The organism is bacterium (assembly GCA_028820935.1).
Classification (GTDB): domain Bacteria; phylum Actinomycetota; class Acidimicrobiia; order Spongiisociales; family Spongiisociaceae; genus Spongiisocius.
The window spans coordinates 1-57,671 of record JAPPHZ010000021.1 but is presented as its reverse complement, the minus strand read 5'-3'; the positions used below and the strand labels follow the sequence as shown (position 1 = coordinate 57,671).

General features: G+C 68.7%; 47 protein-coding genes (1 of these 47 running past the window's edge). 23 read left to right on the top strand and 24 right to left on the bottom strand.

From position 1 onward, the window contains the following. A protein-coding gene (locus tag OXM57_04980) for a type 1 glutamine amidotransferase (protein MDE0352022.1) crosses the window boundary here: on the top strand, positions 1–557 show its 3' portion. The gene continues 136 nt to the left of window position 1, outside the view; the window shows 557 of its 693 coding nt (coding positions 137–693); the start codon falls outside the window, past its left edge; it ends in the stop codon at positions 555–557. Positions 558–605: 48 nt separating this feature from the next. Here the strand turns inward: OXM57_04980 and OXM57_04975 are convergent, their stop codons facing one another. The 14 genes from OXM57_04975 to OXM57_04910 form a co-directional block, all read right to left on the bottom strand. Next, on the bottom strand, positions 606–2,822 hold the full coding sequence (locus OXM57_04975; GenBank protein MDE0352021.1) for an MMPL family transporter: 2,217 nt from the start codon (positions 2,820–2,822) through the stop codon (positions 606–608). A gap of 144 nt (positions 2,823–2,966) precedes the next feature. Continuing rightward, the gene (locus OXM57_04970) at positions 2,967–3,515 is read right to left on the bottom strand and encodes a peroxidase-related enzyme (protein MDE0352020.1); all 549 of its coding nucleotides are present in this window, start codon (positions 3,513–3,515) and stop codon (positions 2,967–2,969) included. 167 nt (positions 3,516–3,682) lie between these two features. Further along, positions 3,683–5,905 (bottom strand): catalase/peroxidase HPI, encoded by a 2,223-nt coding sequence (gene katG, locus OXM57_04965; protein MDE0352019.1) that lies wholly within the window; start codon positions 5,903–5,905, stop codon positions 3,683–3,685. Positions 5,906–6,022: 117 nt separating this feature from the next. Further along, positions 6,023–6,841, bottom strand: a complete 819-nt coding sequence (locus tag OXM57_04960; protein MDE0352018.1) for a class I SAM-dependent methyltransferase — start codon at positions 6,839–6,841, stop codon at positions 6,023–6,025. Next, positions 6,802–7,719: a hypothetical protein gene (locus tag OXM57_04955; GenBank protein ID MDE0352017.1), complete on the bottom strand. Its 918-nt coding sequence runs from the start codon at positions 7,717–7,719 to the stop codon at positions 6,802–6,804. The genes OXM57_04960 and OXM57_04955 overlap by 40 nt, the downstream gene beginning before the upstream one ends. 575 nt (positions 7,720–8,294) lie before the next feature. Next, positions 8,295–9,734 (bottom strand): hypothetical protein, encoded by a 1,440-nt coding sequence (locus OXM57_04950; protein ID MDE0352016.1) that lies wholly within the window; start codon positions 9,732–9,734, stop codon positions 8,295–8,297. Next, the gene (gene dhaL, locus OXM57_04945) at positions 9,731–10,372 is read right to left on the bottom strand and encodes a dihydroxyacetone kinase subunit DhaL (protein ID MDE0352015.1); all 642 of its coding nucleotides are present in this window, start codon (positions 10,370–10,372) and stop codon (positions 9,731–9,733) included. Before dhaL ends, OXM57_04950 begins: the two co-directional genes overlap by 4 nt. A gap of 5 nt (positions 10,373–10,377) precedes the next feature. Beyond that, the gene (locus OXM57_04940) at positions 10,378–11,391 is read right to left on the bottom strand and encodes a dihydroxyacetone kinase subunit DhaK (protein MDE0352014.1); all 1,014 of its coding nucleotides are present in this window, start codon (positions 11,389–11,391) and stop codon (positions 10,378–10,380) included. Next, entirely contained in the window at positions 11,388–12,230 is an 843-nt protein-coding gene (locus OXM57_04935; GenBank protein ID MDE0352013.1) for a sugar phosphate isomerase/epimerase, read from the bottom strand. Before OXM57_04935 ends, OXM57_04940 begins: the two co-directional genes overlap by 4 nt. Next, positions 12,227–12,703 carry an OB-fold domain-containing protein gene (locus tag OXM57_04930; protein ID MDE0352012.1) on the bottom strand — a complete coding sequence of 159 codons (477 nt, stop codon included), beginning with the start codon at positions 12,701–12,703 and terminating at the stop codon, positions 12,227–12,229. The genes OXM57_04935 and OXM57_04930 overlap by 4 nt, the downstream gene beginning before the upstream one ends. Positions 12,704–13,097: 394 nt before the next feature. Then, positions 13,098–14,297, bottom strand: a complete 1,200-nt coding sequence (locus tag OXM57_04925; protein MDE0352011.1) for a thiolase family protein — start codon at positions 14,295–14,297, stop codon at positions 13,098–13,100. A 178-nt stretch (positions 14,298–14,475) separates the two neighbouring features. Next, on the bottom strand, positions 14,476–15,189 hold the full coding sequence (locus OXM57_04920; protein MDE0352010.1) for a hypothetical protein: 714 nt from the start codon (positions 15,187–15,189) through the stop codon (positions 14,476–14,478). 161 nt (positions 15,190–15,350) lie between these two features. Then, complete coding sequence (locus OXM57_04915) at positions 15,351–16,580, bottom strand: aromatic ring-hydroxylating dioxygenase subunit alpha (protein MDE0352009.1); 1,230 nt, start codon at positions 16,578–16,580, stop codon at positions 15,351–15,353. A gap of 178 nt (positions 16,581–16,758) precedes the next feature. Continuing rightward, on the bottom strand, positions 16,759–19,023 hold the full coding sequence (locus tag OXM57_04910) for an arylsulfatase (GenBank protein MDE0352008.1): 2,265 nt from the start codon (positions 19,021–19,023) through the stop codon (positions 16,759–16,761). A gap of 45 nt (positions 19,024–19,068) precedes the next feature. On the opposite strand from OXM57_04910, the gene OXM57_04905 reads away from it, so the two are divergent. From OXM57_04905 to OXM57_04880, 6 genes are all read left to right on the top strand, one after another. After that, positions 19,069–20,247 (top strand): mandelate racemase/muconate lactonizing enzyme family protein, encoded by a 1,179-nt coding sequence (locus tag OXM57_04905; GenBank protein ID MDE0352007.1) that lies wholly within the window; start codon positions 19,069–19,071, stop codon positions 20,245–20,247. A 157-nt stretch (positions 20,248–20,404) separates the two neighbouring features. After that, the gene (locus OXM57_04900) at positions 20,405–21,589 is read left to right on the top strand and encodes an MFS transporter (GenBank protein ID MDE0352006.1); all 1,185 of its coding nucleotides are present in this window, start codon (positions 20,405–20,407) and stop codon (positions 21,587–21,589) included. Between the two features lie 63 nt (positions 21,590–21,652). Then, positions 21,653–21,907, top strand: a complete 255-nt coding sequence (locus OXM57_04895; protein ID MDE0352005.1) for a lipoyl domain-containing protein — start codon at positions 21,653–21,655, stop codon at positions 21,905–21,907. Beyond that, complete coding sequence (locus OXM57_04890) at positions 21,904–22,656, top strand: SDR family NAD(P)-dependent oxidoreductase (GenBank protein MDE0352004.1); 753 nt, start codon at positions 21,904–21,906, stop codon at positions 22,654–22,656. Before OXM57_04895 ends, OXM57_04890 begins: the two co-directional genes overlap by 4 nt. Beyond that, complete coding sequence (locus OXM57_04885) at positions 22,653–23,633, top strand: thiamine pyrophosphate-dependent dehydrogenase E1 component subunit alpha (protein MDE0352003.1); 981 nt, start codon at positions 22,653–22,655, stop codon at positions 23,631–23,633. Before OXM57_04890 ends, OXM57_04885 begins: the two co-directional genes overlap by 4 nt. A gap of 29 nt (positions 23,634–23,662) precedes the next feature. Next, entirely contained in the window at positions 23,663–24,631 is a 969-nt protein-coding gene (locus OXM57_04880; GenBank protein MDE0352002.1) for an alpha-ketoacid dehydrogenase subunit beta, read from the top strand. Between the two features lie 48 nt (positions 24,632–24,679). On the opposite strand, the gene OXM57_04875 is transcribed toward OXM57_04880, so the two are convergent. From OXM57_04875 to dapA, 5 genes are all read right to left on the bottom strand, one after another. Next, complete coding sequence (locus OXM57_04875; protein ID MDE0352001.1) at positions 24,680–25,507, bottom strand: hypothetical protein; 828 nt, start codon at positions 25,505–25,507, stop codon at positions 24,680–24,682. A gap of 18 nt (positions 25,508–25,525) precedes the next feature. Further along, on the bottom strand, positions 25,526–26,710 hold the full coding sequence (locus OXM57_04870; GenBank protein ID MDE0352000.1) for a dihydrolipoamide acetyltransferase family protein: 1,185 nt from the start codon (positions 26,708–26,710) through the stop codon (positions 25,526–25,528). Positions 26,711–26,783: 73 nt separating this feature from the next. Beyond that, a complete protein-coding gene (locus OXM57_04865) occupies positions 26,784–29,210 on the bottom strand; it encodes a DNA translocase FtsK 4TM domain-containing protein (GenBank protein MDE0351999.1) in 2,427 nt (808 codons plus the stop codon). A 183-nt stretch (positions 29,211–29,393) separates the two neighbouring features. Continuing rightward, positions 29,394–31,025, bottom strand: a complete 1,632-nt coding sequence (locus OXM57_04860; GenBank protein MDE0351998.1) for a ribonuclease J — start codon at positions 31,023–31,025, stop codon at positions 29,394–29,396. Beyond that, positions 31,022–31,903: a 4-hydroxy-tetrahydrodipicolinate synthase gene (dapA, locus tag OXM57_04855; protein MDE0351997.1), complete on the bottom strand. Its 882-nt coding sequence runs from the start codon at positions 31,901–31,903 to the stop codon at positions 31,022–31,024. The genes OXM57_04860 and dapA overlap by 4 nt, the downstream gene beginning before the upstream one ends. A 132-nt stretch (positions 31,904–32,035) precedes the next feature. On the opposite strand from dapA, the gene OXM57_04850 reads away from it, so the two are divergent. Beyond that, positions 32,036–32,212 carry a hypothetical protein gene (locus OXM57_04850; GenBank protein ID MDE0351996.1) on the top strand — a complete coding sequence of 59 codons (177 nt, stop codon included), beginning with the start codon at positions 32,036–32,038 and terminating at the stop codon, positions 32,210–32,212. Between the two features lie 93 nt (positions 32,213–32,305). Here the strand turns inward: OXM57_04850 and dapB are convergent, their stop codons facing one another. Both dapB and OXM57_04840 read right to left on the bottom strand, forming a co-directional pair. Next, positions 32,306–33,076: a 4-hydroxy-tetrahydrodipicolinate reductase gene (dapB, locus tag OXM57_04845; protein MDE0351995.1), complete on the bottom strand. Its 771-nt coding sequence runs from the start codon at positions 33,074–33,076 to the stop codon at positions 32,306–32,308. Continuing rightward, positions 33,073–34,323, bottom strand: coding sequence for a pitrilysin family protein (locus OXM57_04840; GenBank protein ID MDE0351994.1), 1,251 nt, complete (start codon positions 34,321–34,323; stop codon positions 33,073–33,075). The genes dapB and OXM57_04840 overlap by 4 nt, the downstream gene beginning before the upstream one ends. A gap of 66 nt (positions 34,324–34,389) precedes the next feature. Between OXM57_04840 and OXM57_04835 the strand changes: the two genes are divergently transcribed. The 7 genes from OXM57_04835 (at position 34,390) to OXM57_04805 (ending at position 42,485) form a co-directional block, all read left to right on the top strand. After that, positions 34,390–35,208, top strand: a complete 819-nt coding sequence (locus OXM57_04835) for a rhomboid family intramembrane serine protease (GenBank protein ID MDE0351993.1) — start codon at positions 34,390–34,392, stop codon at positions 35,206–35,208. 198 nt (positions 35,209–35,406) lie between these two features. Beyond that, complete coding sequence (locus OXM57_04830) at positions 35,407–37,524, top strand: hypothetical protein (GenBank protein ID MDE0351992.1); 2,118 nt, start codon at positions 35,407–35,409, stop codon at positions 37,522–37,524. After that, a complete protein-coding gene (locus OXM57_04825) occupies positions 37,517–38,524 on the top strand; it encodes an AAA family ATPase (GenBank protein MDE0351991.1) in 1,008 nt (335 codons plus the stop codon). Before OXM57_04830 ends, OXM57_04825 begins: the two co-directional genes overlap by 8 nt. Positions 38,525–38,717: 193 nt before the next feature. Then, a complete protein-coding gene (locus tag OXM57_04820; GenBank protein MDE0351990.1) occupies positions 38,718–39,629 on the top strand; it encodes a Ppx/GppA phosphatase family protein in 912 nt (303 codons plus the stop codon). Between the two features lie 63 nt (positions 39,630–39,692). Then, on the top strand, positions 39,693–40,766 hold the full coding sequence (locus OXM57_04815; GenBank protein MDE0351989.1) for an LOG family protein: 1,074 nt from the start codon (positions 39,693–39,695) through the stop codon (positions 40,764–40,766). 202 nt (positions 40,767–40,968) lie between these two features. Beyond that, positions 40,969–41,694 (top strand): maleylpyruvate isomerase family mycothiol-dependent enzyme, encoded by a 726-nt coding sequence (locus OXM57_04810; protein MDE0351988.1) that lies wholly within the window; start codon positions 40,969–40,971, stop codon positions 41,692–41,694. Then, on the top strand, positions 41,694–42,485 hold the full coding sequence (locus OXM57_04805; protein ID MDE0351987.1) for a BtpA/SgcQ family protein: 792 nt from the start codon (positions 41,694–41,696) through the stop codon (positions 42,483–42,485). Before OXM57_04810 ends, OXM57_04805 begins: the two co-directional genes overlap by 1 nt. Positions 42,486–42,725: 240 nt before the next feature. On the opposite strand, the gene OXM57_04800 is transcribed toward OXM57_04805, so the two are convergent. Beyond that, positions 42,726–43,139 carry a hypothetical protein gene (locus OXM57_04800; protein ID MDE0351986.1) on the bottom strand — a complete coding sequence of 138 codons (414 nt, stop codon included), beginning with the start codon at positions 43,137–43,139 and terminating at the stop codon, positions 42,726–42,728. Between the two features lie 236 nt (positions 43,140–43,375). Here OXM57_04800 and OXM57_04795 point away from each other — a divergent pair, with 236 nt between their 5' ends. The 4 genes from OXM57_04795 to OXM57_04780 all read left to right on the top strand — a co-directional run bounded on the left by OXM57_04795 (position 43,376) and on the right by OXM57_04780 (position 51,949). Further along, positions 43,376–47,782: a DEAD/DEAH box helicase gene (locus OXM57_04795; GenBank protein MDE0351985.1), complete on the top strand. Its 4,407-nt coding sequence runs from the start codon at positions 43,376–43,378 to the stop codon at positions 47,780–47,782. A 253-nt stretch (positions 47,783–48,035) separates the two neighbouring features. Then, positions 48,036–48,401 carry a hypothetical protein gene (locus tag OXM57_04790; protein MDE0351984.1) on the top strand — a complete coding sequence of 122 codons (366 nt, stop codon included), beginning with the start codon at positions 48,036–48,038 and terminating at the stop codon, positions 48,399–48,401. A gap of 89 nt (positions 48,402–48,490) precedes the next feature. Then, the gene (locus tag OXM57_04785; protein MDE0351983.1) at positions 48,491–48,919 is read left to right on the top strand and encodes an RDD family protein; all 429 of its coding nucleotides are present in this window, start codon (positions 48,491–48,493) and stop codon (positions 48,917–48,919) included. A gap of 183 nt (positions 48,920–49,102) precedes the next feature. Then, positions 49,103–51,949, top strand: coding sequence for an S-layer homology domain-containing protein (locus tag OXM57_04780; GenBank protein ID MDE0351982.1), 2,847 nt, complete (start codon positions 49,103–49,105; stop codon positions 51,947–51,949). A gap of 66 nt (positions 51,950–52,015) precedes the next feature. On the opposite strand, the gene OXM57_04775 is transcribed toward OXM57_04780, so the two are convergent. Both OXM57_04775 and OXM57_04770 read right to left on the bottom strand, forming a co-directional pair. Beyond that, complete coding sequence (locus OXM57_04775; GenBank protein ID MDE0351981.1) at positions 52,016–52,774, bottom strand: SDR family oxidoreductase; 759 nt, start codon at positions 52,772–52,774, stop codon at positions 52,016–52,018. Then, positions 52,774–53,304 carry a flavin reductase family protein gene (locus OXM57_04770; protein ID MDE0351980.1) on the bottom strand — a complete coding sequence of 177 codons (531 nt, stop codon included), beginning with the start codon at positions 53,302–53,304 and terminating at the stop codon, positions 52,774–52,776. Before OXM57_04770 ends, OXM57_04775 begins: the two co-directional genes overlap by 1 nt. A 141-nt stretch (positions 53,305–53,445) precedes the next feature. Between OXM57_04770 and OXM57_04765 the strand changes: the two genes are divergently transcribed. The 4 genes from OXM57_04765 to OXM57_04750 all read left to right on the top strand — a co-directional run bounded on the left by OXM57_04765 (position 53,446) and on the right by OXM57_04750 (position 57,586). After that, on the top strand, positions 53,446–54,879 hold the full coding sequence (locus OXM57_04765; GenBank protein ID MDE0351979.1) for a circularly permuted type 2 ATP-grasp protein: 1,434 nt from the start codon (positions 53,446–53,448) through the stop codon (positions 54,877–54,879). Between the two features lie 181 nt (positions 54,880–55,060). Then, complete coding sequence (locus OXM57_04760; GenBank protein MDE0351978.1) at positions 55,061–56,047, top strand: alpha-E domain-containing protein; 987 nt, start codon at positions 55,061–55,063, stop codon at positions 56,045–56,047. Beyond that, on the top strand, positions 56,044–56,952 hold the full coding sequence (locus OXM57_04755) for a transglutaminase family protein (GenBank protein MDE0351977.1): 909 nt from the start codon (positions 56,044–56,046) through the stop codon (positions 56,950–56,952). Before OXM57_04760 ends, OXM57_04755 begins: the two co-directional genes overlap by 4 nt. A gap of 157 nt (positions 56,953–57,109) precedes the next feature. Further along, positions 57,110–57,586 (top strand): universal stress protein, encoded by a 477-nt coding sequence (locus tag OXM57_04750; protein MDE0351976.1) that lies wholly within the window; start codon positions 57,110–57,112, stop codon positions 57,584–57,586. The last annotated feature ends 85 nt before the right edge of the window (positions 57,587–57,671 follow it).

Genomic DNA, 57,671 nt, shown 5'->3' with positions numbered 1-57,671 from the left:
ACGTCCTGGTGATGACTGGCGGCCGCATGGGCGCCTACGACACGGACGAGTTTCCCTACCTGGTCGACGAGATGCGCCTGGTGCGCGAGCTGGTGGAGCGGGACGTTCCCGTGCTGGGGATATGCCTCGGATCCCAGCTGCTGGCCGCCGCCCTGGGGGGCCGGGCCTATCTGGCCGACCGTCCGGAGGTCGGCGCGGTCCCGGTGAAGCTCACCGAAGCCGGTTACCGCCACCCGGTGGTGTCGAAAGTGGCCGGACGGAGGGTGTTCGAGATGCACCAGGACACCTTCGACCTGCCTCCCGGCAGCGTGCTGCTGGCCCGGTCCGACCGGTATCCCCAGGCCTTCGAGCTGGGGTCGGCGCTGGCCATCCAGTTCCATCCCGAGGCGCACAACTCCGCGGCCAACAGGTGGGCCAACCACGGTGCCCGCTGGATGGTGGAGCGGGCGGGCAGCAACCCGGAGGAGTTCGCGGTCGGCATGGAGGACGCCCGGGCGGAGCTGAACGAGGGTTCCTACCAGCTGTTCGACGCGTGGATCGCCGGCCTGGGCGAGTAAGGGGAGAAAACCCCCTGCCTGATGGGCCGATCCGCCGGGCCGGCGCCGTCAGGCCGTGATCCGGGAGGGCCACCAGTTCCACCGGCCCAGCAGGGAGACCACGGCCGGAACTATCAGGGTGCGGGTGATGAAGGTGTCCATCAGCACCCCGATCGCCACCCCGAACCCGAGTTGCAGCAGGTCCTGGAGCGGCAGGGTCATCAGCGCCGAGAAGGTGCCGGCGAGGATGAGCCCGGCGGAGGTGATGACCGGCCCGGTGCGCGCCAGGGCATGGCGGGTCGCCTCCCTGAGCGGGGCCGTCCGGGCCTCCTCGCGGATGCGCGACATGAGGTAGATGTTGTAGTCGACGCTCAGCGCGTTCAGGAACACGAAGAGGAAGAACGGGACGGCGGGACCCAGCCCGGTGTGGCCGGCCAGGACGATGAACACCACCACCACGAGCCCGAGCGTCGCGAAGTAGGTGAAGGCGATCGTCACCATCAGGTAGAGCGGGGCGATGAGCGAGCGCAGCAGCAGGGCCAGGACCACTCCGATGGCCAGGAGGATCAGGGGAAGCACGACCACCGAATCCCTGTTGCCCGCCGTGCGGGTGTCGTAGGCCTCGGCCGTGTCCCCGCCCACCAGCACGCTCCCGGCGGCCAGGCCCAGGGCCGAAGCCTGCTGGCGGGCGAGGGCCCGCAACTCGGGTACCGCATCCAGGGCCTCCCCGGAGAAGGGTTCCTCCACGAGCACCACTTCGATACGGCCTGCTCCCCCGTCGGCGGAGACGAACCGGCGCCCGCTCCCCTCCGGCAGTCGGGAGATGTCCGGCCCCCGTATCCCCAACGGTCTGCTCGGACCGGAGACGTCGGCCACGGCCGGGTGGCCGGCGAGTTCCAGCGTGAGGACATCCAGCTGCTCGAGCACGGCAGGATCGAGGGCGCCGGCGCCCGGGGGCAGGGAGACGTAGACCTGGGTGGGAGAGAGCTCGCCGGCCGGGAACCCGCCCCGCAACAGTTCGAAGCTGCGGACCGATTCCGTATTGGACGGCAGCCGGTCGAGCTGGTCGTAGTTGGCCCGGAACGGGACCAGGCCCGCCACCAGCACCGCCAGGCCCACCCCCGTCACGACCAGGGTCAGGACTGGCCTGCCCAGAACGACCCCGCCAATCCGGCCGTAGACGCTGCGCCGCCAGTCTGTCCGCTCCGTGGCGCCGGCCTGCAGGCGGGGCTGCGCGGGCCAGAAGGCGCGCCGGCCGAAGATGGTCAGCACCGCCGGAATGAGGGTCAGGGCGGCCAGCATCATCAGCGCCACCGCCAGCGCGATGATGGGGCCGAGCGCCTGGTAGGAGCGCAGCGTGGCGAGCCCGAGCGCCGCGCACGCGACCAGGATCGTCGCCCCGGCCGAGGCGACCGCGCCGCCGACGCCGCGCATGGTCAGCCTCATCGCCTCGTGGCGGTCGTCATGGCGCGTCAGCTCCTCCCGGAAACGCGCCGAGACGAACAGCACGTAGTCGGTGCCGGTGCCGAAGAGGACCACCGTCATGATGCCGGTCGTCTGCCCCGAGATGGGGATCCCGAAGCGGAGGGCGTACCAGGCCGCTATGGCCCCGGCCATCTGGAAGACCAGCCCCACCCCCAGCAGCGGGATGGCGGCCATGACCGGAGAGCGGTAGATGATCACCAGCAGCACCAGCACCAGCAGGACGGTCACTACCAGGAGCAGCGTGTCGATCTGCGTGAACACCCCGACCAGGTCGACGATGAGGCCTCCGGGCCCGCCCACGGCGACCTCGACGCCGCCCAGATCGAACGCCGCCGATCGGTCCCGTATCGCCTGGACCGTGTCGAGGAAGGCCGGGTCGGCAGGCTCGCCGGCCACCTCCGCAAAGACGTACATGGTGGTGCCGTCGGGCGACACCAGGCCGGTCCTCTGCCCCATGACCGGGTCGGGGCTGAGAACCTGGCCCACGTTGTCCGGCGCCGCCGGGCCGGACAGCCAGGCGGCCAGCTCGGCCGCCGCCGCGTAGGCGGCAGGCCCCAGGCCCCCGGATTCGCGGAACACGACCAGGACCGGCGTGCCGGCCGCCGGGAAGCGTTCCTGGGCGAACCGGTACGCCCGGGTGGCCTCGGCGTCCCTGGGCAGGAAGAGGGCCTGCTCGTTCTCGTTGGCGTCCGCCAGCATCGGGAGCTGCGAGATCAGCGCGCCGGCGGCCGCCAGCCAGACAATGAGCGTCACCCACTTGCCGCGGCGGCTGCAGGCGAAATCGGTGAGACGGCCGAGCACTACCGGTCCCCCAGGGGCACTCCGGCCGGGCGGCGGCCGAGGCTGGTGGTTCCGGCGCTCATCACCGAACGATGCTAACGAGGCCCCCGGATCTTGTTCCTGCTGCCGGCGGGGGAACGAGCGCGCCTGCCGGCTCCGGGTGGGTCAGTCGGGGATCCAGGATTCGGTCTCGATGCCGAGACCGTCGGCGACCCGGTTGGCGTAGGCGTAGTAGCCGACCACCTCGACTATGTCGAGGATGTCACGATCGGAGAAACCGGCCGATCGCAGGGCCTCTACGTCCGCTCCGTCCATTGCGGCGGGCGTGGTGGTCAGCTTGACGGCGAACCTCAGCATCGACCGCCGCTTGGGCGACAGGTCGGCGGCTGTCCAGTCCTGTTCGATCGCCTCGACCAGCTCATCGTCCTTGATCAGGCGGCGCAGACCGCGCCGGTGGTGGACGACTCAGTAGTGGCAGTCGTTCTCGAGGCTCACCACCAGGGCGATGAGCTCCCGCTCGACCTTGCGGAGGGTCGCGGTGCCGGCCATCGCCGACTCGTAGAGGCGCAGGTGCGCAGCCATGCCGCGGGGGTTGAGCGAGTGCACGGCCATGATGTTGTCGACCCGCCCGTATGCGGGATCGACGACCCGTGGATAGAGATCGCCGAGCTCACCATCCCAGGAATCGTCGGGAATGACCTCGATACGCGCCATCTATCCAGCGTTCCACACCACCCGACACTCCGCAAGTCCGTGACGACCGGCTGTCGGACGGTGGGTGGACCCCTCCCGTTCAACTGGCCTCGGTGTGTCCCGATCCGGTCCGGAGGTTCACCCGACTCCGCACTCCTGGGACAGACGCGAAAGTCGAGTCGCAGGGCTCAGGACAGGTCGAAGCGGTCGAGGTTCATGATCTTGTTCCACGCCGCCACGAAGTCCTCCATGAACTTCTTCCCGGCGTCGTCCGCACCATAAACCTCAGCTATAGCTCGAAGCTGGGAGTTGGAGCCGAATACGAGGTCCACCGCGCTGGCCGTCCACCTCGCCTCCCCCGTCGCGCGGTCACGGCCCTCGTAGACGTGCTCGGTGTCCGACACCTGCCACATCGTGTCCATGTCGAGCAGGTTGGCGAAGAAGTCGTTGGTCAGCGTCCCGACCCGGTCGGTGAGCACGCCGAGCGAGGACCCCGCCGAGTTGGCGCCCAGCACGCGGAGGCCGCCGACCAGCACCGTCATCTCCGGCGCGGTCAGCGACAGCAGGCTGGCCCGGTCGACAAGCAGCGTCTCGGGCCGGCGCCCATCACCGTTACGCAGGTAGTTCCGGAACCCGTCGGCGGTCGGTTCGAGCACAGAGAACGACTCTGCGTCCGTCTGTTCCGCCGAGGCGTCGGTCCGTCCCGGCGAGAACGGAACCTCGATGTCGTGGCCGGCGTTGCGAGCCGCCTGCTCGATGGCGGCACACCCGCCCAAGACGACCAGATCCGCCAGTGACACCCGCTTGCCACCGCTCTGGGAGCCGTTGAACCCGCCCCGGATCTCATCGAGGGTCGCCAGCACGGTGGACAGCTCGGAGGGGTCGTTGACCTCCCAGTCCTTCTGGGGGGCGAGCCGGATGCGCGCGCCGTTCGCTCCCCCGCGCATGTCGCTGTCGCGGAACGTCGACGCCGAGGCCCACGCGGTCGACACAAGCCGCGAGACGGAGAGCCCGGAGTCGAGGATCATCGCCTTGAGAGCGGCGATGTCGGCTTCGTCGACCAGCTCGTGGTCGACGGCCGGGACCGGATCCTGCCAGATCATCTGCTCATCCGGAACCTCCGGCCCCAGATACCTGGCCACGGGTCCCATATCGCGATGGGTGAGCTTGTACCACGCCCTGGCGAAGGCGTCGGCCAGTTCGTCCGGGTTCTCCAGGAAGCGCCGCGAGATCGGCTCGTAGACGGGGTCCATACGGAGCGACAGGTCGGTGGTCAGCATCACGGGGACGTGCCGCTCCGACGGGTCGTGAGCATCCGGCACCGTCCCGGCCGCCGCCCCGTTGGCGGGGATCCACTGCCACGCCCCCGCCGGGCTCTGCGAGAGCTCCCAGTCATAGCCGAACAGGATCTCGAAGAAGGAGCTGTCCCAGGTGACCGGGGTGGTAGTCCAGGCGCCCTCGAGCCCGCTCGTGATCGAGTCCCCCGCCTTCCCGCTGCCGAACGCGTTCGCCCAGCCCAGGCCCTGCTCCTCCAAGGTGGCGCCTTCCGGCTCGGGGCCGACGTACCGGCCCGCATCCGCAGCGCCGTGGGTCTTCCCGAAGGTGTGCCCGCCGGCGATCAGCGCGACGGTCTCGGTGTCGTCCATGGCCATGCGGCTGAAGGTCTCCCGGATGTCCCTCGCCGCCGCCAGGGGGTCGGGCCGCCCGTTCGGTCCTTCGGGGTTCACGTATATCAAGCCCATCTGCACCGCGCCGAGCGGGCTGGCCAGATCCCGGTCGCCGCTGTAGCGCTCATCGTCCAGCCAGCCGGTCTCGGGTCCCCAGTCGATGTCCTCCTCGGGCTCCCACACGTCCTCGCGGCCGCCGCCGAATCCGAACGTCTCGAAGCCCATCGACTCCAGCGCCACGTTCCCGGCGAGGATCATCAGGTCGGCCCACGAGATCTTCCGGCCGTACTTCTGCTTGACCGGCCAGAGCAGCCGGCGCGCTTTGTCGAGGTTGGCGTTGTCGGGCCAGCTGTTGAGGGGCGCGAAGCGGTGCGTACCCGATCCTCCCCCACCCCGCCCGTCGAAGGTCCGGTAGGTGCCGGCGCTGTGCCAGGCCATCCGGATGATCAGCGGCCCGTAGTGGCCGTAGTCGGCCGGCCACCAGTCCTGCGAGTCGGTCATCACCTCTTCGAGGTCGGCCTTGACCGCCGCGAGGTCGAGGCTGTTGAACGCCTCGGCGTAGTCGAACCCGTCGCCCATGGGATCGATCAGAGGCGAGTTCTTGTTCAACGGCCGCAGGTTCACCTGCTCAGGCCACCAGTGGTGATTAGCCAGCGAGCCCATAGTGGCGGGCATCTGGGGCGACACCGGACACTTGGCGGCCGATGCCTCCTGGTCGACGGTGCTGATGTCTTCTACGGTCATCTGTACCTCGCTGGTTGGTGGGAGATCGCGGGTGCCAATCTAGTGGTCTGTCGGAGCAACAACCAGGAGTGTTCTGGCGGTCACACCACCACCGCCACTCCACAGACAGACCACTGGCTATGGCGACGGGCACTCGTCCAGCACGCCGGAGAAGAGGTTTTCCCCACATCCGTCTCCGTCGCCTGGGAGGGGAAGGACCTCGGTCTCGAAGCCGGCCTCCTCCATGAGGGACACCCAGGTCGCCAGCGGGAAGAGGCCGGTGACGTGGAGGTCGGTCTCCACACGCCGGCGGCCTCCCTCGGTGATCGTGTAGGTGATCCAGGACTCGATAGTGGTGTCGGTCGGATCGGGGTCGGTCAGCCGCTCCGCCACCTTCACCTCGGGGTCGCCGGGCCGGGATGGCGGCGGGATGTCCCAGCGCAGGACCTTCCCTTCCACGAAGGACTCTGCCACCAGGTCGGGCGCCACCAGGAGCAGGCCGCCCGGTCGCAGATGGGCCCGGGCGGTGGCGAAGGCCGCCCTCAAGTCGTCCTCAGTCAGCATGTAGGCCACCGCATCGTGGATGAGCACCGCGTCGAACACCTTCCCCAAGCGCACCGTCCGCATGTCGCCCACGTGATGCTCCACGCCGGGGTTCAACCGCCGGGAGTGCTCGAGCATCTCCGAGGACAGGTCGACCCCGGTGGCCTCGAAGTCGGAGGTGAGATGCGACAGGTTGTGGCCGCCACCCACGCCGAGTTCGAGGATGCGATGGCGCCCCCCGCCCAGCCGGGCGCGGATGGCGTCCCTCCAGTGGCCCGCCTCCTCGGCGTAGTCCTCCGGGGGGCTGACGAGCGGCCACAAATAGGCCAGGTCGGAGTAGAGACGCCGGCTGCCTGCCATGGCCCGTTCCGGCCTTACCTGGTCGTGCTGCGCCGAGCCAGCGAGGTCGTCCAAGCCGTACCTTCGGCCCGGGCCACGGCACACAGTTCGGTCATCCGCCCGGCGGCATGCTGCGCGTCACGCTCGCCGGTGGCGAGTTCACGCCAGATGGCCCGACCTCCCAGGAACCCCGACGCTCCCGCCGCGCAGGCCACCCGCACCTGGTCGCGGAACAGCCCGAAGTCGCTGCCCTCGGAAAGGATGACCCAGGGAACCGGGCTCAGCCGGTCGACCTCGGCACAGGCCTCGGCCCACTCCTCGGGATCGCGTCGGCCGGCCTCCGGCATGACGGGGAACTGCAGCTTCAGCACTTCGGCGCCCAGCGGGCCTAGCCTTCTCACCCCTTCCAGCACGGCCCGTGTACGGTCCCCGGGATCCTCGTACAGCGCCAGCGGTTCGCAGAAGAGCGGCAACCCGGCCGCCCGGCATTGCCCCACCACATCCGTAACGAACCGCTCCGCCGCCGACATGTCCCCGTCCGGGTCGTAGTACACGGAGATCTTGACGGCGTCCGCTCCCATCTCGGCCGCCCGCTCCGCGCTCCAGCCGGGGAGGAGACGAGGGGCCGTGCGCACGTCGGAGTAGTCCCCGTCCTCGATGCCGAGTATCAGGCCCAGACCTTCCGGGCGGCCCGGACCGGTCGACTCGATGGCCACAAGATAGCCCGGGTCGATCAGGACCGCCCCGCTGATCGGGCCGAGCGCCGCGATGATCGGCTCCTTGGCGGCGCTGATGTCGGCGGCGGTCATGGCATCCGGTTGGTCCGGACGCACGGTCTGGGCGAACGACCCCACATGATCGATCGCCAGCACCGTGAAGAGACCGTCTTCCGTAGCGACCCGCGCCAGACGCTCCGAGCGCTCCCCCGACCGGATATCGGAGGACGCCGTCATACCACACGTCTCCCGCAACGAGCCGATGATCCTGCCTTCATAGCGTGCGCTACCACCTCATCAAGTAAACGACAGGCAAGGAATCTAGTGCCCTGATTCGATCGTTCGTGATCCACTCCCGAGACGACGAGAACGCGAAAAACGCCGGAACACGCCCCAACCCGGCGGGCCCATCCCCCAGCCACCACCTCCTTCGGTCCGAACGCGTTCCGCCATCCCCTGCGGGTCCGCTCCCGAATTGATCCCGGTTCCGGTTCCCTCGACGTCGAACAGCAAGAAACCGGCGGTGTTTGTAGCTGCCGGGCAGTATGCGACGGGCGCGTGACACTTTCAACCCCCTCGTGCGCGTACCAGACCCGCGCCGCCCGCGACGGTCGCGAGACACAGATCTCCGCGAGCCGACGACACGAGACGCTAGTAGCGCTCAGTGCGGCGCGTTTTCGCCAGTTCCCCCGAGAGGATCGGGTCGCCCGGACTCCTCGGTTCCGGTACCGGTAGGTCGCCGAGACGCCGCAGCGCAGGCCTGGCCCGACCCGTGGCGATCAGTTCGTCGATGCGGCTTGGCATGTCCGCCGTCATGTGTTGAGGCCCTCGATCTGTAGGTGATCGCGCATCGGGATGGGCTGGGTGGTGCGCATGCCGAGCCAGGCGGCCACTTCCGCCAGCTCCGAGGACAGGTCACCCTGCGCCACGGCGTAGTGGTGCTCCCGGCCCTGGACCATCACGGTGTTGACCAGGTCCATCAACTCGATCGGCTCCCCGTTGAGCCGGAAGCGGGTGAACCAGCCGCGGGTGCCGTCGAACCCGGCCTTGCCGGTGTCCACCACCTCGGCGGTAGCGATGAACAGCTCGCGGAAGTCGTCCCCCGCATAGGCGATGGTGGTCTGCTGGGGAGCGAACAGCAGGTCTCCCGACACCCCGTAGCGGATATCCGACTTGCGGCCCAGCGTCACGTGATCGACCCAGCGGATCCCGTTGCCGGCGCCGAAGTGGCGGGGCGTGACCCCGCAGTGCCATAGCAGGGCGGCATCGGCTTCGAGGTCGAGGGTGGTCAGGTCCAGCAGGGTGGCCGACCCATGGTTCGGCGACATGGAGTTCATCAGGAGCATCGTCACCGCTCCGGGCACGTCCCCCTCGCACGAGACCGCCACACCGTCCTCCGAGCCCAGCAGGCTGTAGGCCATGCACGGTGCCATGTCGAAGTCCTCCTGGAAGCTGGGCCAGCACTGGACCGCCAGGGCGTCGTACCCCTCCGTCTCGATCATCCGGCGGAGCGCCAGGTAGAGGCGGGCGTTGCGGTCCATGCCGACCGAGGGGGCGGTCACCTCGGTGGCCAGGTCGGTGGCCATCCGTACCACGGAGGCGGCCGGGCGGGTCTCGACGGCCCGGGCCAGCCGGACCACCTCGTCGATGGTGTGGGTCCCGACCGTCGTGCCGAACCGGCTCTCCAGGCCGGCCTCGTCGAACAGCATGTTGTAGAAGCCGGGAGAGATGCCGCCTATCCAGCCGATCCGCGCCGAGGCCATCGCCTTGATCCCCGCCAGCGCCCGGAAGGTGACGCGGAAGCGCCGTTCGGTCTCCGGCTCGTCGATGTGGCCCAGGAACCACTTGTAGGGCACACCCCGGTCTCGCAGGTAGCGGCGGATTATTGAGGCGAAGTGGTTGGTCGAGACCAGCGAGTGGAGCTGGATGGATCCCTCCAGTACCGGCTCGGGAGTGGCCCAGAGGCCGAGCCGGGGAGCGGCCGCCGCCAGCGGCTCCAGCAGTTCGCCCGAGGCGCATGCAGCCGCCTGGAGGACCAGGAAGTCGAGTTGCCGGGACGACAGGTGGTCGGCAGCGGCGCGGGCGGCGTCGAGATCGCCGATCCCCTGTTCGATGGCCACCAGGTCGAAGTCCAGCTCGTCCGAGAGGCGGCTGAGGCCGGTGATGGCCCGCCGGTACTGGTCGTGCTCGTCGGCGTAATAGCTCTCGAACGCCACGCCCACGTATCCGACCCGGAGTCGCCCTCCGCTCATACCCTCACCTCGCTTCTCAACTGGTGGGCCCAGGACTCGAGGACCAGGGCCACCGTGTTGGCGCCGGGATCCTCGGTTCCCAGGCTGTGGTCCGGGGCGAAGCGGGCCCGCCCCGCCGAGGGCCGCATGCCCGCGGTCGCCGTCGCGCCCCGGCGCGCGGCCCGGGCCGCCGCGGCCACCACCGCCTCCAGGCTATCCTCCCTGTCCAACGACTGGCGGGCATCGCGCACCGCCGGCGCCAGGGCGTCGATCATGGTCTTGTGGCCAGGCTCCGCCTTGCCCACCCGCGCCACGCGGGCGAGGCCCTTCTCGAAACCGGCCACCAACTGGGGCGCATCGGGCGCCGCCGCCTTGGAGAGCTGCCCGGCCAGAGCGCCGAAGAAGGCGCCGAACAATGCACCGGCGGCGCCGCCCACGGTCTCGTGGAAGGCGGATCCGGTGGCTCTCATCACGTCTGCGGCCGTGCCGTGATCGCCCTGCTCGGCCCGGCGGGCGGCCTCCGCCAGGGCGGTCGCCATGTTGACCCCGTGGTCGCCGTCGCCCGCCACCGAGTCGAGCCGCGATAGTTCGTCCCGGTGGTCGCTCACCCGCGTGGACGCGGCGACCACCAGCCGCACCGCCAGGTCCCGGTCGATCATGGCCGCTACCGACCTGCCATCGTGAACCCGGCTCCCGCGGCAGGCCGGTCGTAGAGATCGATCAGCTCGCCATCCATGTGGCAGATGGCGAACGCGAACCCCGCCATATCGAGCGTGGTGGCGTAGGAGCCCATCCAGGACCGCACCGACTCGATGCCCCTCCGCTCCAGGGCGGCGCGAGCCCCCCGGTAGAGGACCGACAGTTCCATCAGCGTCAGCGATCCGGCGTTGTTGAGCAGCAGGCCCACCTGCGCCCCGGACGGTAGTTCGGCGTCATCCAGGAGCCGGTCGATCATCAGCCCGGCGATCTCGTCCGCCCCGACATCCTCGCCGAGCCGGTCGCCCGGCTCGCCATGAACCCCCATGCCCACCGACAGGGTGGTGTCCTCGGGGTCCCCGAGGGGTTGCCCGCTCACCGGATGGACCACCGTGCCGGTCGCCGCCGAGAGCGAGCGGGTGCGATCCCGGACCTTGCGGGCGATCGCGGCGCATGCCTCCAGGGAGTCGCCCCGTTCGGCCGCCGCCCCCACCATCTTCCACACGAAGAAGAGCCCGGCGCCGCCCCGCCGCTCCGTGATCCGGTCCTTGGGAGCCGACGCCACGTCGTCGTAGAGGACCACCATCTCCACGCCGTCGATGCCCTGGTCCTCCGCTTCGTCGATGGCCAGCTCGGCGTTCATGATGTCCCCGGCATGGCTGGAGACCAGTAGCAGCACCCCGCCGCCCCGGTCGGCCGCCTCGATACCCCGGAGGATCGCCGCCGGTCCCGGCGAGGAGAAGATCGGACCGGCCACGTTGACGTCGAACAGCCCCTCCCCCACCCAGCCGATCATGGCCGGCTCGTGGCCGGAACCGTTGCCGATCACCACGCCCACCTTGCCCTCGGCCTTGGGAACGGCGCGGACCACCATGCCGTCCCGGAGCGAGATGATGCCGGCATGGGCGGCGACGTATCCCTCCAGCATCTCCTCCACCGCCCGCGCCGGGTCGTTGAGGAAACGCCGGCTGCGGACGCTCACGCGATGTTCTCCCGGATGAAGCGGGCCGCCTCCGCCGCGTCCTCATCGGGACGGTCGGTCAGATCCCGCCAGGCATAGGTGGCCTGGCCGGTCTCGACCCTCGAGTTGGGGAAGGTCTCGAAGACCACCCAACCCTCGTAGCCGGCGTCGTCCAGAGCCTCGCTGAACGAAGCCCAGTCGATGTGGCCGTACTGGGGCGCCCGCCGGTTGTTGGCGGCCACCTGGACGTGGCCGATCCGGCTCCCCGCCAGGCGGACGGCCCCGGCGAGGTCGTCCTCCTCCATGTTCATGTGGAAGGTGTCGAGCTCGACCTTGACGGAGGGATGATCGACCATGTCGATGAAATCCAGGCAGCCGGCCACGGTGTTGAACATGAAGGTCTCGAACCGGTTGAGTACTTCCAGACAGACATCGATGCCGAGTGTGGAGGCGTAGCCGGCGATCTCGTGAAGGGCGGCTGCCGATCGCTCCCGGTAGCCATCGTGGTCACCCTCCGGAAAGCCCATCCAGGTGGCGTACGTGACACCCCCCAGGATCGGGCTGCCCAGCCGGGCGGCGTCATCGAGGCACCGTCGCAGATGGTCAATACCAGCCCTTCGAACCGAGGCATCGGGGCTGGATATGTCCATGGTCGGGCTCAGCCCGGTGCTGCACAGAACGTCGAGGCCCAGCGACCGGGCGGTATTCGCCATCCGCTCGACGCCCACGTCGAGGCCTGCCACCAGGGAGATCTCCACCCCTTCGTAGCCGGCCTCGGCGGCCTTCGAGAACACGGAGGACTGGTCGTCCGACCACCTGTCGAGCCAGTAGAAGATCTCGATGCCGACCGGTCGGGTCACGCGGTCACCTCCTCGACTGCGAACGCTATCCGCAGGAGCGGATGGGCTGGTTGGCTGTTGCTGAACGTCACCGCCACCACGGTACCCCGCACCGGTACTTCGTCACAGATCACCCGGTGGGTGATGCCCCCGGCCACCCCGTCGAGCCGGATCGAGCCGAGAATGTAGGGAACCTCGATGCCGCCGAACGGAGGGGGGCTGTGGACACGGGTGGCGGCCACGATCCTCCCGGTGCCGGGCAGGTCGTACCAGGTGGCCTCGGACAGGTCGGTATCGCAGAACTGCCGGGGAGGGAACCAGGTCGACCCGCACTCCGGGCATACGGTGGCCCGCAGCACCCCTTCTTCAAGACCCCGATAGAAGGGATCGGCCGACCCGACCGCATGGCGGTACCGCTGGGCCATCTCGACATGGAGCAAGGAGAAGGGGTCTCCCGATGGAGTGGTCCCCCGTTCGACACCGGTCACGCGCATCAGGCGCTCCTCCCCTGGCGAACGAGCCCCCCGTGCCTTGCCCGGATCCTCCGCCGGGACCCGGGAACGGGTATCGTGACCTGCCGCCCGACACCCCGGAACGACCCGAGAACGCGAAAATCGCTCCGCCGAACGGCGCTCCGCACCGGGCCCTCCCCCACCACCACCTGTCCTGTTCGGAGCGTGGTCGGCCATGCCCTGCCGGCTGCCGGGATGCGGCCCTCCGCTCCATCGAGCTTGATGTTCCCTCGGGCTGACCGAACCGATCGGCGAGACGCTTCCGGCCAGTGTTGGTGCTTGGCGATGGTCAACGTACAACGGGGGTGAGACAGATTCTGGCATCGCGTCTTCGCCGGCCCGAATCGGGTGATTGCAACAGATCCCTCGAACGGGCTCATGCGGTGCACCCGAACACGTTGACCACCACCAGAGATCCGACCCCGGCGTGGGTGTCTGTGATCCCGATCCGGGCGTCCGGGACGGCTCGGGCGCCGGACACCTCGCCCCTGAGCTGGCGTGTCACCTCCACCGCCTGGGCGATGCCGGTGGCGCCCACCGCCGACCCCCTGCCCAGCAGCCCGCCCGAGGTGTTGACCGAGACCTGCCCGCCCAGGTCGAAGCGGCCCTCGGCCGCCGCCAGGCCGCCCTCTCCCACCGGGCAGAGACCGAGGTCCTCGTAGGCCTGGAACTCCGCTCCGCTGAAGGAGTCGTACACCTCGGCCACATCGATCTCCCGCGGCGGGTCATCGATGCCGGCCATCCGGTAGGCGTCCCGAGCCGCCCTCCGCTTGGCCGCGAAGTGGGGGAACATCTCATCGGACCGGTCGGAGAGGCGGGGATGGTCGGTGGAGGACCCGGAACCGAGGACCGCCACCGGAGGACGCTCCCGGAAGGTGGACGAGTGCTGTTCCGCCCACTCCCGGGTGGCGAGCAGCACAGCCGCCGCGCCGTCGCTGAGCAGGCTGGCGTCGTACAGGCGGTAGGGATCGGCAAGAGGGGCCGAACCGCGCACGTCCTCCACCGTGATCGACATGCCCTTGTGGGCGTCGGGGTTCTCCAGCGCGATGCGCCTGTTCTTCACCGCGATCTCGGCGAACTGCTCTGCCGTGGTTCCATAGCGCCGCATGTGCTCGGTGATCATCAGCGCGTAGGGAGCGGCGAAGGTCCCGAACACCGGCGTCTCCCACTCGAAGTCGGCGGACATGGCGAGGAGCTCCGTGGCGGTGGCGCGGTCGACGGACTTCCCGTTGGTCTCCCCGCCGAACACCAGCACGGATCTGGCCGTGCCCGAAGCGATCGCCATCATCGCGGTGCGGATGGCTAGGGCGCCGGTAGCGCCGCCACCCTCCACCCGGAGCGTGGGCTTGCCGACCAGCCCTATGCTGTCCTGGAGGATGTGACCGAGGCTCATCTGGCGATTGAAGTGGTCGCTCTCGTACGCCGCAACACCCATATCGATGGACGAAGCGGAGACGCCGGCGTCGAGGAGCGCCGCTCGCGCCGCCTCGACCACCATGTCCCGGACACTCGCATCGGCCCGGAACCCCACGAACGGGGTCATGCCAACCCCGACCACCAGCACTGCGTCGCTCATGATGCGGGCGCCTCCGGTGATCCGTCCTGACATCGCACGTCATAGGACAGAAGGATGCCACCGCCTTCGCGGGCCGATCCGGCAATAACAGATCGGGTGGGACCGGTCACACTCGAGACCATGGGCGGGACTCTTGGCGACAGTTCGGACCGCATCTAACTCGCCTCAGGTCCAGAGGCTACGCCGCGATCATCTTGTGCGATCCCCTCCAAAGGCCGACGCCGATCAGGACCTGCCAGATGGAAGTGATGCCGCCGCCTACCACGAGGATGGGCAGCATGTTGTCGGTCAAGTCGTGTGCGTGTTCGATGATCACCAGCGCCACCACTTCGGCGACAGACGCGACCACCACCGCCGCGGCGGCGATCCTGGGCAGGCCGGCGGGCACCCTGCGCCATGTCGCCAGGCCGAGGACCAGGAATCCGACCGTCTCGCAGAGTTCCTTGATCATGAACAGCCCGGCCCTTACTCCTTGCAGGGTGACGGCCATAGCAGTCAGTCCGTCGGTCTGGTCCGCTCCTACGCCCTCCCCGACACCGTGGTTGATGAAGTGGACGATCATGTGCTGGATGCCGTTCACCGCCAGATGCATGACCGCGGAGACGAGCAGGATGGCGATGCTGATACGCACCATGGCGTCAGTCGTGCCATGACCGGCGACGATACTTCGTGACAGGGTGACCAATCCGGCGACCCACAGCAGGACGCCGAGGATGGTCAGCAGCGACATCGCATGGGTGAGTTCAGCGTTTTCGGCCCTGAACGTCACGAGGCGGACGTAGTCGATTCTCGAACCTGTCCCCCTTGGAAGGAAGAAAGTACCGACACCCACCAAGACCACGCCCGCCACAAGTGACAGCCCGGACAGTCGACTCTCCTGCGTGGACTCCATGACACCCTTCGTTCCTCGTACTTGCCGCGCCTCAACCCTGATTGTTCATCTTCCCAGCACACCGGCCGGAAGATGGGGCTGTCAAGTCGCTATAACCCCAGCCTAGGAGATCGGAGCGCGCGGCTAGCGGGAGTCGGATGCCCCGCTTCGAGGGGAGCCGCCTACGCGCTGGGGCGGGACTTCCGTGCGGCCTCGACCTCGATGGGGGGCGGCATGGGATTCGGCTTGGTGCCGTAGAGATCGACGTCGCCCGGCCGGTCCCCGCCCGGTACCACCAGATCCGCCACCGACTCGCGGGTCATGAGATCGGCCGTCATGTTGTGGAAGCGGTTCAGGGGTTCCTCGAAGCGAGGCGCCATGGGACCCGGCGGCGCGCCGGCCCGGGAAACGCCCCGCTGGACCCGTTCGCAGATGTCGATGTCCTCATCGTTCACGTCAACCCAGAATCGCCGGGTGGTCTCGAACGCTTCGGCAAACCGTTGCCGCCCCAGCTCGTCCTCGGGCGACGGCACGGCGCCCGGCGGGAACAGGAAGGTGCAGTGCTCGATGGTCCGCCCCACGCCGGCCGGCTCGAGCAGGATGAGGAACACGTGGTTCGGCAGCACGGCCAGCAGGACGTTGGGGAACACGGCGACGAACCTACCGCTGGCGGCGTCGGATGCGCCCAAACCGGTGGCGGATGGCAGTATCACCCAGTCTTCGTGCTGGTCGCTCGAGACCGGCGTGGTGGTCTGCCCGCAGTACATCCCGGGACCCTGGTAGCGGTAGTGGTCCTTGACGCGTGACACCTTGGCCAGCTTCGGATGAACCCACGGCAGGTGGTAGTACTCCGCGAAGTTCTCCACGAGAAGTTTCCAGTTGGCCCCGACATCGAACGTGGCGGTCGCTCCGTCGAAGTCGGCGAGCTCCCACTCCTCCAATCGGTAGCCGGCCAACCGCTCCGGCAGGTCACCGAGCCACACATCAAGGGATGGCGTCTCCTCGTCAAGGCAGACGAAGACGATGGGACCCCACGTGTCCACCCGCACGGGCACGAGACGCCAGTCGGCGGGGTCGAAATCCGACGGGGGTGACGCCTCGAAGAGCGGCGCCGCCACCAGCCGGCCTTCGGTCGAGTAGCTCCAGCGGTGGTACGGGCACCTGATGACCCCCGCGATGTCGCAGTCGGCATCGGCCAGCTCGGTCCCCCGGTGACGGCAGGTGTTCAGGAAACCGCGCAACCGATCCCCGGACCGGGTCAGCAGCACGGACTTCCCGGCGACCGACCGCACGAGAAGCCGTCCCGGCCTGGACAACTCGCTGGCAAGAGCCACGCCGGTCCACGCCCGGCCGAACAGCCGGGCCTGCTCGTCCGCGTAGAAGGCCTCGTCCGCGTACGCGACCGGAGACAACCCGACAGCCGACCACACTCGCGGCCGGATGCCGGCCCAGAATCCCGGCTGGCACCATGGCGTCGCAACGGTAGGTGGCATGGCCATCCGACGATTTTACTGCGCGAGCGAAGAGGTCCCCACAGGTCGGAGTAGGCCGCGGCCTCCCCCGACAAGAAGCGGTTCTCTCGATCCGGGCTCAGCCGAGGTCGAAGTCGACCCGCTCCAGGTGGCCCGTGAACGGGAACTCCGGCTCGTACGAACGGCTCACCGGGGACAGCGTGTCGGCTCCCACGCTGAGAGACCCCCAAGAGATCATCCCGCGGGCCATGGAGACCATCTCCATCTCACCGAGAGTCCGGCCGTCGGCCTCCAGACGACCTATGCCCCGGTAGTCCCCGGTCCTCTCGAACCCGAAGGACAGCTCGGTCGCGCCTGATGGCACCGGGCCGGACGAGGTGAGCGTCTGGCGATCACCCAGATAGCAGTACTCGAACACGAGATGCCCGGCGGCCAGGTAAAGGACGTAGCCGCCGCTCACGTCGCCCACCGCCACCAGCACCCCCTCTTCGGCGGCGTCCAGCGGAGCGACCCGGGCCGTGATCCTGAAGTCCCGGTTGAACACCAGGGGGGTGGCGGCGCCGGGCACCCGGCTCGAACCCCCCAGGTAGGAGAACGTGTCTCTCGCCCTCGGGGTCCCCGGGGGCGTGAAGGTGGAGGCCCGCACCGCCAGGTAGCGGTCGTCCAAGGGGAACACCGAGTATCGGGCCGCCTCCTCGGACCACTGCCCCACCAGGTCGGCCAGCTTCTCGGGGTGCTCCCCAGCCACATCCTTGCACTCGGAGAAGTCGGAGTCGATGTGGTACAGCTCCCACGGATCGTCCTCGAACGGCTCGTTCCGCCGGTGCCGGGTGAGCGCCTTCCAGCCGTCGTGCCACATGGCGCGGTGGCCGATCATCTCGAAGTACTGCCGGTCGCGCGGAGCGGGGGCGGCGCGATCGTCCAGCACGTCACGGATGCTGGCGCCGTGGTAGGGCATCTGGTCCACTCCCCCGTAGGAGGCCTTCGGCGCCACGTCCACGAGATCCAGGATGGTGGGGGCGATGTCGATGGCGTGGACGAACCTCGTGCGCACCCCGCCGTTGTCGGCCACCCCTTCCGGCCAGGAGACGATCAGCGGCGTCCGCACCCCGCCCGCGTAGGTGTTCTGCTTGTACCAGCGGAGCGGCGTGTTGGCGGCCTGCGCCCATCCCCAGGGAATGTTGGTCTGGGAATGCGGCCCGCCGATGGTGTCGAACCGCTCCATGTTGAACTCGACGGTGCAGAAGCGGTCCTCCTCGTAGGTCACGATGTCGGCACCGCCGTCCGGCCCGCCCTCCTGGCTGGCGCCGTTGTCGGAGAGGACCACCACGATCGTGTTGTCGAGCCGCCCGATCGAGTCGAGGAAGTCGAACAACCGTCCCATCTGGGCGTCGGTGTGGTCCAGCATGGCCGCGTAGGCCTCCTGGAACCGGGCGAAGAGGTTCTGCTGGTCGGGACTCAGGTTGTCCCACTCCTCCACCCCGGGGTTGAGCGGCGCGAGAGCGGCGTCCTCGGGCACGATCCCGAGCTCCTTCTGGCGGGCGAACCGGCGCTGGCGGATCACGTCCCAGCCCTCGTCGTAGCGCCCTCGGTACTTGTCCAGGTACTCCTGTGGCGCCTGGTGGGGACAGTGCGCCGTCCCGAAGGCCACGTAGAGGAAGAACGGCTGCTCGGGCTTGACCGAGACCTGGTCGCGGACGTAGGAGATGGCGTGGTCCACCAGGTCCTCGGTCAGGTGGTAGCCGTCCTCGGGCCTGCCCGGCGGCTCGACCCGGTGGTTGTCCTCGACCACGTCCGGGTAGAAATGGTCGGTCAGGGCGTCTAGGAACCCGTAGTACCGGCCGAACCCCCGACCGAGCGGCCACTCGTCGTAGGGACCGGCCGCGGTGGTCTCCTCCAGCGGCGCCAGGTGCCACTTCCCGATCGCCATGGTGGCGTACCCGGCGCCCTGCAACACCTCGGCGATGGTCCCGGCCGACTTCGTAACCCGACCCCGGTGTCCGGGGAATCCCGAGTCGACATTCGACAGGTAGGCCATCCCGACGCTGTGATGGTTGCGCCCGGTGAGCACGCAGGCGCGGGTCGGTGAGCACAGGGGGGTGACGTTGAAGTCGTTGAAGCGCAAGCCCCGCTCCGCCAGCGCATCGATCACCGGGGTCTCCACCTCGGCCCCGTAACATCCGAGGCCGGCGAAGCCCACATCGTCGAGCACCACCAGCACCACGTCCGGCTTGCCACGGGCATCGTTCGCCATCGGCGGCCACCACGGAACCGACTCCCGGAAGTCGGGTCCGATCACACCCTCGAAGCCCGGCTCCGGGTATTCTTGTGCCTCCTGCCCTCCGCCCCTGGGCGTTCCGCTCGAATCAGTGCTGGAACCCATCGACCTTCCTGGCCTTTGCCGACGGCGGTAACCATACTCGTGCCCATGAGTCCCACCGGCACCACCCGCGACGACCCCGGCTTCCCTGCCGTCGACCCGTTCGCGATCGAGTCGCTGACCGTCGACGTCTACCGCGCCCCCGTCACCCGTCCGGTGCGGACCTCCTTCGGGGAGATGGCGGACCGCCCGGCGGTCGTAGTGACCGCCCGATCCACCGACGGTGTCCACGGATACGGGGAGGTGTGGTGCAACTTCCCGGAGCCCGCCGCCGGCTACCGGGCCGACCTGATCGCCCGGGTGCTCGCTCCGGCCGTCGTCGGCAGGCCGTGGCCCGGGCCCGAGGCCGTGTTCCATCACCTATCGGAACGGTTCAGGCTGGTGGGCATCCAGGCCGGCGAGCCGGGGCCCTTCAGCCAATGCATCGCCGGCATCGACATAGCGCTTTGGGACATGGCGGCCCGGCAGGCCCGCCTGCCGCTCTGGCGGCTCCTCGGCGGTTCGGGGAGCGGACAGGTCCCGGCCTATGCCAGCGGGATCGGGCCGGAGGATCCGGCAGGCCAGGCCGCCGCGGCCCGGGAGCGGGGCCACCGCGCCTTCAAGCTGAAGGTCGGCTTCGGGAGGCGGCGCGACCTCGCCAACCTCGACCGGATGCGGCGCGAACTGGGCCGGGAAGCCACCATCGCCGTGGACGCCAACCAGGCGTGGTCCCCCGGCGAGGCCAGGTCGATGATCCGCTCGCTCGCACCCTACGCACCGGCCTGGTTGGAGGAACCCATCCCGGCCGACCGGGCCGAAGCCGACTGGAGGACCCTCGCCGCCGATTCTCCCACCCCCCTGGCGGGCGGTGAGAACCTGCACGGTGAGGCGGCCTTCGCCCGGGCCATCGAGGCCGGAGCGCTGGCCGTCATCCAGCCGGACGTGACCAAGTGGGGCGGCATCTCGGGATGCCTGCCGGTCGCCAGGCGGATCCTGGCAGCCGGTCGCCGCTACTGCCCCCACCACCTCGGGGCGGGAATCGGGGTCGTGGCCTCCGCTCACCTGCTGGCGGCGGCGGGTGGCGACGGCCTGCTCGAAGTCGATTCCAACCCCAACCCGCTCCGCGAGGGCCTGGCCCAACCCTTCCCCCGGCTGGTCGAGGGGAGCCTGCTCCTGAGCGATGCGCCCGGGCTGGGGGTGGCGCCCGACGGCGCCGTGTCCGGGCTGAGGGTCGGCACGGACCGGTAGCTGGTCGGCTACGTGTCGAGGACGGCTTGACGCCATCCGGCGCGGGCGATCCCGTGCCCGGCGGGTGAGTACCCTCCTGCGGCAGCCACCGAGGGAGCACTCCGACATCGACCACCGTCTCGGCCCGAGCCCCGAAGCACCCCGGAGGGTTGGCCTCGTGGGGCTCTCGGCCGTACTCGCCGGTGCGATGGCCCTATCGATGACGCCCGGGCCGATCATCGGGATACTGTCCCGTTTCTTCATCGATGACCTGGGCCTGACCCGGACCGAGATCGGAGCGGTCGCCACCTTCCACGCCTTCGCGATCATGATCACCAGCATCCCGCTCGGGGTGCTGGCCGACCGCCTGAGCGGCCGCTACACCCAGATCCTGATGCTGCTGTTCGTGTTCCTGGGGCTGCTGACGATGGCTTTCTCCTGGGGTTTCTGGTCCCTGATGATGTTCGCTGCGATAGCCGGAATCCCGGCCGCCGGGGCCAACTCGGCGACCAACAACATCATCGTCGAGAACGTTCCTGCCGGGTCCCGCGGGTGGATAACCGGAATCAAGCAGTCCGGGGTGCAGATCGGGATCCTGGCCACCGGCCTGGCCCTGCCGGTGACTGCGGCCCGCCTCGGATGGCGGATGGCGCTGGTACTCGCCTCTCTGGTGGCGCTGGTGGGCATCGCATTCACCCTCGCCATCGTGCCCGCCGGACCCGCCGCCTGGACTCCGGCGCGCAGCGCCGGGGAACGGCGCGTGCGCCTCCCCGGTGCGGTTCGGTGGCTCTCGGCCTACGGAGTCACCATGGGGATCGGCGTGGGCACCTACTCGGCCTTCGTTCCGCTCTACGCCCAGGAGAACCTCGGCATGGGTGTGGCCCTGGCGGGTACGGTCATCGCCGTATCGGGCGCGTCCGGCGCGTTGTGGCGGGTGCTATGGGGAAGGATCGCAGAGCGAGCCGGACATCCCTCGGTCCCGCTGCTGGCGATCGGCGCCCTGTCCGCGGGTGCCTTGGTCGCCACCTGGGTGGCCGGCTATACCCTGCCCTTCCTGATCTGGGTGGGGGCGGTGCTGGTGGGGATGGGCACCGGCTCGTGGATGTCGGTCGGCATGATGGCCGCCATCATGCTGTCGGAGCCCAAGCAGACCGGACAGAGCACCGCGTCGATCGTGCTCGGGTTCGCCGTGGGTCTGACCATCGGGCCGGTGGTATTCGGTTGGGGCGTGGACACGTTCGGGACCTATGACCTGCCCTGGGCGGCTGTGACCCTCAACTTCGTGGCGGCCATGACGATGATGTTGCTGTGGCGGTTCCGCGCTCGCGTCCTTGAGGAGGAGGCGGTCGGCCATGGCGCCTGAGGGTGGCCCCAACCTGGCAGAATCGGCCCGACCAGAACCAGGACACCGGAGGTCTCCACCCCGATGAGCACGCCCTACCCTGCCCGTCGAGTACCCCTGACCGTGCCGCAGATGGGTGTGGTGGAAGAGGTGGTGGTGATCGAATGGCTGGTCGACCCCGGTGCCACCGTGGTTGAGGGCCAGGAGGTGGTCATCGTGGAGACCGAGAAGGCCGAGGTCGCGCTGGAGTCTCCGGCTGCCGGCGCCATCGAGATCCTGGCGGCCGCTTCCGATGACGAGATCCCGGTGGGGGCGACCCTCGCCTACATCGACCCGTGACCCTGCCCGGATTCCGTCTCGACGGCCGGATGGCGCTGGTCACGGGATCGGCCGGCGGCCTGGGCGAGGCGATCGCCCTGGCGCTCCACGCAGCCGGCGCCGAAGTGGTGGGCGCAGACATCGTAACGGAGGCCAACCGCCGGGTGGCGAGCGCCGTCGGGGGTACCGCCGTCACCCTGGACGTCTCCGACCGGGAGGCGGTCGAGGCGGCGGTGGAGGACATCAGCACCCGCCTGGGCGCCATCGACGTGCTGGTCAACAGCGCCGGCATCGGGGGCCGCGGCGCTGCGGCCGACTATCCACCCGAACTGCTGGAGCGGGTCCTTGACGTCAACGTCAAGGGCAGCCTCTACACGTGCCAGGCGGTGGGCCGCCGCATGATCGAACAGGGCCACGGCTCGATCATCAACATCGCCTCGATCGGTGGGCTGGTGGGCTTCCCCGGCAGCGTCGGGTACCAGGCCGGCAAGGGCGGGGTGGTCCAGATGACCAGGACCCTCGCGGTCGAGTGGGCGCCCTCGGGCGTCCGGGTCAATGCGATTGCCCCCGGGCACATAGGAACCGCCCTCGTGCGGAGGCAATGGGAGGTGGAGCCGCACCTGAAGGAGTTCTTCCTGACCCGCACCCCTCTGGGGAGGCTGGGAACCCCGGCCGATGTCGCCGGCCCGGTGGTGTTCCTCGCGGGTGATGCCGCGGCGATGATCACCGGCCAGGTCATCACCGTCGACGGGGGGTACACCGCCCAATGAGCCTCGCTCAGACCATGTCACCCGGCCTGGCCCTCGGCATCCACCGGACCATGGTGCGGATCCGGCTGTTCGAGTCCCGGGTCGAGGAGTTGTTCAAGGCGGGCGAGCTACCCGGCTTCGTCCACACCTACATCGGCCAAGAGGCCATCGCCGCGGGCGTGTGCGCCGCCCTGAACCGTGACGACTACATCACCTCCACCCACCGCGGCCACGGCCACGCCATAGCGAAGGGCATGGAGCTCGGCCCGGTCATGGCGGAGCTGTACGGGAAGGCGACCGGGGCCTGCCGCGGCCGGGGCGGTTCGATGCACGTGGCCGACTTCTCGGTGGGGATGCTGGGGGCCAACGGGATCGTGGCCGGCGGGCTCGGCATCGCCGCGGGGGCCGCCCTCTCCGCCCGCTACCGGGGCACCCGCCAGGTGGCGGTGGGTTTCTTCGGGGACGGAGGCATCAACAAGGGAACCTTCCACGAGGCGCTCAACTTCGCCGCCACCCACCGCCTGGGGGTGGTGTTCGTGTGCGAGAACAACCAGTACGCCCAGTTCACCTCCCGGCTCCGCACCACATCGGTTGACGATCTCTCGGTCCGGGCCTCCGGGTACGGGATCCCCGGCATCACGGCGGACGGCAACGACCCCGCGGCGACCTACCGGGAGACGCTCGAGGCGGTGGCACGGGCGCGTGCGGGAGGCGGGCCGACCCTGCTGAACATGGAGACCTACCGGTTCGGCGGCCACTACGTGGGCGATGCCGAGGTCTACCGGGAGTCCGCCGAGGTGGAGGCGCGGCGCCGGGCGGACCCGATCCTCCGCTGGGAACGAACGCTCACCGATGAGGGGCTCCTGACCGCCGGACTCCGGGAGGAGGTGTGGGCGGAAACCGGGGAGGAAGTGTCCGCCGCGGTGCGCTTCGCCGAGGAGAGCCCGTATCCGGAGGGCGGCACCGCCCTCGAGAACGTGTTCACCCGGGTCTGCTGATGGCTCGGACGGACAGGACAACGCGAAGGATGAGCTTCGGCCAGGCGACCGTGGACGCCATGAGGTCCGCCATGCGAGAGGACGACCGCGTCGTGGTGCTCGGAGAGGACATCAGTTGGGGCGGCAACTTCGGGCAGTTCCGGGGCCTGCTGGACGAGTTCGGACCCGACCGGGTCATCGACATGCCCATTTCGGAGGCCATCATCATGGCGGTCGGCGTCGGGGCGGCGGTGACCGGACTGCGCCCGGTCGCCTCGATGAGTTTCGTCGAGTTCACGCTCGGGGCCATGGACGAGATCGTCAACCAGGCGGCCAAGTTCCGCTACATGTTCGGCGGGCAGGTGTCGGTCCCGCTGGTGCTCCGGGCCTCTGACGGGGTTCTCCGCTCATCGGCCGGCCAGCACTCATCCAGCCTCGAAGGCCTGTTCACCCACTTGCCCGGCCTGAAGGTGGTGGCCCCGTCCAACCCGGCCGACGCCAGGGGCCTGCTTCGGGCGGCCATCGCGGATGACGACCCGGTGGTCTACCTGGAGAACAAGCGGATCACGGCCAAGCGGGGACCGGTCCCGGCCGGGGATCATGTGGTCCCGCTCGGCTCTGCCGCGGTTCGCCGCCGGGGCGCGGACCTGACCATCGTCACCTACTCGGTGATGACCCTCCACGCCGAGAAGGCCTGCTCCCGGCTGGCCGAGACGGGCATCGAGGCGGAGCTGATCGACCTCAGGTCGCTGGTCCCGCTCGACCTCGACGCCGTGCTGTCCTCGGTGTTCAGGACAGGTCGGGTGGTGGTGGCGCACGAGGCTTGGGAGTTCGGCGGGTTCGGCGCCGAGTTGGCGGCCACCATCACCGCCGAAGCCTTCGACCGGCTGCGAGCCGCCCCGGTGCGGGTGGGCGCCGCCCATGCGCCCATCCCGTTCAGCCCCCCGCTGGAGCGGGCGGTCGTGCCGGGACCCGACGAGATCGTGATGGCGGCCCGGGAGGCTATGGGTCTGTGCTAGTTGATAGTAGCTGATAAAGACTATCGACTAGAAACTACAGACTACAAACTAGAACGGGCGCGGGCCGGAAGAGTGGCCGGTTTCGTCCTCGTTGCGATCCGGCATTTCCCAGCGGATGGTTCTTTCGCCCTGCACGCGGTGGAAGGCGAGGGCCAGCTCCGATGAGCCCGAACCCGGACCGGCGTGCAGCTGCCCCGGCAGCCGGTAGGTGTACGTCCCCGCCTCCCAATCGTGGATCTCGCCGACGTCATGGCCGGGTAGGCGCTCGGCCATGGTGAACTCCCCGTCCAGTACGAAGACCTCCTCCGCGCCGGCGTGGGAGTGCCACGGACCGTCCTCGTTGGACCAGGAACGGGCCCCTGCCAGCCACACCTGCCCGTGGGGACCATCGGCGAGTGGGCGGATGAACCGGCCCGGGAGCTCGCTGACCGGCGTCCACGGAGACCCGCTCGCCGACCCGATCAGGGGCTTGGACAGCATCCCGCCGGCCGAGCTGTCGTACCGGACCGGCGCCGAGGTCATCAGCAGCGCCAGGGTGGGTGAGAGGGCCCGGATCCCGGGGATCACCTCGCCCGATCGGACAGCTGCGTAGTCGTACTGGCCCACCCGCTCTCCCGCCACCATCAGGTCGCCGCGTATGACGAACAGCTCGACATCGGCGGTGAACGCCCCTACCACGCCCGACCCCCATCCCCGGCTCAGCATGACGAGACGGGTTGCCGGCCCGGACATGTCCTTCGATAGGGTCCGGGCTTCGATCCGCCCCTCGCATCCCGAGATCGTCATGACCCGGCTCGGCAGCTCGGCCTCGCGAACGGCCGGCAGTGACCGGTGGCGGCGGTCCACCACCGCCGGATCGGCAACGGTCTCGCTCACATCCGGGCTGCGCAAGGACTAGTAGGCCAGGAACGGGGCCGGTTCCTCCAGGTTCTCGACCAGCCTGTTGAGGAAGCGCTGCCCGAGTCCTCCGTCGATCACCCGGTGGTCGAAGCCCAGCGACAGCGGCATCACGGGCGCCACCGTCACGGCGCCGTCCCGGACCACCGGGGTGTCGGCGGCCCGACCTATGACGAGGATGGCGGTGGTGCCCTTGGGAATGATGGGAGTGCCCCTGGCCCCTCCCAGAGCTCCGATGTTGGAAAGGGTGAAGGTGGCGCCGGTCAGGTCGCCCGGACGGAGCGACCGGGCCTTGCCCCTCACACCGAGGTCGGCGATGGTCGCCGCCAGATCCATGACACCCAGCTTCTCCGCCTCGCGGACCACCGGCACCAGCAGGCCTTCATCGGTATCCACGGCGATCCCCACATCCAGGGAGGGATGGAGCACCAGCTCATCACCCTCCAGGGTTGCGTTGAAGGCCCGGAACTCGTTCAGAGCCGGTACGAGGGCCCTTACCACCAGGGCCTCCATCGGGATGCTCCGCCCATGGCGGGCCGCCAGCGCCTGCCGGGCCGCCAGGAGGCGGGTGGCATCGATGTCGTGGAAGACCGTTACGTGGGGGATCTCGAGCCATGAAGCCGTCATGTTGGCGGCGATGGTGCGGCGCAGCATCGAGAGGCGGACCCGCTCACCCGCGGCCGGCGCCGGGGCATCCTCCGGGGGCGCGCCTTCTACGGCCGCCATCACATCGTCCCTGGTGATCCTCCCGCCCGGCCCGGTCCCCCGGACGGAGGACAGGTCGATGCCGTGCTCCCGGGCCAGCCGCCGCACCACGGGCAATGCTTTGACGGAGGCGTCCCCCGCCGGCCGCCCGCCACCCGGACCGCCGCCGGCCGGGCCGGTGGACCGCCGTGAAACGGTCTCGGCGTCACCGGGCTGATCCCCATCCGGCCAGGCCTCCCCGGCTCGGCCGATGACCGCCAGGACCGCCCCCACCGCCAGGGTTTCCCCTTCCCGGGCGCCGTGGTGTAGGACCGTCCCACCGGCGGGAGCCGGGATCTCCACCACCGCCTTGGCCGTCTCGACCTCGACCAGAACATGATCGGCCTCCACCGGGCCGCCCACGGGAACGTGCCAGCGGACGATGTCGGCCTCGGTGAGGCCATCGCCGATATCGGGGAGCTCGAACACGTAGGGCATCGGGTCAATAGTACGCGAACCGGGTAGTCCGCCAGCCCACCTGATAGGAACCGTCACCCGCAGGCGAGACGGATCAGACCGGCACCTTTTCCCGTTCCCCTTCGAGTTCCTCCATGGTGACCAGCACTTCGCGGGCCTTGGAGCCCTCGGAGGGCCCGACGATCCCTCTGGTCTCGAGGATGTCCATGATCCGCCCTGCCCGGGCGAACCCGATCCGGAGCTTTCGTTGCAACATCGAGGTGGACCCCAGCTGCGAGCGCACCACGAGTTCGGTGGCCTGCCGGATCAGGTCGGCATCCTCGCCCTCGTCCTCCGCGGCGGCCTCCTGGCTCCGGGATTGGCGGATTTCCTCCTCGATCTTCCGGTACTCGACCGCCTTCTGGTCCCGCACCCACTTGACCACGGCCGCAACCTCACCCTCGCTCACCCACGCTCCCTGCACCCGCTGCGGGCGCGGTTCGCGGGCGGTGATGACCAGCATGTCCCCCACCCCGACCAGCTTCTCGGCGCCCACCACGTCGATGATCACCCGGGAGTCGGCCTGAGAGGCCACGGAGAACGCGAACCGGCTCGGGATGTTGGCCTTGATCACGCCGGTGATCACGTTGACCGAGGGCCGCTGGGTGGCGATCACCAGGTGGATCCCGACCGCCCGGGCCATCTGCGCGATGCGGACAATGGCCGACTCGACATCGCGCCCCGCCACCATCATCAGGTCGTTGAGTTCGTCGACGATCACCACCAAGTACGGGAAGCGATCGAACTTGGCCGGATCCAGGCCTCCCGCGTCGTACTTCTCCCGATAGCCCGTGATGTCCCGTACCCCGCTGTCAGCAAGCAACTCGTAGCGCCGGTCCATCTCTCCGACCGCCCACTGCAGGGCCTCCAAGGCCTTCTTCGGCTTGGTTATCACCCGGGTGAGCAGGTGGGGGACCCCGTTGTACTGGCCGAGTTCCACCCGCTTGGGGTCGACCATGATCAACCGGACATCCTCCGGCCTGGCCCTCATCAGGATGGACGTCACGATCGAGTTGATACACGAGGACTTGCCGGCGCCGGTCGCGCCGGCGATGAGCAGATGGGGCAACTCGGCCAGGTTGACCATGACGGGACGCCCTGAGATGTCCTCCCCCAGACCGACCGCCAGCGGATGGTGGTTGGCGGCCGACTCCTCCGAGCTCAGCACATGGCCGAGCGTGACCAGGCGGCGGCGCTTGTTGGGAACCTCCACCCCGATCGCCGAACGGCCCGGAATGGGCGCCAGGAGCCGCACGTCAGGGGTCGCGAGCGCGTAGGCGATGTCGCCGGCCAGGTTGGTGACCCGAGCGACCTTTACCCCGGCGGCGAGCTCGATCTCGTAGCGGGTCACGGTCGGCCCCGACACCACGTTCGTGAGCCGGGCGTTGACCTCGTGGTCGTTGAGCGTGGCTTCGAGCTGGCGGGCGGTCTCCTGGACCATCCTCCCGCTCTGCTGCTCGGCTCTGGGGGTGTCCAGCAGCTTGAGAGGAGGCAACCGGTACCCGTCCGTATCCGAAGGAGTCGCGGCCGGGGCCGGCTTCTTCGATGCTTTGCGCTGCCCGGCTGCCTTCGCCTTACCGGCCTTCGAGGTGCGCTGATCGGGACGCTTGGGAACCTTGACGGCCTCTTCCGACCCGGGGACGTCCACGGGAGCGCGCTGCGGCGGACGGTGCGGCCGCCGGGGTCTCGACACCTCGTAGGGCTGGGCTCCGCGGCGTTCGTCCCGCCCGCCGGCGATGCCCGCAACACGCCGACAAGCGGCGCCCAGCCGTGCTCGAACCACCCTCACGGTGTAGACGCTCAGCTCACCCGCCGCCACCAGGACCTCGACGATGGAGGCCCGCATGGTGATCATGACACCCCCGGACAGCGCCGTCACGAGCACCACGAACGCACCCCAGAACCCGAGCGTCCGCTCCAGCGGGAAGGCAATCAGCGACCCGACTACCCCTCCCGACTGCTTCACGCCTTCGGTCCCGCCGGCCAGGGCCGGATTGCCGGTCATGAGGTGGAACAGCCCCACCGACCCCACCAGCCAGACGAGCACCCCGAAGAGGATCCTGCGGTGGCCATCGGCAGAACGGCCGAGCAGGAGAGTGCCTCCCAGCCCCACGAGGACCAACGGCGACAGGTAAACCCATATGCCCAGCAACAAGCGCAGGCCATCCAGCATGTGCCGGCCCAGCGGACCGGCGGCCTGGAAGAAGGCGAGGGCCACCACCACGCCGGCCAGGGCCAGCCCGAGGCCGATCAGGTGGTGGGCCTGGCGTCCGATCCCGAAGCGGAGGCGCTCGTAGAGCAGGGAGAAGATCGACTCGCGGGGCTCGGCGCGCCGGCCCTGAGCAGCCCGCTTGGACCGGCCGGACGTTTGAGGCTTGCCCGACTTGGACACGGATGCCCGGCGGGGGGCGGCGCCCCCGCGCGGTGCGGAGCGCGACCCGCGCGGCTCCGTCTTCTTGCGATTCGCATGTACCTGTGACACCCGTCTCCGCCCCGTGTCCCCACGGGTGGATGTCGCCTTGGCCATGTAGCCGACCAGACTACACCAACCTGAGGCTATGCCGACGGCTATCGGACGAGGACCGGTGGTCGGTAGTAGGTAGTCGGCAGTAGGCAGTCAGTCGTCATTGTAGTTCAACATAAACTAGCAACTAGCAGCTAGCAACTAATCGAGGTAGGTGATCACCGGCACTACCACCGGTTTGCGGCGGATCTCGTTCCTGATCACGCGGCGCGCCGCGTGGCGGACGGCGGTGTCGACATCCCGGAAGAACCGCGCAGGATCCCGGTCGGCGGCGGACATCACCGCCTCGGCCACGTCGTCCATCAAGCGCAAGGGCTCGGTCATCAGCCCGTAACTCATCACTTGCGGGACCCTCACGAGCTCCTCCCCCTCCCCGTCGAGGAGGAGCACCACCACCAGTACCCCGTCATCGCTGAGCCGGGCCCGCTCTCGTAGGAGACCCTGCTGGATGTCCCCCACTCCCGAGCCGTCCACATACACGTAGCCCGCGTCGACCACGCCGCGTTCCACCCGGGTGGTTTGGCCGTCCAGGACCACGGCATCGCCGTCCTCCAGCACCAGCACGTCCGGGACACCCATGTCGATGGCTAGGTCGGCGTGCGCGCGCAGGTGGCGGTATTCGCCGTGAATGGGCACGAAGGCATCGGGCCGGATCAGGTTGATGAACGTCTTGAGCTCCTCGGACGAGGCGTGACCGGACACGTGCACGTTGGCGTTCCCGCCGTGAAAGACCTTGGCGCCCCTCCGGATCATGTCGGAGATGACCCTGGAGACGGCGGTCTCGTTGCCCGGCACCGGCGTCGCCGAGATGAGGACCGTGTCGGTCTTGTTCAGGGTGACGAAGCGGTGCCGTCCCACGGCCATCAGCGACAGCGCGGCGAAGGGCTCCCCCTGCGAACCGGTGGTGATGATCATCACCTCATCGGCCGGCAGGTCCATCGCCTCGCTGATCCCGATCACCCGATCCTCGGAGATGTGGAGAACGCCCAGATCCCTCCCGATCGTGACGTTGCGCTCCATGGACCTGCCGATGAAGCTCAGGTAGCGACCGGCGGACAGGCCGGCATCCGACAGTTGCTGAACCCGATGCAGGTGGCTGGAGAAACAGGTGCTGATGACCCGTCCCGGGGCCTGCTCGACGATGGAGAGGATGGGGGACTCGAGGGACTTCTCGGAGGGCACGAATCCGGCCCTCTCGGCGTTGGTGGAGTCCGACAGCAGGAGACGAATACCCTGATTCCCGAACCGCCCGAAGGTGGGAAGGTCGGCGCGGCGCCCGTCGATCGGCGTCGGGTCCAGCTTGAAGTCTCCGGTGTGGAGGACGAGACCCTCGGGCGTATCGAACACCACCCCGCTCCCCTGGGGCACCGAGTGGGAAACCGGGATCAACTGGAACCTGAACGGCCCGTCGGTGACCCATTGGCCGTCCGGGGTGGGGCGGAAATCCTTCTCCACTCCCATCTCGTCCACCCGCCCGGCCGCGATGGCCAGGGACAGCTCGGTGCCGAAGACCGGGACCGGCAGCTCCGAGAGGAAGTAGCCGAGGCCGCCCATATGGTCCTCGTGGCCGTGGGTCAGCACCACGCAGCGGACGTCCTCCCGGCGCTCGACCAGCCACCTCCAGTCCGGGAGGACGAGATCCACGCCCCGCATGTGCTCTTCGGGAAACATCAGGCCGCAGTCGACCAGCGCGATCTGACCGTCGATCTCGACCGCGGCGCAGTTGCGGCCAATCTCGCCCAGACCCCCCAGGAACGTGACCCGGACGCTCACAACCTCTGCGCTCGGCCTACTGCGGCAACCACCATGTCACGGGTCTCGGGTGACGCCGGGACCAGCGGCAGCCTCGGATCCCCGACCGGCTCCCAGAGGGCGTTCAGCCCAGCTTTGGTGGGCATCGGGTTGGGCTCGACGAAACAGGCGTCGAACAGGGGCATCAGCCCGTCGTGGAGGCGCCACGCCTCGGGGGCGTCACCCGCCCGGTGGGCCTCGACCATCCGCTTGATCTGCCGGCCGGCCAGGTGGCCTGCCACCGAGACCACGCCCTGACCACCCAACTCCATCATCGGCAGGGTGGCCGAGTCATCCCCCGAGAGCACCATGAAATCATCCGGCAGCAGCTCCATGCTGGCCTTCGTGTACTCGAGGTCGCCCACCGCGTCCTTGGTAGCGGCGATGTTGGGATGCTGCGCCATCTCGGCGAGGGTCTCCGCCTCGATCAACCGGGCGGTGCGGCTGGGGATGTTGTAAATCATGACCGGAAGATCGGTGGCGTCGGCGATGGCGAGGAAGTGGGCCAGAAGACCTGCCTGGCTGGGCCTCGAGTAGTAGGGGGTAACCGCCATCAGGCCGTCGACCCCGACATCGGCCGCCTTCTTGGACATCTCGACCGAGTGCCGGGTGTCGTAGGTACCGGTTCCGGCGATCACCACCGCCCTGCCTCCGACAGCCTCCAGCACGGTCGAGTACAGGGCCAGCTTCTCCGCATCGGTCAAGGTGGGCGACTCGCCGGTGGTTCCGGTTACCAGCAGGCCGTCGTGCCCGTTCTCCACCAGGTGGGCCGCCAGCCGGGCCATCCGGCCGTAGTCGACCGACCCGTCGCCGGCAAAAGGGGTGATCATGGCGGTGGTCAAGCCGGCAGTCAGAGCCAAGTTCCGTATCCTCTCGCGGGTGGCCGGCCTGAAAGCCGCCCAGTCGATTGGCGCTCGGGCCAATCATAGGAAACTACCACCACTCCTGCCGCTCGCCCGGTCCGGCTCCCGGCTGCATGACAGATTACGTACGTGCCGGACAAGACGATCAGCGTGCCTGACGGCGTTGTGCCGATCATCGACAGCCTCGGCGTTCCGTTCTCGAGGTGGGTGACCGATCAGCTCCGCCGCCACTCGGCGCAGACGACTACTACCTTCGCCCAACAGCTCGTGGCCGACGCCGCGCTCGCCACAGCCGAGCGGATGTAGCGATCTGCGCCGTGGTAGCGCGCGGCGCCGTGTACTGGATCGACCCGACAGCCGCCGGCCGTGATGTCCGGAACCGCCACTCCCGGACGGCAGTCAGAGGCCGAGCAGGCCGTCCAGACCCACCGTGACCGGCTCCTCCAGCGAGGCGACCGACCGCAGCGCCAGGACGATACCGGCGGCGAAGGAGGCGAGGTCGGTGGTGTCGTGGCGGATGGTCAGGTACTCGCCCACCCCGCCCAGGATCACCTCCTGGTGGGCCACCAAGCCCGGGGACCGGACGGAATGGACGGGAACACCCTCGACGTCGGCGCCCAGGGCGCCATCCTTCAGCTCGCGGCCCCGGTCGGCTGGCGGAATGCCGGCATCCTGGCGGGCCCGTCCCATGCGGGCGGCGGTGTTGAGAGCGGTTCCGGAGGGTGCGTCGCGCTTGCGGTCGTGATGCATCTCGATGATCTCCGCAGCCGCGAAGTGGGGCGCGGCCGTCTCCGCGAACCGCATCATCAGCACCGAGCCCAGGGAGAAGTTGGGGACCACCAGGCATCGCCGGTCGCTCCCCTCCCACTCGTCCCGGAGCCGGGCGATGCGACCGGAGTCGTACCCCGAGGTCCCGATCACCACGTGCGCGCCGAAGGACCTCCAGCGGCTGACGTTGGAGGGGGCCACCTCCGGATGGGTCAACTCCAGGATCACGTCACACCCGCGCAGGTCCTCCGGGTCGCCCGAGCAGGCACCTCCCGGGAGCGGCTCGCCCTCGTGGCCCGGTGCGTAGAGGCCGCCCACCGCCAGATCCTCCAGCGGCCCGATGGCGGCCTGGGAGACGAGTCCCATCCTTCCGGGGGCGCCCGAGATACCGACCGAGATCACGACAGGTATCTCTCGAACTCGCCCGCCGGCAGCGGACCGACGGCGCCCACCACCCGGGGACCGGCCAGGTTGCGGGCGGCCGTCGCCGCGATGTCCGCCCTGGTGACAGCCTCGACCCGGGCCAGGCGCTCGTCGAGGGGAAGATGGGGCAGGCCGAACAGTTGGTTGCGCCCGAGGCGGATCATCCGGGCGTTGGTGTCCTCCATCGAGAGGGCCAGGGCGCCCCGCATGTGTCCCTTGGCCCTGTCCAGTTCCGCGGCCGTCACGCCTTCGGAGACCATCCGCTCGATCTCCTCGACCAGGATCTCCATGACGGTGTGGGCGTTGGCCGGCGTGGTGCCGACGTACACACCCCAACCGCCCGTCTCGGCGAAGCGCATCGCGAAGCTGTGAACCGCGTAGGCCAGGCCGCGTTCCTCGCGGATCTTCTGGAACAGGCGGGACGACATCCCGCCGCCCAGTATGTGATGCATCACACCGTCGGTGATCCGACCCTCGTCGGTGCGGTGGATCGATTCGCCTCCGAACACCAGGTGGACCTGCTCGGTGTCCCGCTCCACCACACTCGCCCTCGCGCCCACCCGGAGCGCGGCCAGGTCATGGGTGGCGTCCTCCGCCTCCCAGGCGCCGAACCGGCGCTCCACCATCTCCACCACGTCCCCGTGCTCCACATTGCCGGCCACCGCCACCAGCGCGGTTCGCGCTCCGTAGCGCCTCCGCCAGTAACCCCTCAGATCCTCCGGGGTCATGCCCCCGATCGACTCGCGGGTCCCCAGCACCGGTAGGCCCAGCGGATGCCCCTCGAACAGGGTCCGCATGAAGGTCTCCCCGGCGACATCCGACGGGTCATCCTCGTTCATGTTGATCTCCTCGATCACCACGTTGCGTTCGGAGTCGATCTCGTCCGGTCGGAACGCGGGACGCTGGAGCATCTCCGCCAGCAGGTCCATGCCGGTTGCCAGCTCGCTGTCCAGCATGCGGGCCCAGAAACAGGTGTACTCCTTGGAGGTGAAGGCGTTGCTCTGGGCGCCGATTGCGTCGAACGTCTCGGAGATGTAGCGGGCCGACAGCTCCTCGGTCCCCTTGAAGAGGAGGTGTTCGAGGAAGTGGGCCGCCCCCGCCTCGCCGGGACGCTCGTCCCTGCTACCGGTGTCTATCCAGCAGCCCACCGCCACCGATCTAACTCCCGGGACCGGTTCGGTCACGACCGTCAACCCCGTGGACGTCTGGGAAATCTCAACCTGCATGGGCCGGGATGCTACCGGCTCAGCGGGCCATCGAGTACTCGCCGCCCTGCCCGTACAATGGACGGCATGGACGACGGAACGCCAGGCGCCGCCGGCCCGGCCACCTGCCACCGGCACCGCGACCGGGTCACCTACCTGCGCTGCTCGCGGTGCGGACGGCACATCTGTGGCGACTGTTCCCGGGACTCACCGGTGGGCCAGCGATGCCCGGAATGTGCCGGCGCCACGACCCGCGTGGTGCCCGCCCGCAGCATCCGCTCCGGCATCACCCCGGCCGTCCTCGTGATCATGGTGATAACGGTGGCCGCCTACCTGGCCCAGCGCGCCAACGCCCGGTTCACCATCGACTACGCCCACATAACTCCGGCGGTCAGTGCCGGAGAGTGGTGGCGGGTCATCACCGCCACCTTCCTGCACTCCGTCGGCAGCATCGTCCACATCCTCTTCAACATGTACGCCCTCTACGTGTTCGGACCGTATATCGAGCGGCGGGCCGGGACCATCCGCTTCGTGGGGCTCTATCTGGCTTCCGCCGTTACGGGAGCAGTGGTCTTCCAGTACCTGTCGGAGGGCGCCGCGGTAGGGGCCTCGGGCGCCATCTTCGGGCTGTTCGGCGCCGTCCTGGTGGGAACCTATCCGCTCCGCCACACGCCGGCCGGCGCCGCCCGGTTCCGCCAGCTTCTCCTCCTACTGGCGATCAACCTCGCTCTGCCCCTCCTGGTCCGCGGGATCGCCTGGGAGGCCCATGTGGGCGGTCTTTTGGCGGGGATGTTGATCGTGTGGGCCTGGCAGCGGATACCCGGCGGCCCGAACGCTGACCTGATGCGAACCCTCGTGCCCTCGATACTCATCCTGGTGGGAATGCTGGCCGTCCTCGTGGCCTGACCACTGTGGTCTGTCTGTGTAATGGCGGTGTGGTATGGCGAGGCAGCGGTGTTCCTCGCAAGGCCCGCTGACGAAGGCGTACCCGCAGGGTACGTTGAGGAAGCGGAACGCAGCGACGGGACGCCGATGGCCGCCAGAACACGCCTGGCTGTTTCACAGACAGGCCACTGCGTCTGCGACCTGCGACAATAGAGCTTTGTGACACTTCGAGATCGCTCCCTACTGACCGAGATCCTGGCTCCGGAGGAACGCGCCATCGAGTCGGTGGTCGGCCGGTACCAGCGGGTGGCGGGCGCCGTGACCCGGGTCGCACGCACCGTGGCGGGCAGGGAGGAACTGCGGGTGACGCTCGGTTCCTCCAGCAGGGCGTCCGAGCTCGAGGTGGTGATCGACCCCGGGCTCTTCCAGGCCGCCTACGGGCGCAGGGCGCCCGTCACCGTCGAGGAGACCGCCCTCGCCTCGGCGCTCCACGAGGTGATCCACCTGGTCTCCTCCGACTTCGACGAGCGCCGGCCGCTGCCGGAGCATTGGCTCCAGGACGGCCGGCCCGGCCCGAAGGAGGGCGAGGAGTTCACCGTGCTGGAGGCCCTCGACCGGGCCGGCGGCCCCCCGGCCGAGGCTCTCTTCTTCGCCTTGGAGGACGCCCGCCAGGAGCGTCAGGGCCTGGAGGCCTATCCGGGCGCCCGCTCCGTCCTCGAGGACCTTTACCGGTCCTCCCTACGGGGAGCGCTGGCGGGCCGCGGTCCTCTGGCCCGGTACACCATCGCCTGCTTCATGTCCGTGGGTGGATACGCGCCCCCCGACCGCCTGGAACGGCTCCTCGACTCCCGCTCCGGGGCTGCCTGGGCGGATTCGCGCGCCGTGCTCGACGAGGCATCGGTCGCCGCCCAACCATGGGATACCGGCCATCTGACCATGCAGCTCCTCGCCATCGCCAAGGCGCACGGCTTGATACAGGAAGGCGCGCCGGACGACCCACCCCCGGCTCGCCGGGAACGGGAGCAGGCGGAGAAGGACGCCATGACGGACGGCCTGGACCGGGTCAGGCTCTTCTCTCCCGCCGTCCAGGACGCCGATCACTACAACGAGGTCCGCCGGGGGGCCGAGGATCCCACCCGCCTCGACCTCCGGCCGGCCCGGATGGACCGGACCGCCGGTGAGGGGACCGACCAGCTGCTCATGGTCAGCCAGGCCCCGGTCATCTACCTCCCGAACGGCCAGAGCGGCAAGCTGGCCGTGGCGCGCGTTCCCGACTCCTTCCGCAACTTCTCCGACCGGGGAAGATCCGCCCTCGTGAACGCGGCCCGCGACTGGAACGTCGATCAGCGACAGGTCGGGGGCGAGCTGCATCCCCTGTTCATCGCCAACCAGCGGCGCGGGCTGAGGTCGGGCTTCGACGCCGGCGACCTCTCACCCCACGCCGCGCTGCTTCTGGGCGGCGGCCTCTACCAGCGGATGTTCGAGCGCCGGTCGGTCTCGACCCGCCGCTCCTACGCGGTCAGCGTGCTGGTGGACGGATCAGCCTCCATGCTCCAGCCCCGGCGCCTGTCGGCGCCCCGCGACCGCCGCCCCTGGGGTCTGGCGGCCGCAATGCTCGGCGCCTGGACCCTGGCCGCCATGTGCAACGAACTCCGGGTGGATTTCGAGGTGGCCCTGTTCAACCGCGCCTTCGTCGCCCAGGTGGACGACACCGAGTGGACCTATTCCCGCCGCCGGGCAGCCGCCATCAGCGAGCTGCGCCAGAGCCACGGGGCAGCGGCCGACCGCCTCACCTCCACCGTCAACCACTACGTGCTGTCGGCCTTCCACGAACCCTGGCGGCGATCCGACGACCTGCTCGCCGGACTGTTCTGGACGGCGGCCCATGCGAGCGAGGCCGGCGTCGAGGCGCGGCGCAGCCCGCGCCGGACCCCACCCGTGTCGTTGTTCGAGAAGGGCGCCAACGTGGACGAGCTGAACGTCACCTACGCGGCCGGGCGGCTGGTCAACCACGGCGCCCGGGTCCGGGTGCTGGTGGTGCTGGCCGACGGAATGACCAGGGGGTCGGTCGAGGCCCTGGCCCGGTCGGTGGAGGAGGTGGACGGGCGGGGCACTACGGTTCTGGGGATCGGCGTGGGAGACGATACGGTGGTTTCCGCCTACCGTCACCACCAGGTGATATCCCGTCCGGACGAGCTGGCCAACTCCATGGTGGCCGGAGTCCGGATGGCTCTCCGGCGGGGCCTGGCCCTGGACGGGGAGGACACCTGGTGGATCCGGGCCGGACGCCAGCAAACCGGGAGCAGCCCACTCATGCCGGAGTTACGCAGTGCCTGACCACCCCGCCAAGGTCACCTTCACCGACCCGACCGGAAAGGGCCGGCCCATCACCCTGGACACGGTGGTGGTTCCCAGGACCGAGGTGCGGGATTACAGCCAGCGCGTCAACAAGATCCCCGAGCCCGACCCCCATTACGTCGACGTCGGCATGCTGTACCGCTTCGCCCAGGTGGAGAAGGTCCGCCGGGAGCAACCCGAGGGCACGGTGCCGCTTCACCTGGCAGTACGGGGACACATGGGCACCGGCAAGGACCACGACATCGAGCAGTTCGCCGCCCTGCTGCGCCTCCCCTATTACCGGATCCCTCTGACGGGCGAGGTGCGCGACATCACCCTCATCGGTTCGGTGAAGCTCTACGGGGACGGCCTGGGCGGCACGGAGAGCCGCTGGGAGGACGGTGACATCACCCGCGCGTTGAGAGGGACCGCTCTCGTGAACCTGTCCGAGCTGAACGCCGCCGGGGCCGAGACCCTCTTCGCCCTGCACGGCCTGCTCGACCGCTACGCGGCGCTCGACCTCCCGACCGGCGAGACGGTGCCCCTCAGGGAGGATGTCCGCCTGTTCGGAACGATGAACCCGACCGACCTGCGTGACTACGCCGGCACCCAGACCCTCAACAAGGCCTTCGCCGACCGGTGGGTCATCTGGGAGAAAAACTTTCCCGACATCACCGAGATCGAGGCCATGCTGGACCGCCGCTACCCGTCGATGCGTGAGGTGTACGTGCGCCACATCAGCAGGCTGGCCACCGAGATCAACCGGTCGTTCCTCTCGACCGATCCGGGCACCCGGGTGGAGACCCCGATCAGCCTGCGGACGGTTCTCGACCGCCTTCCGGTGGGCCTGATGGTGCATGAGCGGCGGGAGGACCCGCTCCGCACCGCCTGGGAGTCCATGGTCCTCCCCCACATCGATGCCTACGACATCGACCACTACGAGACGGTCTGGGCGGCCTGCGTGCGCAAGGGACCATCCGACCCGCCGTTCGGTTCGTAGGCCCGTAGCGGTCTGCCTGTAGCCCTGTGGTCTGTCTGCGGGACGGCGGTGTGGTATGGCGTCGGCAGCGGTGTTCCTCGCAAGGCCCGCTGACGAAGGCGTGCCCGCAGCGGCACGTTGAGGAAGCGGAACGCAGCGACGGGACACCGATGGCAGCCAGAACACGCCCAGTCGTTTCGCAGGCAGACCACTAGTGCCACGGTTCGCTGCGGTCGATATCGGCACCAACTCCACCCGGCTGCTGATCGCCGAGGTCGGGCGCGACGGGATGGCCGACGTGGAGCGGATCGAGCAGGTGACCGGGTTGGGACGGGACTCGACCAGATCAGGACGGTTGACACCGGAATCGATCGGGCGGACGGTCCGGGTGCTGGCCGGATACGGGCGGCGCATCGGATCGGCCGGCGTCACCAGGTCTCGGGCGGTTGCCACGGCCGCCACCCGCGATGCGGTCAACCGGGAGGAGTTCCTGGCTGCTGCCCGGCAGGCGCTGGGTTTCCGTCCCGACGTCATCGGCGGTGAGGAGGAGGCCGATCTGTGCTTCCGGGGCGCCACCGCTCGCCACGGCGACGCCGGCAGGATGGTGGTGGTGGACATCGGGGGAGGGAGCACCGAGGTCGTGACCGATCAGGGCGGCGTCTCGGTGAACATCGGATCGATTCGGCTCACCGAACGATGCCTGCCCACCCATCCCGCGGCCTCGGAACACCTCGCGGCGGCCCGCCGCACCGCCTCCGAAGCGATGCAGCCTGCCGGCCTCACCCACCGGCGCGAGGCGCTGGGCACGGCCGGCACATGGACGACTCTGGCGGCCATCCATCAGCGACTCGGCCGCTTCGATCCGACCCGCGTCGAGGGCGCCGGCCTGAGCCTGACCGACCTCGGAGGGATGGTGTCCCGGCTGGGGGGGCTCACGCTCGAAGAGAAGCGGGCAATCCCCGGCCTCGATCCGTTGCGGGCCCCCGTGATCCTGGGCGGCGCCGTCATCGCAGAGACCGCCCTCCGGGTTCTCGGTCTAGAGCGGATCACCGTCACCGGCTACGACATACTCGACGGAATATGCCTGGCATTGGCGGACGATACCGGGCTGACCCTTCCCACCTAGGGCGGATCGTGGTACGTCTGGGGAGTGAAAATCACTAGCTTGGGAACGAATACCGGAGGAAGCATGGCCCGATACAGCATGGGAGACCCGTTACTGGACGAGACGATCCGAGATCTCGTCGCCCGAGCCGGGGACGGTGACAACCAGGATCTGATCGCCGAGATCATGACCACCGCCCTCAAGCTCCACCGGGATCGGGCCGACCGCTGGGAGATCAAGCTCTTCAACAGCGCCCTCAAGGAGATGCGTTACTCCTCCAAGGTGTTCAGGTCCTATGCCGAGACGCCGAAGGTGACCATCTTCGGATCGGCACGTACCGCGCCCGACCATCCCGACTACCTGCTGGCCAGCGAGTTCGCCCGCCTCATGTGGGAGGACCGCGGATGGATGGTGGTGACAGGCGCCGGCCCGGGGATCATGGAGGCCGGGAACCGGGGCGCCGGCCGGGAGGGCTCCTTCGGCGTCAACATCCGGTTGCCGTTCGAGGCCCAACCCAACCCCTACATCGCCGGATCCCGGCTGATCAACTTCAAGTACTTCTTCACCCGCAAGCTGGGTTTCGTGAAGGAGTCTCACGCCTTCGCCATCTTCCCGGGCGGCTTCGGCACCATGGACGAGGCCTTCGAGCTCCTGACACTGATCCAGACCGGGAAGGCGCCCATCCAGCCGGTCGTGCTGATGGAGGCGGGAACGTCGTACTGGTCCTCGTGGCAGGCGTTCGTCAGCGACCGCCTGGAAGGGCACGGGATGATCAGCCCCGCGGACGCCAACCTCTTCGTGCGCGCCCGGGACGCGGCCGCGGCGGCTGACGAGATCTGCCGGTTCTACGCCAACTATCACTCCCAGCGCTACGTGGACGGACGGCTGGTGCTCCGGCTGCGGCACGCCCCCACCGAGCAGCAGGTAAAAGACCTGAACGGGGAGTTCGCCGACATCCTCGCCCGGGGCCGGATCGAGGCCACCGGACCGTCGGAGGCCGAAATCAATGATGGAGACGCGCTCGACTGCGCCCGGCTGACGATGTGGTTCGACCGGCGGAGCCTGGGACGCCTGCGCCTGCTCGTCGACCGCCTCAACGGTTACGTCTACGAGACGCCGGGGTTCGAGGGTCCGCTGCCCAGGCCGCACACAGCCTGAACCCTGCCGGAACCCGATCGCGGGTGGCCCCCGTGCCGACCTCCGGAGGCGGCCCGATCGAGCGACCGTACCGGGCGATCCCGGGTGCTCGACTACGTGTCGAGAAGCGGCCGACCCAACCGCCGGGTGGACGGACGGATGGGCCTGGCGGGCGGAACGTTTAGGGATGGGCAGTGGTAAACTTGGGATCATGCGGGAAGTCTTGTCTGACCTCGTAGCGGAGCAACAACAACTCGACCAGTTCCTCCAGAGGATCACCGTCAACAAGTGGAGCATCCGGATCCCTGAAGAAGACTGGACCATCCGCGACGCGATCTCCCATCTGGCCCATTTCCAGGAGTACGCACACAACGCCGTCGCCGAGGACGGCGCCATGCTCGACGACCTCGACGAGTACGAGAGCATCGACGACCTCGCCGAGGTCGGTGTCGAACGAGGCCGGCAGATGCGCCCCCAGGACGTGATCGAGTGGTGGCGGCTCGGTAGGGCACAGGTAGTTGACGCCATGAGTCGGGCCTCGGCCTCCGACCGCGTCCCCTGGGTGTACTCGGACATGTCCGCCAAGACCTTCGCCACCCTCCAACTGGCGGAAGTCTGGGCCCACGGCCTCGACATCTACGAGGCAATGGACGAGGAGCCCGAGGACACGGATCGCCTGCGCCATGTCATCTGGTTCGCCCACATGACCCTTCCATGGGCATTCGACCTCGCCGGGTACGAGTACACGGAACCAGTCCGGATCGAGGGGATCGGACCCATGTACGCCAAGTACGTGGCGGGTCCCGAGGACACGGATCAGCTCATCCGCGGTCCGGCCGGGGAGATCTGCCGGGTAGCGGTCGGACGGCTCCATCCGGACGACGCCGAGAACGTCATCCTGAAGGGCGAGATGGCCGAGATTGCCTTCCAGGAGATGCGCATCTTCTGATGGCCTCCCGCCAACTCATCGGGATGGTCCACGCCCTACCACTCCCCGGCTCGCCTTCCTACCGCCCGCCCACCGGCGCCATCGTGGAGCGCGCCGTCGAGGATGCCATCCTCCTGGAGGAGTGCGGTTTCGATGCGCTCCTGGTCGAGAACTACGGAGACGCTCCGTTCTTCGCCGATCGAGTGCCCCCTGTCACCGTGGCGTCCCTGGCCCGGGTGGTGGCCGCAGTCCGGGCCGCGGTGGACATTCCGGTAGGGGTCAACGTGTTGCGCAACGACGCCGTCGCCGCTCTCTCGATCGCCGCCGCCTGCGATGCCCGGTTCATCCGCGTGAACGTCCTCTCGTCCATGATGTACACCGACCAGGGCCCGATAGTCGGCCAGGCCGCCCGTGTGTCCCGGTTGAGGGCGGCATTGGATCCCGAGATCGAAGTGCTCGCCGACCTGTTCGTCAAGCACGCCACTCCCCCACCCGGCCTCCGCATCGAGGACGCGGCCGCCGATCTCCGCGACCGGGGAATGGCGGACGGCATCATCCTCTCCGGGCGCGGCACCGGCCTCCCGGCGGACATGGACATGATCGACCACGTCCGCCAGGCGCTTCCCGACACCAGGTTGCTGGTGGGATCCGGAGTGGACAGGGAGTCCGTCGCCTCCGTGCTACAGATCGCCGACGGGGTGATCGTGGGCACCGCCATCAAGGAGCAGGGCGATGTCCTCCGCCCCGTGGATCCGGCCCGAGCCCAGGCCTTCGTCCAGGCCGCCCGTTGCTCGGAAGGGCAGGCCTCGTAGCCCATCGCGGGCCCACCGCCTCGTAAATCCACGAGGACTCCCGGAGGGATCGCAGCCTGTTGTCCGGTTGAAGTCACGGCTCCATCAAGTGATAATTGAAATTGCCGAGGGCAGTAGACCAAGGAAGTAGGTCCGGCTCCTCTCCGGACGGAGAGCGGCCGGACCTGCGCGCTTCTAGCCAGCGTAATCCGAGCGGTTGGATCCCCCAACGACTGTGCGATCCGCTCCGGGGCGGTGATGTCACCCGAGAGGCTCTTGCCGATCCTCTCCTCGCTCTTCGTACTCTTCTACGAGAGCGAGCAGGTGCTCGACATAACCCCGGACACCGTGACGATCCGCGGCGATCTGGTAATCCTCCATGTTGTCGTGATGGAAGTGGATATGCAGCTTCTCGGCAGCTGAGAACCCGTTGATCAGAGAGGAGTCGCCGTACTCCCTGGCCATCTCCACTGAGGCATTCTTGTTGGCGCGATGCGAGTCATACTTCCACCCGCGCTGGAGAGAGGCGGCGATGATGGCTTGGACGGCGGCGCCATAGAGTTTCTCCGCGCCCTGGCGGGTGTCGCCGATCGCGAATTCCGCCTCCGCCCGCTCCAGGAAGACCAAGGACTGCGCGACCCGATTCGCGACCGTGGATTCCTTGATCATGGTCATCGATGGTAACTCCTTACTGTCTGTTGCAGGTGAGCCTGAGGCCCTGCCCGACCGGCGCCAACCCTTACAGTGAACGTAACGGCCTGACCAGAAGGGTCAAGACCCTTGTTCGGTTTCCTAGGGGCCGACCACCATACGAAACGGCTGCGGATGGACGGCACCCGACTACCGGGGACCGACCGAGCCCAGTTTGGGGTATGCGTGTCACACGCATGCGATAGCCTGGATTCGTAGTGTTGAGAGACCTGTTTTCGCCCGCCACCGCCACCTGGTTCGAGGAGGCGTTCCCCGGCCCCACCGAGGCTCAGGCCAGTGGATGGCCGGCCATCGCCGCCGGTCAGCACACGCTGATCCACGCCCCCACCGGGTCGGGCAAGACGCTGGCCGCGTTCCTCTACACGCTCGACCAGCTTCTCACCGAACCGGTGCCGGTCAAGTCCCGGCGCTGCCGCATCCTCTACATCTCGCCGATGAAGGCCCTGGCCCATGACGTGGAGCGCAACCTCCGGGCGCCCCTGACCGGGATCGCCCACGCCGCCGACCGTCATGGCCTGGCGCCTCTTCCCGAGGTGGTGGCCGCCATCCGCACTGGCGACACCCCGCCCGCTGACCGCCAGCGCATGCAGCGCCACCCCCCGGACATCCTCATCACGACCCCCGAGTCCCTGTTCCTGATCCTGACCAGCGCGGCCCGCAAGATGCTGGCGTCGGTCCGGTGGGTGATCCTGGACGAGGTCCACGCCGTGGCCGGGACCAAGCGGGGATCGCACCTGGCCCTGTCGCTGGAGAGGCTGGAGGAGGTGACGGCCGTCCGTCCCCTCCGCATCGGCCTCTCCGCCACCCAGCAACCCCTCTCGACCACCGCCGAGTTCATGGGAGGCGGAACCATGGACGGCGGCGCCTGGACGCCGCGGCCGGTCACCATCGTGGATGTCCCCGGCAAGCGGGGCCTCGAGGTGGAGATCGTGGTCCCGGTCGAGGACATGGCCGCGCCCACACCTCCCGACCCGCTCGCCTCCGAGCCCGCCGACCCCGGCTACCGGTCCATCTGGCCCTCCGTCTATCCGGCCCTGCTGGATCTGGTCAGGGCCCACCGCTCCACCATCGTGTTCGCCAACTCCCGCCGGCTGTCCGAGCGCCTCTGCTCCGAGCTGAACAACCTGGCGGGGGACGAGGTCGCCCGCGCCCATCACGGCTCCGTGTCACGGGAGCAGCGGATCGTCATCGAGGACCTGCTCAAGCGGGGTGAGCTGCCGGCCGTGGTGGCGACCTCGACACTGGAACTGGGCATCGACATGGGGGCGGTCGACCTGGTGATCCACGTCGAGTCGCCCACCAGCGTGGCCTCCGGCTTGCAGAGGGTGGGTAGGGCCGGCCATCAGGTGGGGGCGACCAGCGTGGCCAAGATCTTCCCCAAGTTCCGCGGGGACCTCCTCGAGGCGACCGTGGTGGCCGACCTCATGCTGGCGCGGTCGGTGGAGCCCACCGCCGTTCCCCAGAGCCCGCTCGACGTGCTGGCGCAGCAGGTGGTGGCGGCGGTAGCGATGGACGAATGGCAGGCGGATGACCTCCTCTCCCTGGTCAGGCGGGCCGCCCCCTATCGCGATCTGGCCCGGGGACCCTTCGAGGCGGTCCTCGACATGCTGGCCGGCCGCTACCCGTCCGAGCTGTTCGGGGAGTTGCGCCCCCGCGTGGTCTGGGATCGGGTCACGCACACGCTGACCCCTCGATCGGGGGCCCAGCGCCTGGCAGTCACCAACGCCGGGACCATCCCCGACCGCGGGCTGTACTCGGTCAACCTTCCGGACGGCAGCCGGGTGGGCGAGCTCGACGAGGAGATGGTCTACGAGTCCCGTCCCGGGGACGTATTCGTCCTCGGCACCTCGGCGTGGCGGATCAGCGACATCACCGCCGACCGGGTGGAGGTGATCCCCGCCCCCGCCGAGTCGGGCCGGATGCCGTTCTGGAAGGGCGACCGGGTGGGCCGTCCCGTCGAGACCGGGAGGGCGATCGGCCGCTTCGTCCGCACCATCGGGGCGATGGAGACCGACCGGGCGGTGGACACGCTCCGGCGCCGGTACCACCTGGACGAATGGGCGGCCCGCAACCTGGTCGCATACATCGAGGAGCAGCGTGACGCCACCGGAGTGCTTCCCACCGACCGGACGGTGGTGGTGGAGCGTTTCCGCGACGAGATCGGGGACTGGCGGATCGCCATCCTCTCGCCCCTCGGCGGCCGGGTGCACGCGCCGTGGGCAATGGCCATCGGCCAGCGCCTGCGACACCGCTACGGGCGGAATGTGGACGTCATCTGGAGCGACGACGGAATCTCCTTCCGCTTCATCGACACCGACGACCTGCCGTCTCTCGAAGACCTTCTCCTCGACCCGGACGAGCTGGAGTCGATCCTGATCGAGGAGCTGTCCGGCACGGCCATGTTCGCCGCCCGGTTCCGGGAGGCGGCCGCCCGCGCATTGCTGCTGCCCCGCCGCCGGCCCGGCGGTCGCACCCCCCTGTGGCTCCAGCGACGGCGGGCCGCCGACCTCATGGCCATCGTCACCCGCTTCGGCTCGTTCCCGATCATCCTCGAGACCTACCGCGAGATCCTCTCGGACGTGTTCGACCTCCCCTCCGCCAGGGAACTCCTCGGGGACATCGCGGCCCGCCGGGTGCGGGTGGTGGAGGTCGACACCACCTCGGCCGGACCGTTCGCCTCGTCGCTCCTCTTCGAGTTCGTGGCCTCCTACCTGTACGAGGGGGACGCCGCCCCGTCGGAACGGCGCGCCACGGCCCTCACGCTCGACCGGGAGCTACTCCGCGAGCTGCTTGGAGAGGGCGAGCTCCGCGACCTGCTCGACGAGGACGTGATCGCGGCCGTCGAGCTGGAACTCCAGTACCTGACCCCGGATCGCCGGGTGAGGGGGCTCGACGGCGTGCATGACCTGCTCCGGGCCCTCGGGCCGCTCACGGGGGCGGCAGTGGCCGACCGGCTGGCCGACGGCTCCGCACCCGGCCTGCTCCGCGAACTCGAGGAGCGCCGCCGGGCCATCCGGGTTCAGGTGGGCGGAGCGCCGAGGTGGGCGGCCATCGAGGACGCCGGACGGCTGCGTGACGCATTGGGAGTCCAGCCGCCGGCCGGGGTTCCCGACGCCTACCTGGAGACGGGTCCCGACCCGCTCGGGGAGGTGGTGCGCCGCTACGCCCGCACCCATGCGCCGTTCACGGCCGAGGAGGCCGGATCGGCCCTCGGCCTCCCCCCGGCCGCCCTCCGGGTGGCCCTGGTGGCGCTCGAGCAGGCCGGCACGGTGGCCCGGGGCGCCTTCCGTCGGGGTGAGGCCGGCCAGGAGTGGGTGGACACGGGAGTGCTGCGCCGCCTGAAACGCCGTAGCCTGGCGATGCTCCGCCGTGAGATCGAAGCGGTCGAGGCCGGCGCCCTCGGGCGGTTCCTGCCTGCCTGGCAGGGAGTGGGCCGGACCGGGCGCAACCACCTGTCGGCCCTGGTCGAGACGATCCGTACCCTCCAGGGCCTTCCCATCCCCGCCTCGATACTTGAACGGGACGTTCTGGCGGCGAGGCTCGACTACACGCCCACCATGGCGGACCAGCTCATGGCGTCGGGCGACGTGGTATGGGTCGGCCGGGGCGGGATCGGTCCTCGGGACGGACGGGTGGCCCTATACCTGCGCGAGCAGCTACCGATCCTGCATCGACCGTCCGTGGATGACCTGCCCGACACGGAACTACACCACGCCATCCGGTCACACCTGTCGCGGAGGGGCGCCAGCTTCTTCCGGGACATCCACCTGGCCGTGGACAGCGAGCGCATCGAGGACACCCTGGAGGCGCTCTGGGACCTGGTGTGGGCGGGAGAGGTCACCAACGACACCCTCGCCCCGCTGCGCGCCGTACGGATCCGCCGCGTGGCCCGGTCCCGCCCCGCGCGATCCCGGCGCCGGCTGCCCTCCGCCATGCCCCCTTCATCGTCCGGGAGGTGGTCACTGGTCGCCGACCTGTGCGCGGCTGACGTGGCCGACGCGGAATGGGGCGCCGCCTGGACGGAGATCCTGCTGGAACGCCACGGAGTGGTGACTAGGGCCGGCGCCCGAGCGGAGAACATCCCCGGTGGCCTGACCACCCTGTACCCCATCCTCAACCATCTGGAGGAGACGGGCCGCATCCGCCGCGGCTACTTCGTGGAGGGCCTCGGAGGCCTTCAATTCGCCCTGCCGGGGGCCGTGGACCGGCTCCGGACCGCGGACAGCGACCAAGGCACCGTGATCCTCGCCGCCGCCGATCCGGCCAACCCGTACGGCACCCTGCTGCCGTGGCCCGAGGAAGCTCGGGGCCGGGCTTCCCGCTCGGCCGGCGCCTACGTAATCCTCCACGATGGCCGGCCCCTGCTGTTCCTGGAGCGGGGAGGCAAGACCGCCACCCTCCTCACCGACGCGGAGGAGCTGCACGGCGCGGCCGCCGACGCCCTCACCGAGATCGGTATCCGGCACCGGCGGCTGACAGTAGAGACCATCAACGGCCTCCCCGCCGGGGACCACCCGCTCGGCGCCATCCTGCTGGAGAGCGGCTTCGCGATCAGCCTCAAGGGCCTCGCCTACCGGGGCCCTCGCCGCCAACCTGCCCGAACGTAAACGCAGGGGCATCGCAACGCCCGCCGGACAAGAACCAACCGTCGGCTCCGTGAGCACGCCGGGGGGTGGATCCCTCAATGTTGCCGGGAAGTGACTGGTTTGCCTCGACCGTAGGCGTGGGATGAAGAGACGTACACGTTGAGCGGTCAGACATATACTGTGTCTTCATGATGATGCCAAAGGGCTCCGGCTACGAGGCACAGGATGAGGCTTCGGGAGTTCGTTGGTCATGATCCGAGGGGATCGGATGGCGATGGCCGGTTTCGTCTGTTCGCTATCCGCGGCACTGGTCACAGTTCTGCTGATCCTGATCATGACGGTGCCATCCTTGGTCAGCAACCCCGACGAGGCCATCGGTCTCCTGCTGCTAGCCGGGGCAATACTCTGGGTCACTGGTCTCGTCCTCTCACTGCGGGCCAGGAGAAGGGCAGTTAGACGTCGCCGGCTAGCCAGAACCGCCAGGGTCGTTTCGGTGATCACCGCCACACTGTTCCTAGCAGGACTCGTTATCTGGCTCGTTTTCGTTGTCGAATGGCTCGTGACGGATCTCTTCGTGGTCGGTACGGCAATCGGGAGCGGCGCAGATACTGTTCTTGTTGACTACAGGATGGAGGGCTGAGTGTGACGGAAGAGGTACGACCAATCAGCGGCGAAGACACACCTGGGACAACGGCAGGGCAAGTAATGCTGGGTAATGGGGAACATCGGATGCTGGCTAGTGTTGGTAGCAGAATCACAGCACGGATCCTGGATTACACGATCCTGTCGGTGGCCATATTCTTAGCGCTCCTGTTGCTTATCTTGACTGGTGTGATGCGTGCTGATCCAACCGAGGAGTTTTCGGGATTGGCCCTGGTCATACAGCTATTCACATGGCCGCCGGTGATGGCGCCTTTGTTGATGCTGATCTACGAACCTGTATTGATAGCCATCCGCGGCAGGACTATCGGCAAGAGAGTCGTAGCCATAGAGGTAGTAGGGGCTGATCAAGGAGGTGTCCCCGGCTGGGGTAGCTCGGTCGGGCGGATCTTGATACTCACGATCACGAGCATCCTGTGCTTCATCTCCATCCTCGTGAGCGACAGCCGTCAGGGCTGGCACGACAGAGCTACAGGAACCATGGTGGTCAAGGCCTAAGCGGGTCCACAGAAAGTTGCCGGAACCGGTGCCGAGGAAGCCCAAGGCCGGGCATCCCGCTCGGCGCCATCCTGCCGGAGAGCGGATTCGCGATAAGCCTCAAGGGCCTCGCCTACCCGGGGCCCTCGCCGCCAACCCGCCCGGCGGTGACGGGCGGTTCAGCACCCGGGTAGCCTCCGTCGAGTGACGGGTACCGTCGGCGGGCGCAATGATGTAGCCGGACACCCGCGCCGGCAGCATACCCGCGGCCTCCTGCTTGCGTTCGCCGTGCTGCTGATGGTCGGGGGCTTGCTTCCGAGTCCGGCGAGTCCGGCACCGGCCCCGGAGACCGGGGAGTTTCTCTCCAGCACACGTAGCGAGGGCGGGACGTCGCACGCTGCTGAGCAGTTCTCCGACATAGCCGGAGCGGGTGTCCACCAGGCGAATGTGGAGATCCTGGCTGCGAGGGGAGTCCTCGAGGGAACGGAGTGCGCGGCAGGCCGGTTCTGCCCCAATCTGCCCATCCAGCGCTGGGTGGTGGCGGTCTGGCTGGTCAGGGCATTGGATGGGGCCGACCCTGCGCCCGTCGAGCGGTCACGGTTCGCCGACGTCGACGAAGGGGCGTGGTGGGCGGGCCACGTGGAGCGCCTCGCAGATCTGGGAGTCACGCGGGGATGCGAGGTGAAACCGGCCCGCTTCTGTCCCGGGCGGGCCACTACCCGTGCAGAGATGGCCACCTTCCTGACCAGCGCCTTCCGGTTGCCATCCGTACCGCCGACGGGGTTCGCCGATGTCGGGCAGGGCGCCACTCACCTACCGGGCATAAGCGCCTTGGCCGCGGCCGGGATCACCTCCGGGTGCGCGGTCGATCCGGCCCGCTACTGCCCCGGCCGGGCCACCACCCGTGCAGAGATGGCCACCTTCCTGACCAGCGCGCTCCGTTTCGCCGGTGCTATCCCGTCCCGGGAGGCCAGCACCGTCATACCACCAGACGCGGGTGACTTCACCGCGATCACGGTCGGTTGGGACCATTCCTGCGGGCTACGCAGGGATCGCACGGTGACCTGCTGGGGGGACAACACGAGGGGCCAGGCCGCACCACCGGACGGGGAGTTCGTGGCATTGACCGCCGGCCGGAGCCACACCTGCGGTATCGACAGCCGCCAGGAGGTCGTCTGCTGGGGTTGGGACGGATGGGGGGCGACCGGGGCGCCGGAGGGGAGGTTCATCGCCATCACGGCCGGGGGTGATCACTCGTGCGCCATCCGAGCCGACCGGAGCGTCACCTGCTGGGGCGCCGACCACGCAGGCCAGGCAAGCCCGCCACCCGGCGAGTTCGCCGCTGTCGCAGCCGGGGAATGGCATACGTGCGGGCTCCGCAACGCCGACCGGTCCCTTACCTGCTGGGGCGCCGACAACGATGGTCAAGCCGACCCGCCACCCGGACGGTTCGTCGCCATCGCAGCGGGCAACTGGCACTCGTGCGGCGTGCGCACCGACGGCGTCGGCGTCTGCTGGGGCGCCGATCACGCGGCACAGGCCAATGTCCCTGCCAAGCGTTTCCGCGCCATAGCGGCCGGCTGGCAGCACTCCTGCGGGATCACCGTCGACGGTTCGGTGGTCTGCTGGGGCTTCGACGAGCAGGGTCGGGCCGACCCTCCGCAAGGCGAGTTCAGCGCCATCGACCTGGGCGACCGCCATTCGTGCGGGCTGCACACGGGCGGGGCCATCACCTGCTGGGGTAAGCAGGCGCACGAAGACGGGCTTACTGCGCCTCCCGCGGTAGTCCGGATGCCGTCCGACGTGTACCACTACGTAAGCCCTGATCAGGCCGATCCGGACTCGTGCCGTCCGCCGGGTCCGGCAGGATTCCCGCTTCGAAGTCGAATCCCGGCTACAGGCGTCCTGCGGGTGGCGGTGCTGTTCCTGGACTTCCCGGACGCCCGGGCATCCCACACCACGCAGCGAGAGGCGGCTTTGGGTCTGCCCTACATCGAGACCTATCTCGAGACCGCCAGCTACGGCCGCCTGCAGGTGGAGTTCACGCCCCTGCACCGATGGCTGCGGGCCGCGCACGGCTACCGAAGCTATCTCGGAACCTCAGCGGTTCCGACACTCGCGAACCCGCTCGACCCGGATGCGGAGGCGGTAAGGCTCGCCGACCCGGAGTTCGACTTCACCGACCACGACGCCGTGATGGTGGTGATGCCCAGTTCACACTTCGGCAACGGGCTCGCCACGGGGAGTATCCGGACGGATGAGGGGCCCCTCTCGAGAGTCCGGATCAACTTCCTGTCCGTGGCCGGGCCGCGCCAACCTCTCGAATGGGGTCTGGTCGCCGCCCATGAGGTGGCGCACATGCTCGGGCTGTTGGATCTGTATCCCTTGGACAGCTCCCTGCGCGATCATCCCGAACCGCCCCCGGGGAGACGGTGGGTGGCCAACCAGATCGGCCTGATGGGTCTCTGGGCCAACTTCCTGGCCGGCGACGGCGATCCACGCCTAGCCCATGAGATACATCTTCCGGATGGACGGCGCCACACCGCCCACGCATATGACCTGCAGGCCCGGGAGATGCTGGCGTGGAGCCGATGGCAACTCGGTTGGCTCCAGCCCAGCCGGGTCCGCTGCCTCACCAGTGTCGAGACCGGGAAGACCGTCACCGTTGCCCTACAGCCGGTCGCCTCGCCCGGCTTCGGGACCGCCATGGTCGGCATCCCCCTCTCGGACACGGAGATCGTCATCATCGAGAGCCGCCGGCGGATCGGTTTCGACGCAGGGCACGAGTACAGGTATGCGGACGGCGCCACCACCACTCTCCCCACCCTGGCCGGCGACGGCGTGCTGGTTTACGCCGTGAACGCCGCCCAGTCCGGCGGCCGGATGCCCGTCCGGGTGATCGGACACTCCGGGAACCCCTATCCCATCCTCCACTTCCAGGAGTATCCGCTGCTCACCGCCGGCGAGAGCGTCTCGGTCGGCGGCTACACCATCACGGTCCGTTCCGGCGGAGACCACCCGGACGTCCTCACCATCACCAGGGACAACTGACCCTCCCGGCGGCCGGCGCTCTAGCTGTCTAGCGCGTCCGGGCATGACCGGGTAGCCGGCCCCCTGTTACACGTAGGGGGAGGAGTGGGCGATCCCGCCGTCCACGTCGAGGGTCACTCCGGTCACCCAGGATGCCTGGTCGGAGCACAGGAACACCACCGCCGACGCCACGTCCACCGGCTCGCCGACCCGCCCCATGGGGTGCAGGGCAGCGCCTCGTTCCTCGTCCTGCCACAGGACCCTCGATAGGCGGGTCCTGACCACGCCGGGCGCCACCCCGACCACGCGAACGGTGGGCGCCAACTCGTATGCCAGGTGCCGGGTCATGTAGATGAGCCCGGCCTTGGAGATGTTGTAGGCGCCCATGCGCCGCCCCGGCAGCCGGCCCCCGACCGAGGCGATGTTGCAGATCACCCCTCCGTGGTCGCGCATCCAGGCGGCCCATACGGCCCGTGCGTAGACGAGCGGGCCCTCCAGGTTGATCTCCCAGGTCCGCCTGACGGCGCCCAGGTCCACGTCCATGAGCGGCCCGTAGGCAGGATTGGTCGCAGCATTGTTGACCAGCACGTCGCAGGACCCGAAGCGCTCGATGGCGGCGCCCACGGCCGTGGCCGCCCCCTCCTCGGTATCCGATCGGGCCACCACTGCCGCCACGCGGTCCGCTTCGCCGAGCCGGTCGGCCGCGCCTGTGATGTTCTCGGGCTTGCGGCTGGTGATCACCACGCCGCGAGCGCCCGCCGCCAGCATGGCGGCCGCGATGGCTTCGCCGATCCCGCGCGAGGCGCCGGTGATGACCGCCACCCGCCCGTCGAGGCGCGCCTCCATCAGTGGCCGCCCCGCTTCACGCCGCCGTATTTCATGCGGGTGTCGCCCATCCAAGCGGCCCGACCCGGCTCGTCCGTCACGCCCGCGGCCACCAGCTCACCGGCGAACAGCGTATGGGTCCCGAAGTCGATCGCCCGCCTCACCTCGCACTCCATCCAGGCGATGGCATCCTCGAAGATGGGAGCCCCGGTGACCCCTTCCCGGATCGCCCGGCCGTTGAGGGCCATCCCCTTCTTGACGGCGGGCTTCGAGAACTTGACGAAGACCCTCCGGTCATCCGGCGACCACAGGTTGACGCTGAAGGAGCCCCCTCCAGAGATCAGCCGATGGGTCACGGCCTTGTTGTCCACGCCGATCCCGATCATCACCGGCTCCATCGACAGCTGGGTGATCCAGGAGGTGGTCATCCCGTTCCACTCGTCGCCCGCCCGGGAGCCCACCAAGGCCAGGGCGTTGGGGATCATCCAGGTGACCCGGTTGATCAATGCCGCCTCTATCAGGTTCCTCCGGGTCCGACCGTCCGTGTCCACGTTACACCGGCCGCTGGTCCGGTACGGTGTTCAGTATGATTCCGGCACCGGTCAATCGTTCCGGACAAGGGCGGGCGGCAGGCAGCGAGCGAACCATCGGAGAAGGGTGATCGGCCCGGCGCACGTGCCGGGCTCACCGTCATGAAGTTCGACAACTACGACCTCGACGCGGGCATCTACGACGAGCTGTTCCAAACCGATGGGACTCCCCGTTCCCACGGCAGGGACCTCTTCGAAACCCTCCTCGAGGCTCCTGACGAGTACATGAACGCGGTCGGCGAGTGGGTCACCCGGTCATTCACCCACGAGGGCATCACCTTCACCGTCTACGGCGACGACGAGGCCGACGAGCGCATCATCCCGATCGACTGCATCCCGCGGGTGATGGCGGGTTCCGAATGGCGAGCCCTGGCCAAGGGACTGGAGCAGCGCCTGGCCGCTCTCAACGCCTTCCTCCGGGACATATACGGTCCGGCCCGGATCGTCGCCGACGGGGTCATCCCGCCGGACATGATCTTCGGCTGCCCCCAGTACCGCATCCAGATGCGGGGATTCGAGGCCCCCAGGGGAGTCTGGGTGGCTGTCTGCGGCACCGACCTGGTCCGTACGGTGGACGGTTTCCGGGTTCTCGAGGACAACCTGCGCGTTCCCTCCGGCGTCTCCTACATGATCGCCATCCGCAAGGCCACCAAGTCGGCCATGCGGCTGCTCTACCGGCGCTCCCGGGTGGGCCCCGTGGAGAACTACGGATTGGTCCTCCGCCAGACCCTCCACGAAATGGCGCCCGAGGGTTGTGACGACCCGACGGTCGCCCTCCTTACCCCCGGCGTCTACAACTCTGCCTTCTACGAGCACATGTTCCTGGCTCGCCAGATCGGCGCCGAGTTGGTGGAGGGCCGCGACCTGGTGGTCGAGGACGGCTACGTCTACATGCGTACCACGACGGGTCTGAGGCGGGTGGACGTCGTCTACCGGCGGATCGACGACGACTTCCTCGACCCGCTCGTGTTCCGTCCGGACTCGCTGCTCGGCGCTCCCGGCCTGCTACACGCCGCCCGGCTGGGAAACGTATCGGTGGTCAACGCCCCGGGCACGGGGGTGGCCGACGACAAGAGCGTGTATGCCTTCGTCCCCGACATGATCCGCTACTACCTGGCGGAGGAGCCGCTCATCCCCAACGTGGAAACCTACCTGTGCCGCCGGCCCGAGGATCTGGAATACACCCTGGACAACCTGGAACACCTCGTGGTGAAGCGGGTGGGCGAGTCCGGCGGCTACGGGATGTTGGTCGGTCCCCATGCCGACGCCGAGGAACGCAACCGGTTCGCATCCCTGCTTCGCGAGGATCCCGCCGGTTTCGTAGCCCAGCCCACCCTGGCCCTGTCCAGGGCGCCCTGCCTGATCGATGGCCGGCTCGAACCCCGCCACGTGGACCTGCGGCCCTTCATCCTGTCGGGGAGCGAGACCCGCATCGTGCCGGGGGCGTTCTGCCGGATCGCGCTGCGCCGGGGGAGCCTGGTCGTCAACTCCAGCCAGGGTGGCGGCGCCAAGGACTTCTGGGTCCTGGAGGACTAATGGTCTGCCTGCGAAACAACCAGGCGTGCTCTGGCGGCCACCGGCGCCCCGTCGCTGCGTTCCGCCTCCTCAACGTGCCGCTGCGGGCACGCCTTCGTCAGCGAGCCTTGCGAGGAACACCGCTGCCGACGCCATACCACACCGCCATTACACAGACAGACGCGAAAATGGTCTGCCTCTGATGCTCGCCCGCAGCGCCGAGAGCCTTTACTGGATCGGCCGGTACCTGGAGAGGGCCGGCCATCTCGCCCGGCTCATGCGCCAGCAGACGGAGTCACTGGTGGACAGCCCGGTCCGCGACATCTACTTCGGATGGCACCGGATCTACGGCGCGCTGGGAAGGCAACCGCATCCGGGGCCCCTCGACACGGAAGGCGACGAGTTCTACACCCTGGCCGACTCCTTCACCCTGGCCGACGACCTCACCTTCGAACCCACCACGCCCGACTCCATCCGGAACTGCTTCGCCCAGGCTCGAGAGAACGCCCGCCAGGTGCGCCACCGCATCTCCGCGCAGATGTGGACTTCTCTCAACCGGCCGTACCTGCGTCTCCGCGACATCGAGATCCAGGACATCTGGGCTTCAACGCCCGAGCAGTTCTATGCGGGCGTGGAGGCGGACATCGACACCTTCCGGGGCGTCAGCTCCTCGACCATGTACCGGGATCAAGGCTGGCACTTCATCCGGATGGGCAGCCTCCTGGAACGAGCCGAGTTGGTGGCCTCCCTGCTGAGCGCCCAGATCGCCGCGGTGCGGCTGTTCGATGTTCCTGCGGACGCCTACTGGACCAGCCTGCTCCGCCTGTTTCATGCCTTCGAGGCATACCAGCAGGGCGATGGCTTGGCTATCCATGCCGGTCGGGTGCTGGACCTGCTCGTGTCCAACCCGCAACTCCCCGACTCGCTGAGCATGTCGGTCCTGGGATTGCATCGGGAGTTGTCGGCTATCGGGCAGGGTCCCGACCACACCGCCACCTCACAGGCCCGGCTCCAGGCGGACCACCTGTCGGATCTGCTTCGCTCCGCCTGGCCCAGGACGGTCGACGCCGAAGGCCTGTTCACCGAGTTCAGGAACGCCGTCCGCCGGCTCCACGACCTGGTGACCGAGACGTACTTCGACTATCCCGTGGCTACCCGGTCCGCTCGCCTCGGCGGGTTCGACCAGTGAGCATCCCGGATGCGGACGCGGCGCCCGCGGCCCGTTACCGGATCGAGCACCTCACCAGGTTCGGCTACAGCTCCCCGGTCCGAAGATGCACCATGTCGCTCTGCCTCCGGCCCCTAGACGGCAACCGCCAGCAAGTGCTGGAGTTCGGGATCACCACCTCCCCTCCAGGGCGGCTGACCACCGAGATCGACCCGTTCGGCAACACCCGCCACGTCCTCACGGTGAACGAGACGCACGACACCTTGGAGGTGGTGTCCGTCTCCACCGTCGACGTATTCCCCTCGCCTTCCCTGGCCCATCCCATCGGGCCGGACGCCTGGGAGGTGGCGCGATCACGGACCACCGACCCCGACTGCTGGCAATTCACCCACCCGAGTCCCGGCGCCGGCCTTACTCCCGCCCTCACCGGGTTCGTTGCCGAAATGGGGATCGAGCCGGGGTCCGATCCGCTGACCGATCTGGTGGAACTCTCTTCGACCCTGAATGACACCTTCGACTACGCGGCGGGCTCGACATCGGTGGATTCGCCCATAGACGAGATCCTTGCGACCCGGCGAGGGGTGTGCCAGGACTATGCCCACGTCATGATCGCGATCGCTCGTTCATGGGGTGTCCCCACGCGCTACGTGTCCGGTTACCTCCATGTAGAGGGTGCTTCGGCCGGCGTGGACGGACCGGCCGGGATCGCAACCCATGCGTGGGTCGAATGCCGGCTCCCGCAGCTCGGATGGGTGGAGTTCGACCCCACCAACCGTACCCTGGTCGACCACCGCTACGTGCGAACCGCCGTCGGCCGGGACTACCGGGATGTCCCGCCCACCCGAGGGGTGGTGGAAGGAGGCGCCAACTCCGGCCTGGAGGTGGACGTCAGGGTGACCCGCCTGGACGACCCGGCGCCACCCTGACCGACCCGGACCCCGAGCACATCGCGCACTCGCGGGATGAATGGGCGCTTTCGCGGGCCACGCGGCCGTACCCAATGGTCTGTCCGCGAAAAAACCAGGCGTGCTCCGGCGGTCATCCCGCACCGCCATTCCACCGACCGACCATAAGATTCTCCCTATGAACGTGCTGATCGCCACGGCCGGAGTACTGCCGCCGGGGCCGGTCGCCGACTTCGTGGAGGTGCTGGTGGGCTCCCGCGGGAGCGCCACCGTCATGAACGTGACCCAGGCCCCCGCCGAGTTTCTCGATGAGCTGGAGGACGGCCCGTGGCAGCCCTTCGACGCTCCGGCGGGCCGGAGCGAGTCCGACCGCGCCGCCCGGGAGGCCGACCGCTACATACGGGAGCGGGGCTCGAAGATCGTGGCTCCCGTGGTGGCCGCTCTGAAGCTTCGGGATGTCGAGACCGCGACGCTGTTCGTGGAGGCCGACGACGTGGCACAGGCCATCATCGACACCGCCGAGTGGGTCGGCGCCGACGCAATCGTCATGGGCGCCACCCGGCGCCTGTTCGACGAGATGTCCTGGACCAGCGTCTCCATGAACGTCACCGCGAGATCCAAGCTGCCCGTGCTGCTGATCCCAGAACCTTCCTAGTCTCTAGTCGGTAGTTCAACTAGCAACTGACAACTAGCAACTAGCAACTAGCAACTAGCAACTAGCAACTAGCAACTAGCAACTA

Coding starts and splice junctions, on each gene's coding strand:
- katG (MDE0352019.1), bottom strand. CDS start 5,905: ATGACCGTAGAAGACATCAGCACCGTCGACCAGGAGGCATCGGCCGCC.
- OXM57_04955 (MDE0352017.1), bottom strand. CDS start 7,719: ATGACGGCGTCCTCCGATATCCGGTCGGGGGAGCGCTCGGAGCGTCTG.
- OXM57_04950 (MDE0352016.1), bottom strand. CDS start 9,734: ATGAGCGGAGGGCGACTCCGGGTCGGATACGTGGGCGTGGCGTTCGAG.
- dhaL (MDE0352015.1), bottom strand. CDS start 10,372: ATGATCGACCGGGACCTGGCGGTGCGGCTGGTGGTCGCCGCGTCCACG.
- OXM57_04930 (MDE0352012.1), bottom strand. CDS start 12,703: ATGCGCGTGACCGGTGTCGAACGGGGGACCACTCCATCGGGAGACCCC.
- OXM57_04925 (MDE0352011.1), bottom strand. CDS start 14,297: ATGAGCGACGCAGTGCTGGTGGTCGGGGTTGGCATGACCCCGTTCGTG.
- OXM57_04920 (MDE0352010.1), bottom strand. CDS start 15,189: ATGGAGTCCACGCAGGAGAGTCGACTGTCCGGGCTGTCACTTGTGGCG.
- OXM57_04910 (MDE0352008.1), bottom strand. CDS start 19,023: ATGGGTTCCAGCACTGATTCGAGCGGAACGCCCAGGGGCGGAGGGCAG.
- OXM57_04905 (MDE0352007.1), top strand. CDS start 19,069: ATGAGTCCCACCGGCACCACCCGCGACGACCCCGGCTTCCCTGCCGTC.
- OXM57_04895 (MDE0352005.1), top strand. CDS start 21,653: ATGAGCACGCCCTACCCTGCCCGTCGAGTACCCCTGACCGTGCCGCAG.
- OXM57_04885 (MDE0352003.1), top strand. CDS start 22,653: ATGAGCCTCGCTCAGACCATGTCACCCGGCCTGGCCCTCGGCATCCAC.
- OXM57_04880 (MDE0352002.1), top strand. CDS start 23,663: ATGAGCTTCGGCCAGGCGACCGTGGACGCCATGAGGTCCGCCATGCGA.
- OXM57_04870 (MDE0352000.1), bottom strand. CDS start 26,710: ATGCCCTACGTGTTCGAGCTCCCCGATATCGGCGATGGCCTCACCGAG.
- OXM57_04840 (MDE0351994.1), bottom strand. CDS start 34,323: ATGCAGGTTGAGATTTCCCAGACGTCCACGGGGTTGACGGTCGTGACC.
- OXM57_04835 (MDE0351993.1), top strand. CDS start 34,390: ATGGACGACGGAACGCCAGGCGCCGCCGGCCCGGCCACCTGCCACCGG.
- OXM57_04815 (MDE0351989.1), top strand. CDS start 39,693: ATGGCCCGATACAGCATGGGAGACCCGTTACTGGACGAGACGATCCGA.
- OXM57_04805 (MDE0351987.1), top strand. CDS start 41,694: ATGGCCTCCCGCCAACTCATCGGGATGGTCCACGCCCTACCACTCCCC.
- OXM57_04800 (MDE0351986.1), bottom strand. CDS start 43,139: ATGACCATGATCAAGGAATCCACGGTCGCGAATCGGGTCGCGCAGTCC.
- OXM57_04790 (MDE0351984.1), top strand. CDS start 48,036: ATGGCCGGTTTCGTCTGTTCGCTATCCGCGGCACTGGTCACAGTTCTG.
- OXM57_04785 (MDE0351983.1), top strand. CDS start 48,491: ATGCTGGCTAGTGTTGGTAGCAGAATCACAGCACGGATCCTGGATTAC.
- OXM57_04775 (MDE0351981.1), bottom strand. CDS start 52,774: ATGGAGGCGCGCCTCGACGGGCGGGTGGCGGTCATCACCGGCGCCTCG.
- OXM57_04765 (MDE0351979.1), top strand. CDS start 53,446: ATGAAGTTCGACAACTACGACCTCGACGCGGGCATCTACGACGAGCTG.
- OXM57_04760 (MDE0351978.1), top strand. CDS start 55,061: ATGCTCGCCCGCAGCGCCGAGAGCCTTTACTGGATCGGCCGGTACCTG.
- OXM57_04750 (MDE0351976.1), top strand. CDS start 57,110: ATGAACGTGCTGATCGCCACGGCCGGAGTACTGCCGCCGGGGCCGGTC.